At 66.4% G+C, this 57,671-nt stretch carries 49 protein-coding genes (2 of these 49 cut by a window edge); 36 read left to right on the forward strand and 13 right to left on the reverse strand.

The genetic code is table 11. The features are described 5' to 3' along the window. Positions 1-64: the beginning of a hypothetical protein gene (locus HDC34_RS05155; protein ID WP_179556120.1), read on the reverse strand. It extends 533 nt beyond the left edge of the window; the window shows 64 of its 597 coding nt (coding positions 1-64); it begins with the start codon at positions 62-64; the stop codon falls past the left edge of the window. Between the two features lie 290 nt (positions 65-354). On the opposite strand from HDC34_RS05155, the gene HDC34_RS05160 reads away from it, so the two are divergent. From HDC34_RS05160 to HDC34_RS05180, 5 genes are all read left to right on the forward strand, one after another. Next, positions 355-2,043, forward strand: a complete 1,689-nt coding sequence (locus HDC34_RS05160; protein WP_179556121.1) for a LuxR C-terminal-related transcriptional regulator — start codon at positions 355-357, stop codon at positions 2,041-2,043. Positions 2,044-2,094: 51 nt separating this feature from the next. Further along, entirely contained in the window at positions 2,095-2,973 is an 879-nt protein-coding gene (locus HDC34_RS05165) for an endo alpha-1,4 polygalactosaminidase (protein ID WP_179556122.1), read from the forward strand. Between the two features lie 212 nt (positions 2,974-3,185). Further along, a complete protein-coding gene (locus HDC34_RS05170) occupies positions 3,186-4,118 on the forward strand; it encodes a hypothetical protein (RefSeq protein WP_179556123.1) in 933 nt (310 codons plus the stop codon). 275 nt (positions 4,119-4,393) lie between these two features. After that, entirely contained in the window at positions 4,394-5,185 is a 792-nt protein-coding gene (locus HDC34_RS05175) for a hypothetical protein (protein WP_179556124.1), read from the forward strand. Between the two features lie 206 nt (positions 5,186-5,391). Beyond that, entirely contained in the window at positions 5,392-6,159 is a 768-nt protein-coding gene (locus HDC34_RS05180; protein ID WP_179556125.1) for a hypothetical protein, read from the forward strand. A 269-nt stretch (positions 6,160-6,428) separates the two neighbouring features. Here the strand turns inward: HDC34_RS05180 and HDC34_RS05185 are convergent, their stop codons facing one another. Together HDC34_RS05185 and HDC34_RS05190 are read right to left on the reverse strand one after the other, a co-directional pair. After that, positions 6,429-6,914, reverse strand: coding sequence for a hypothetical protein (locus tag HDC34_RS05185; protein WP_179556126.1), 486 nt, complete (start codon positions 6,912-6,914; stop codon positions 6,429-6,431). Between the two features lie 117 nt (positions 6,915-7,031). After that, positions 7,032-8,141, reverse strand: a complete 1,110-nt coding sequence (locus HDC34_RS05190) for an LCP family protein (protein WP_179556127.1) — start codon at positions 8,139-8,141, stop codon at positions 7,032-7,034. A 326-nt stretch (positions 8,142-8,467) separates the two neighbouring features. On the opposite strand from HDC34_RS05190, the gene HDC34_RS05195 reads away from it, so the two are divergent. Then, complete coding sequence (locus HDC34_RS05195; protein ID WP_308807270.1) at positions 8,468-10,081, forward strand: sugar transferase; 1,614 nt, start codon at positions 8,468-8,470, stop codon at positions 10,079-10,081. A gap of 116 nt (positions 10,082-10,197) precedes the next feature. Further along, positions 10,198-10,542 carry a PqqD family protein gene (locus tag HDC34_RS05200; protein ID WP_179556128.1) on the forward strand — a complete coding sequence of 115 codons (345 nt, stop codon included), beginning with the start codon at positions 10,198-10,200 and terminating at the stop codon, positions 10,540-10,542. A 39-nt stretch (positions 10,543-10,581) separates the two neighbouring features. On the opposite strand, the gene HDC34_RS05205 is transcribed toward HDC34_RS05200, so the two are convergent. Next, positions 10,582-11,571: a nucleotidyltransferase family protein gene (locus tag HDC34_RS05205; protein WP_179556129.1), complete on the reverse strand. Its 990-nt coding sequence runs from the start codon at positions 11,569-11,571 to the stop codon at positions 10,582-10,584. 146 nt (positions 11,572-11,717) lie between these two features. Between HDC34_RS05205 and HDC34_RS05210 the strand changes: the two genes are divergently transcribed. Continuing rightward, positions 11,718-12,866, forward strand: a complete 1,149-nt coding sequence (locus HDC34_RS05210; protein ID WP_179556130.1) for a hypothetical protein — start codon at positions 11,718-11,720, stop codon at positions 12,864-12,866. Then, complete coding sequence (gene lepB, locus HDC34_RS05215) at positions 12,863-13,597, forward strand: signal peptidase I (protein ID WP_179556131.1); 735 nt, start codon at positions 12,863-12,865, stop codon at positions 13,595-13,597. The genes HDC34_RS05210 and lepB overlap by 4 nt, the downstream gene beginning before the upstream one ends. 88 nt (positions 13,598-13,685) lie before the next feature. Here lepB and HDC34_RS05220 read toward each other — a convergent pair whose 3' ends face one another. After that, positions 13,686-14,921 (reverse strand): O-antigen ligase, encoded by a 1,236-nt coding sequence (locus HDC34_RS05220; protein WP_179556132.1) that lies wholly within the window; start codon positions 14,919-14,921, stop codon positions 13,686-13,688. Positions 14,922-15,162: 241 nt separating this feature from the next. Here HDC34_RS05220 and HDC34_RS05225 point away from each other — a divergent pair, with 241 nt between their 5' ends. The 10 genes from HDC34_RS05225 (at position 15,163) to HDC34_RS05270 (ending at position 28,113) form a co-directional block, all read left to right on the forward strand. Further along, positions 15,163-16,290: a glycosyltransferase gene (locus HDC34_RS05225; protein WP_308807271.1), complete on the forward strand. Its 1,128-nt coding sequence runs from the start codon at positions 15,163-15,165 to the stop codon at positions 16,288-16,290. 89 nt (positions 16,291-16,379) lie between these two features. Further along, positions 16,380-18,020 (forward strand): polysaccharide biosynthesis tyrosine autokinase, encoded by a 1,641-nt coding sequence (locus HDC34_RS18155; RefSeq protein ID WP_179556134.1) that lies wholly within the window; start codon positions 16,380-16,382, stop codon positions 18,018-18,020. Then, positions 18,020-18,571 (forward strand): hypothetical protein, encoded by a 552-nt coding sequence (locus tag HDC34_RS05235; RefSeq protein ID WP_179556135.1) that lies wholly within the window; start codon positions 18,020-18,022, stop codon positions 18,569-18,571. The genes HDC34_RS18155 and HDC34_RS05235 overlap by 1 nt, the downstream gene beginning before the upstream one ends. Then, entirely contained in the window at positions 18,564-19,592 is a 1,029-nt protein-coding gene (locus HDC34_RS18160; protein WP_308807272.1) for a glycosyltransferase, read from the forward strand. The genes HDC34_RS05235 and HDC34_RS18160 overlap by 8 nt, the downstream gene beginning before the upstream one ends. A 71-nt stretch (positions 19,593-19,663) precedes the next feature. Beyond that, positions 19,664-20,614: an RNA-binding protein gene (locus HDC34_RS05245; RefSeq protein ID WP_179556136.1), complete on the forward strand. Its 951-nt coding sequence runs from the start codon at positions 19,664-19,666 to the stop codon at positions 20,612-20,614. A gap of 2 nt (positions 20,615-20,616) precedes the next feature. Beyond that, on the forward strand, positions 20,617-21,366 hold the full coding sequence (locus tag HDC34_RS05250) for a cytidylyltransferase domain-containing protein (protein WP_306455486.1): 750 nt from the start codon (positions 20,617-20,619) through the stop codon (positions 21,364-21,366). Continuing rightward, entirely contained in the window at positions 21,363-23,609 is a 2,247-nt protein-coding gene (locus HDC34_RS05255; protein WP_179556138.1) for an N-acetylneuraminate synthase family protein, read from the forward strand. Before HDC34_RS05250 ends, HDC34_RS05255 begins: the two co-directional genes overlap by 4 nt. Next, the gene (locus tag HDC34_RS05260) at positions 23,600-25,750 is read left to right on the forward strand and encodes a glycosyltransferase family 4 protein (RefSeq protein WP_179556139.1); all 2,151 of its coding nucleotides are present in this window, start codon (positions 23,600-23,602) and stop codon (positions 25,748-25,750) included. Before HDC34_RS05255 ends, HDC34_RS05260 begins: the two co-directional genes overlap by 10 nt. Beyond that, the gene (locus HDC34_RS05265) at positions 25,747-26,847 is read left to right on the forward strand and encodes an acyltransferase (protein WP_179556140.1); all 1,101 of its coding nucleotides are present in this window, start codon (positions 25,747-25,749) and stop codon (positions 26,845-26,847) included. The genes HDC34_RS05260 and HDC34_RS05265 overlap by 4 nt, the downstream gene beginning before the upstream one ends. Before the next feature lie 390 nt (positions 26,848-27,237). Continuing rightward, a complete protein-coding gene (locus HDC34_RS05270; RefSeq protein WP_179556141.1) occupies positions 27,238-28,113 on the forward strand; it encodes a glycosyltransferase family 4 protein in 876 nt (291 codons plus the stop codon). Here the strand turns inward: HDC34_RS05270 and HDC34_RS05275 are convergent. Next, positions 28,083-28,997 (reverse strand): glycosyltransferase family 2 protein, encoded by a 915-nt coding sequence (locus HDC34_RS05275; RefSeq protein ID WP_179556142.1) that lies wholly within the window; start codon positions 28,995-28,997, stop codon positions 28,083-28,085. The genes HDC34_RS05270 and HDC34_RS05275 overlap by 31 nt on opposite strands. A gap of 229 nt (positions 28,998-29,226) precedes the next feature. Between HDC34_RS05275 and HDC34_RS05280 the strand changes: the two genes are divergently transcribed. Further along, positions 29,227-30,162 (forward strand): glycosyltransferase family 2 protein, encoded by a 936-nt coding sequence (locus HDC34_RS05280; protein ID WP_257023186.1) that lies wholly within the window; start codon positions 29,227-29,229, stop codon positions 30,160-30,162. A 12-nt stretch (positions 30,163-30,174) separates the two neighbouring features. Here the strand turns inward: HDC34_RS05280 and HDC34_RS05285 are convergent, their stop codons facing one another. Together HDC34_RS05285 and HDC34_RS05290 are read right to left on the reverse strand one after the other, a co-directional pair. Beyond that, positions 30,175-31,344: a glycosyltransferase gene (locus HDC34_RS05285; protein ID WP_179556144.1), complete on the reverse strand. Its 1,170-nt coding sequence runs from the start codon at positions 31,342-31,344 to the stop codon at positions 30,175-30,177. Continuing rightward, positions 31,334-32,581 carry a glycosyltransferase gene (locus HDC34_RS05290; protein WP_179556145.1) on the reverse strand — a complete coding sequence of 416 codons (1,248 nt, stop codon included), beginning with the start codon at positions 32,579-32,581 and terminating at the stop codon, positions 31,334-31,336. Before HDC34_RS05290 ends, HDC34_RS05285 begins: the two co-directional genes overlap by 11 nt. A 210-nt stretch (positions 32,582-32,791) precedes the next feature. Between HDC34_RS05290 and HDC34_RS05295 the strand changes: the two genes are divergently transcribed. The 5 genes from HDC34_RS05295 to HDC34_RS05315 all read left to right on the forward strand — a co-directional run bounded on the left by HDC34_RS05295 (position 32,792) and on the right by HDC34_RS05315 (position 39,257). Beyond that, complete coding sequence (locus HDC34_RS05295) at positions 32,792-33,772, forward strand: glycosyltransferase family A protein (protein WP_179556146.1); 981 nt, start codon at positions 32,792-32,794, stop codon at positions 33,770-33,772. After that, positions 33,773-35,584: an ABC transporter ATP-binding protein gene (locus tag HDC34_RS05300; protein WP_179556147.1), complete on the forward strand. Its 1,812-nt coding sequence runs from the start codon at positions 33,773-33,775 to the stop codon at positions 35,582-35,584. Further along, the gene (locus HDC34_RS05305) at positions 35,581-36,438 is read left to right on the forward strand and encodes a glycosyltransferase family 2 protein (RefSeq protein WP_179556148.1); all 858 of its coding nucleotides are present in this window, start codon (positions 35,581-35,583) and stop codon (positions 36,436-36,438) included. The genes HDC34_RS05300 and HDC34_RS05305 overlap by 4 nt, the downstream gene beginning before the upstream one ends. A gap of 36 nt (positions 36,439-36,474) precedes the next feature. Next, a complete protein-coding gene (locus tag HDC34_RS05310; RefSeq protein WP_179556149.1) occupies positions 36,475-37,569 on the forward strand; it encodes a glycosyltransferase family 4 protein in 1,095 nt (364 codons plus the stop codon). 209 nt (positions 37,570-37,778) lie between these two features. Then, entirely contained in the window at positions 37,779-39,257 is a 1,479-nt protein-coding gene (locus HDC34_RS05315) for a hypothetical protein (RefSeq protein ID WP_179556150.1), read from the forward strand. A 74-nt stretch (positions 39,258-39,331) separates the two neighbouring features. Here HDC34_RS05315 and HDC34_RS05320 read toward each other — a convergent pair whose 3' ends face one another. Further along, the gene (locus HDC34_RS05320) at positions 39,332-40,021 is read right to left on the reverse strand and encodes a hypothetical protein (RefSeq protein ID WP_179556151.1); all 690 of its coding nucleotides are present in this window, start codon (positions 40,019-40,021) and stop codon (positions 39,332-39,334) included. A 284-nt stretch (positions 40,022-40,305) separates the two neighbouring features. Between HDC34_RS05320 and HDC34_RS05325 the strand changes: the two genes are divergently transcribed. From HDC34_RS05325 to HDC34_RS05370, 10 genes are all read left to right on the forward strand, one after another. Next, positions 40,306-40,965 (forward strand): hypothetical protein, encoded by a 660-nt coding sequence (locus tag HDC34_RS05325; RefSeq protein ID WP_179556152.1) that lies wholly within the window; start codon positions 40,306-40,308, stop codon positions 40,963-40,965. Positions 40,966-41,250: 285 nt separating this feature from the next. Further along, positions 41,251-41,910, forward strand: coding sequence for a hypothetical protein (locus HDC34_RS05330; RefSeq protein WP_179556153.1), 660 nt, complete (start codon positions 41,251-41,253; stop codon positions 41,908-41,910). Positions 41,911-42,055: 145 nt separating this feature from the next. Then, entirely contained in the window at positions 42,056-42,634 is a 579-nt protein-coding gene (locus HDC34_RS05335) for a YdcF family protein (RefSeq protein WP_179556154.1), read from the forward strand. 100 nt (positions 42,635-42,734) lie between these two features. Continuing rightward, entirely contained in the window at positions 42,735-43,220 is a 486-nt protein-coding gene (locus HDC34_RS05340) for a PH domain-containing protein (RefSeq protein ID WP_104311004.1), read from the forward strand. Then, on the forward strand, positions 43,220-45,790 hold the full coding sequence (locus HDC34_RS05345) for a PH domain-containing protein (protein WP_179556155.1): 2,571 nt from the start codon (positions 43,220-43,222) through the stop codon (positions 45,788-45,790). The genes HDC34_RS05340 and HDC34_RS05345 overlap by 1 nt, the downstream gene beginning before the upstream one ends. Continuing rightward, positions 45,787-46,524 carry a Rossmann-like and DUF2520 domain-containing protein gene (locus HDC34_RS18165; RefSeq protein ID WP_104311006.1) on the forward strand — a complete coding sequence of 246 codons (738 nt, stop codon included), beginning with the start codon at positions 45,787-45,789 and terminating at the stop codon, positions 46,522-46,524. The genes HDC34_RS05345 and HDC34_RS18165 overlap by 4 nt, the downstream gene beginning before the upstream one ends. 28 nt (positions 46,525-46,552) lie before the next feature. Next, on the forward strand, positions 46,553-47,407 hold the full coding sequence (gene panC / locus HDC34_RS05355; RefSeq protein ID WP_179556156.1) for a pantoate--beta-alanine ligase: 855 nt from the start codon (positions 46,553-46,555) through the stop codon (positions 47,405-47,407). Positions 47,408-47,499: 92 nt separating this feature from the next. Further along, entirely contained in the window at positions 47,500-48,195 is a 696-nt protein-coding gene (locus HDC34_RS05360; protein ID WP_179556157.1) for a low molecular weight phosphatase family protein, read from the forward strand. Positions 48,196-48,325: 130 nt separating this feature from the next. Next, positions 48,326-49,825 carry a lysine--tRNA ligase gene (gene lysS / locus HDC34_RS05365; protein ID WP_179556158.1) on the forward strand — a complete coding sequence of 500 codons (1,500 nt, stop codon included), beginning with the start codon at positions 48,326-48,328 and terminating at the stop codon, positions 49,823-49,825. Positions 49,826-50,541: 716 nt separating this feature from the next. After that, entirely contained in the window at positions 50,542-51,108 is a 567-nt protein-coding gene (locus HDC34_RS05370; RefSeq protein WP_179556159.1) for an endonuclease domain-containing protein, read from the forward strand. Positions 51,109-51,258: 150 nt separating this feature from the next. Here HDC34_RS05370 and HDC34_RS05375 read toward each other — a convergent pair whose 3' ends face one another. Next, positions 51,259-52,857: a hypothetical protein gene (locus HDC34_RS05375; protein ID WP_179556160.1), complete on the reverse strand. Its 1,599-nt coding sequence runs from the start codon at positions 52,855-52,857 to the stop codon at positions 51,259-51,261. 292 nt (positions 52,858-53,149) lie between these two features. On the opposite strand from HDC34_RS05375, the gene HDC34_RS05380 reads away from it, so the two are divergent. Continuing rightward, positions 53,150-54,118: a hypothetical protein gene (locus HDC34_RS05380; protein ID WP_179556161.1), complete on the forward strand. Its 969-nt coding sequence runs from the start codon at positions 53,150-53,152 to the stop codon at positions 54,116-54,118. Between the two features lie 116 nt (positions 54,119-54,234). On the opposite strand, the gene HDC34_RS05385 is transcribed toward HDC34_RS05380, so the two are convergent. From HDC34_RS05385 to HDC34_RS05395, 3 genes are all read right to left on the reverse strand, one after another. After that, complete coding sequence (locus tag HDC34_RS05385) at positions 54,235-55,317, reverse strand: hypothetical protein (protein WP_179556162.1); 1,083 nt, start codon at positions 55,315-55,317, stop codon at positions 54,235-54,237. Between the two features lie 73 nt (positions 55,318-55,390). Beyond that, positions 55,391-56,140: a helix-turn-helix domain-containing protein gene (locus tag HDC34_RS18025; RefSeq protein WP_218854900.1), complete on the reverse strand. Its 750-nt coding sequence runs from the start codon at positions 56,138-56,140 to the stop codon at positions 55,391-55,393. Between the two features lie 152 nt (positions 56,141-56,292). Then, positions 56,293-57,671 carry the 3' portion of a hypothetical protein gene (locus HDC34_RS05395; protein ID WP_179556163.1) on the reverse strand. It continues 223 nt past the right edge of the window, so only the last 1,379 of its 1,602 coding nucleotides appear in the window; its start codon lies off the right edge, out of view; its stop codon occupies positions 56,293-56,295.

The raw sequence follows: 57,671 nt of genomic DNA on the forward strand, positions 1-57,671 counted from the left end.
ACCAGGCTGCCGCGGTGAGCAGTGTGCGGCGACGGAGTTCTGGGGTTGGGGTGGGGGACGACATGGGGCTCCTCTGAGTAGACGTAGGAGTCGTTCAGGCGGCGCGTGCTCGCGGGCAACATAAATGAACGACGTTCACAATCATATGCTTGTAACTACAATGAATGCAAATGCATGTATTTTGGTGAGTGGCTTGCTCAGGAACTCAACCGGGCAGCCGAGGTAGTCTCACCGCGGCTCTGCGCCGGCCGGTTGCCCTCGGCTCCGAGACGCGAGCACACCAGCCCGTTGACACGACGCGGGCGCGTGCTTCCCCACCGGGGTTCGCGTGAGACTCCACGAGACGAGAGACCGTTGCCGCACACCGCACCCGTTCGCCTGCCCATCCCCGCCGATGCCGCACACGAGCGTGACCAGCGAGACTCGCAGCAGGTCGTTCCTGCCCCCACGCCGATCGAGCGGATCGTGGCGGCGCAGGCCCGCGGAGACTGGGATGCGGTCACGCAGCTCCTCGAGCAGCACTGGTCGTCGCTGCTGCGCACTTCACGCGCCGCGATGCGGGAGGTGGTGAACGCGCTGCCAGATGCCGTGCTGGAGGCGAAGTCGCGCTGGGCTGCAGCACGGCAGTACCTGAATTTCGCACCGGACGATGGGCGCGTGCGCCCGGCGCGTTTCGATTTCGAGGCGGCGCAGCCGAACGACGCCGGCGAGCTCATCGACGACCTGGCGCAGTACACCGGGCAGACGGCGCACGAACGGGGACAGGGGCATTTCCAGAGCGCCGCGACGATCGCCGAGACCGCGATCGAGGCGGTCAACCAGGCGTCGTCGGCCGAGATGAAGACCTTGCGTCCCCTCCTTCCCGGGTTGCGCATCCAGTGGGCGACGAGCCTCCTCTTCGCGGGCGACATCCGCGCCGCGCTGACCGAGTTCGAGGTCGCCTACGCTGACGCCGTCGCGTTCGACAGCGACCGGATGGCCACCGCGGCGGCCGGGTCGATCGCGCTCATCCACAGCCTCACGGGAGACCTCGTGCTGGCCCGTTCGTGGCTGCGGCGCCAGCCGACCGCGCTGAACGGCGGATTCGAGGGGCCGGGCGAGTTCGACGGCGGCCCTGGCGACGCGGTGACCGTCATGGGTGCGCTGGCCGCGGCGAACATCGCGATCGATGAGTTGAACGTCGAGGAGGCGCGGGCCTGGCTGGCGAAGGACCCCGGCGACGAGGTCGCCCCCGAGCAGTGGGCGCTGCGCCTCGGTGTCGCATCGCGCATGGAGGTGCTGAGCGGCGACCCGCTCGCGCAGTCGCTGCGCAACCGCGCCGCGGTGCGAGCCCGCCCAGCCCATCTCGTCGCGGACGGGCTGAACGGGTGGGCGCTCAGCTTCTCCGACGTCGGCATCCGCATCGCGTTGCGCGACGTGCGCGGAGCCACGGAGGCGATCGCGGCGCTCGACGCCGGCGACAGCGAGCTTCACCGGCAGGCCGCGCTGATCGCGCGCATCTGGAGGCTGGTGCGGGCCGGTGAGCACGTGCAGGCGGTCGCCGTCATGGAGTCTGTTCCGACCGACGAGCGCAGCCTGCGAGTCGGCATGGAGTTGCTGGCAGCCGCCACGATCATCCACCTCAGCGCCGGAGCGAAGGCGAGGGCCGCGGAACTGTTCCGCACCCTGACCACGATGGTCGCCGAACAGGGATTCAACGGGGTGCTGATGCGCTTCAGTGACGAGGACTACGAAGCCCTGTGCGCGAGCAGCGGCGTGCGACTCAAGGTTCGCGAAGCGAGGCGGGCGCTGGTCGGTGAGCTCCACACGACCGCGCAGGCCGCGGTGTCGGACATCCGCCTCACGGAGCGCGAACGCGTCGTGCTCCGCCACCTGCTCCAGGCCAGGAAGCTCAACGACATCGCCGCCATCGAGCACGTGTCACCCAACACCATCAAGTCGCAGCTGCGAACGCTCTTCAAGAAGCTCGGCGTCTCCTCCCGCGACGACGCCATCAAGGTGGGGCGACGCAACCCGGGCCTGTGGTCCGACGTCGGGCTGTGAGTCGCCGCTGCCCTGCAGGATGCTCGCTTCGCAGTGCCGCATGATGTTGCCATGCGAATCTCCCGCGCACGTGCCGTCGTCCTCGTCGCAGGCGTGGCGACCCTCGTCTCTGCGGCGCTCGCGGGATGCGCGTCCGATGGGCTGACGAGCGGCGAGCCTGGCTCGGAGGGGAACGCTGACGTCGTGCTGCCGCCCACGTCGGGCACGTTCGACTACCAGCTGGGGGAGCCGTACGCGATCGACGGTGGCATCGACGTCGTCGCCCGCGATTCGACGGCGACGCCAGAGCCCGGCGCGTACAGCATCTGCTACGTGAACGGCTTCCAGACCCAGCCGGGGGAAGCGGAGGCGTGGCTGGGGGAGCGCGGCGAGCTGCTGCTGCGCGACGCCAGCGGTGAGCCGGTCATCGATCCGGACTGGCCGGACGAGTACATCCTCGACCCGTCCACGAGCGGTCAGCGCGACGGGATCCTCGCGGTGATCGAACCCGTCATCGCCGGATGCGCGGAGGCGGGCTTTGACGCCGTCGAGATCGACAACCTCGACACGTACACGCGGTTCGACGGCATCGACGAAGCCGGCGCGCTGCAGCTCGCGCGCGCCTACGTCGACGCAGCACACGCATCCGGTCTCGCGATCGGGCAGAAGAACAGCGCCGAGCTCGCCGACCGCGGGCGCGACGAGCTCGGCTTCGACTTCGCCGTCACGGAAGAATGCAGCGCGTACGGGGAGTGCGGCACCTACTCCACGGCATACGGCGAGCACGTGCTGCAGATCGAGTACCTCGACAATCTGCCGGCGGCGGGCGCCGCAGCAGTGATCTCGACGGATGCGGTGTGCGGCGACCCGGATCGGGCGCCGCTCACGATCATCCGCGACCGGGATCTCCGCGCACCCGATTCCCCGAACTACTACCGGCAACAGTGCTGAGCCGGGCCTTCTCGTGACGTCGCGTTGCGACTTCACCGGATATTTACTTCGCTGAACTACCAACTTTTCCCCGGGGCGCTCTAGGCTTGGAGCATCCCCTCCAGGCGGCGATCCCTAGCCCGCCTGCCGCGACGACGACGTCGGCTTCGGGCGCTTCTTCGCGACTGAACGCCGACCCGCGTCGCGGACTCCCGCAAGCCGAAACGGACTTCATGAACGACGATCTTTCCCCTGAGACCGCCACCCCCGCCACCAGCCGCCGCACGGTCCTCACCGCTGCCGCCTGGTCGACACCCGTCATCGCCGTCGCCGCGGCGACGCCAGCGCAGGCCGCGTCGCGGTGCTCGGCGCAGAACGTGTCGCTGAACTGGGCGAACACGACCGCAACCGGGCCGATCCCAGCCGAGGACACCAACGCCACCATCACGCGCCAATTCCTGTTCGCACAGACCGCGCAGACATCGCCGGCGCTCCCGAACATGAACGTGAGTGTCACGCACAGCTTCACCGGTGCTGCACGATCTGCGAACGTCACCACGTCCGGCACCGTCTCCGTTCTCGCTCAGAATGCCACTCGCACCGGCACGAACAACAACGGGAACGGCATCGGCCCGGTCGGTGGAACCGGCCAGCCCGGCTACACCATCTCCCAGCGCATCACCGCCGCGAGCGCCACGGCTCGCGGTGTCGGTCCGGTGACCGTGAACGACTACCAGGACGTCCTCATCAACTTCAACGAGGACGTCTCGAACGTGCGCTTCACCATCAGCGACATCGACCGGTCTTGGACGACCACGACGCGCGACTTCGTCGACGGCGTCACCGTCATCGCGACGAACGCGGCGGGGGTCAACGTCCCCGTCGTCCGCACCTCGCCGATCACGAACACGAGCATCGTCGGCGCGGGCACGGCCGACAGCCCCTTCTACCGTAACGTCGAGGGAAACGTGTCCGAGGCGGGTGACCTCGGAAACCTGAGGCTCATCGCGGGCGGGCCATCGCCTCGACAGGCGCTCCGCACCATCCGCATCCGGTACCGCAACCGCGGCTACCTGGAGGCGGGATCGAACGTCAGCAACACGGACAACAACCAGACGATCTTCCTCACGGGCCTGGTCGTCGACCGGGGCACGCGCGTCTGCTGAGCCGTTGTTGGCCGTCGGCACCCGCGCTTCGGGTGCCGACGGCATCTCTTTGCTGATGATGCTGATAATGCGAATCAGGCCGCACTGGTTTGGTCGTGTGACACCACTCGATTCGTGACTCGCAACGAAGAATTCACCTTCCTTATTTGTTGTTTTGTTGGGTTCCGGCATAAACTGAAGACTCCCCGACCTGGCTGCTCGCTCTCCTGCTGACGCGGCCGATCTGCCTAAGCATCTTCTTGTGCGCCGGTTCGAGCTGAATGGAATCCCCCGCCATGTCCCAATCCCCTACTTCTGAGCGCTCCGGCTCCATCGACCGTCGCCGCATCCTGCAGGGTGCGGCTTGGACGGTCCCCGTTGTGGCCGTTGCCGCGGTCGCCCCCGGCGCCTCCGCATCGCCGTGCACGCTGCAGTACCCCGGCTCCGTGCGCTTCCAGGCCACGACCGGTGCGGGAGCTCAGCCGGTCAACTACACGCGCGGTGCCGGGAACAGCACGACCGCCGGCAGCGCCCCGGTGACGCTCGTCGGTGCTCCGGCACAGGTGACTCCGCTCAACGTCACCTTCACGAGCTCCGCTATAAGCGCCGGATACACGAGGGCCGCGTCGAACTTCAGCATCAGCACCCCCACGGTCGCGGGTGGAGGTGCGGGCACGCAGGGCCGCTTCACGATCCAGCAGACGTCGCCGGCGGGAGCGACGGGTGCCAACATCGGTCAGACCGTGACGATCAACTTCGGCCGTCCAGTGCGCAACCTGCAGTTCGACATTCTGGGCTTCACCAGGTCGTCCGCGACCTACAGCGATGCGGCAGTGCTCACGGGCGGTACCTTCACGGTTGGAGCGACTGGATCGCAGGTGTCCGGTCTCGGAACCGCAACTTCCCCCTGGGTGACAACCGCAGAGAACGCGAGCCAGGGCCAGACAACGGCAGCGAACTCCGTCACAGGTGTGACGTTCGCAGGTCCGGTTTCCTCCATCACGCTTCGCTACTACTCGACCGCAGGTACTGGACAGGGGCAGGCGATCTTCCTGAGCAACATGACGTTCACGGCGAGCTGCTTCTAAGCACCCCATGTCGCTCAAAGCCCGCGCATCTCATGGATGCGCGGGCTTTCGCGTTGCGGAGACGGGTGAAAAGATCCGGGCGATGCCTGGGGTGTCTGGGTGTTCGGAGGAGAAAATGGACGAGCTACCAACCTTCCAATAGGTTGGTAGGTACCCCCCGTCTTGTCGCCCCACCTGGTGAGCGACCCCTCACGAATGCGACTCTCTTGATCGAGAACCCCACCGCCCCCATCCGATCCACCCGCCGCTCCGTGCTCACGGCCGCGGCCTGGAGCGCGCCGGTCATCGCCGCCGCGGTCGCCGCACCCATGGCATCCGCTTCGCCGTGCACGATTTCGCGCAATGGAACTGTGGCCTTCACGACCACGGGACGCAACTACAATCGCAACGCGAACACGACCAGCGGCGTGGCGACTGTCACCCTGCAGGGCGCCGTCACCGGGGACACCCCAGTTCGCGTGGACTTCGTCAGCTCGTTCGCGAACCTCACGACCGGCACCACCGCGCAGCGCGTGACCTACGCCCCGCTCGCAGGCAACCTGCAGCCCACCGACAACGGCCTCGATCTCTTCCACAGCAAGACGGGGACAAACTCCAGCTCCCTGTACGGGCAGAAGGTGACAATTTCCTTCGACCGCACCGTCCGCAACCTGCGGTTCCGTCTGGCGGAGTTTTCGACCAGCTCGACCAACAACAACGTCTTCGTCGACGGTGCTTGGGTGAACCTGCCGCCCACGAGCGTCACGGGCACCACCACGGTGTCGGGGCTCGGTACTCAGCAGTCCCCATGGATCGCGCCTGCCAACTCCACCTCAGGACAGATGCTGTACAAGGAACTCACGTACGCGACCATCCCGTTCGGGACGTCGCTGGTGGTGCACTTCTACTCCAGCAACGCGACTGCGACTAACCAGCAGGGTCTCTATATTCAGAACATGAGCTTCAGCTCGTTCGGACGCGTCAACTGCGGCTGAGTCACTCGGGCACGCACGCCACGCGCAGAGTCACACGGCAGTCAGCTGGGTGTGAACAGAACGGGCCGCCGAACGAGTCGCAGGGGCCGTCCGCACTCGTCTCTGATGTTGCCTTCGGCATCTCGCATCTCGCATCTTGTCGCCGGGTACCCGGGCATCTACAGTTAATGCACCTGTACGTCGAGTTCCCCCTGACGTATGCACCACCTGTCCTGCTCCAACTCCTCCGCTGAGCAAAGGCCTGCTGTGCACAACTCTTCCGCCTCCCGTCAGGGACCACTCGAGAAGTCGACCGATCGCCGTTCGTTGATTCGGAACACCGCGTGGGCGGTGCCTGCGATAGCGGCTGCCGTTGCGGCGCCGCTCGCGTCCGCATCGACGACAGCCGACATCGACGTGGGCGCGTATGTGAACCGCGGAACGTGCGGAACTCTCGGTCTTATCAACCCTGGTTTCACCCTGACCGCGTCCTCGGCTGTTCCCCTGCCGGTTGACACGACCATCACGATCATCGGAAGCGGGGTCGCGAACATCGGAACGTTCAGCGCGTCAGGCGGGACGGCTTCGATCACCACGCTCAGTGGCACCGCGCGGCAAGCAGTCCTCACTGCACCGCTTGCCGCAGGCGAGACACTCGCCTTGCGAACCACGCTGTCCATCAGCGTCGCCTTCAGGTTGAACGCGGTCGTGTCCCTCCCGAGCGGATACATCGGCACCGGCGCGAAGTCGGCCGCCTTCGTGTCCTCGACGCTCATCCTCTGCAGCGCGAACTAGAACCTCGTCGATGGAGGCGCACACGGCGCATGCAGATCGCCCCGAGCATCCGAGTGGATGCGCGGGGCGATTTCGCGTCTGGGGCGGCGGGCCGGTTGCTAGCGTCCCGTCGGCTGGTACTCGCTGACCGTGTCGGCCGCGAGGTGCTGCTTGAGGTCGGCGATGCTCACCGTGTCCAGGAAGACGACGGACTGGTCACCGACCATGCCGGTGCCGTTCGTCGGCAGGGTGAAGCTCCGGACGTTGCTGCCGCGGATGTCGCGCATCGAGAAGCCCAGGTTCGCCATGGTGGTGAGATCAAGGGAGTCGCTGACGCCGACGTAGGGCGTGAACTGCGTGATGATGTTGTTGATCTTGCCCGGATCTGTGAGCGTCTCAGCGCTGAGCATCTTGTCGAGCACCGCCTTCAGCCATGCCTGCTGGTTGCGCACGCGCTGGTAGTCGCCGTCGGTGAAGGCGTAACGCTCTCGTACGAAGGCCAGCGCTTCCTCGCCCGTCAGGGTGATGGGACCAGCTTCGAACGTCTTGCCCTTCATGTGCGAGGAGTTGAACGCGACGTCGTTATTGATTGTGACGCCGCCGAGTGCGTCGGTGATGCCGGCAAAGCCGTCGAAGTCGACGACGGCGACGTGGTTGATGCGCTGCCCGAGCAGCCCCTCGACGGTCTGGACGACGAGCGGAACGCCGCCGAACGAGAGCGCGGCGTTGATCTTGGCCTCACCGTGGCCGGGGATCGCGAGCCAGCTGTCGCGCATGATCGACATGATCTGGACGTCGCTGCGGTCAGCGGGGATGTGCACGAGCATCATCGTGTCGCTGCGGCTGCCGAGGTCGGTCATGATCGACGGGCTGCCGGGTGCCCGCGAGTCGCTGCCGAGAAGGAGGATGTTGACCGGTTCGCCGGCGTCGGTCACGACCTGCTCCGGTCGGCCTTCGTACTCGCCCGGGTCGCCCTCGAACGTCTCGATGGCGTCGATCCTCGATTGCACGTTCCACCAGACGATCCCTGCGCCCGCGACGGCTGCGACGAGGATTCCGACGAGCGTCCACAGCAGGATCTTCGGGCCGCGCCGCTTCTTCTTGCCGTCCTCGCGTGCACCCCTGCGGGTGCCGTCCGAGCTGCCGGCTGCGTCGTGCTCGAAGAGATCTGAGAGGGCGTCGTCGTCGCTTCGGGGGCGCGACGAAGCCTGGCCTGGGGTCTGCTCCATGCAGGCGAGTATGACACGGGCAACGTTTCGAGCACGATTCAGGCCAGCGGGCCTCAGTGAGCGTCGCATTTCGATTCATCTGCGACGTGAATGCACACCGAACATGTTTCGGCCAGGAAAACACGCCCACGATGCGCAAAAAAGACCGGGGTAACCCTTTCGTTATGCGTGAACGTTGGGATAGTCTCAGCTGGCACCCAGGATCTCTATGACGAGCCACAGGCCCGAACAGAGCGCGGCCAGTGGCGGCGGAGACCCGAAGCGCATAGCCGTTGCCCCCAAGCGGTGTGCGCACCAAGAAGTACTCATCTCTTATTGGAGCACACGTGACGCCTCCCTCCTCAGGGCCCGCTACCGCGCAGATCCCGGTCGTGACGACCGACGACACTCGCGACAGCGCTTCACTGCCCTCGGTTGAGCCGCACTTCGCGCAGACTGCCGCGGAGCCGAACGCCCGCGTGCAGCGCACGCTCAAGCGCCGCGCCAACTGGCGTAAGGGCTACGCCCGTCTGCTGGTCATCACCGACCTCGCTGTCCTCGCCGTGGTCATGCTGGGCGCTCAGCTCGTCTGGCTCGGCGGCGGCAACGCGGCCGTTCCCGCCGGCGGCAACGCCGTCATCGACAGCGATGTCTCCTACTGGCTCGTGTCCGCCGTCATCGTCGCTGGCTGGGCCTGGATGCTGTCCCTCTTCGACACCCGCGACTACCGCATCCTCGGCTCCGGCTTCGAGGAGTACCGGGGCGTCTTCAACGCGTCGCTCATGCTCGCGGGAATCGTGTCGATCTTCGCGTACCTCACCGCGTTCGAGCTCGCCCGCGGATACGTGCTCATCGCGTTCCCGGTCGGCACGGTCGCGCTCGTGCTCTCGCGCTGGATCGGCCGCCAGTGGCTTGTCCGTCAGCGCAAGGGCGGCAACCTGCAGGCTCGCGTGCTGCTCGTCGGCTCGCGATACTCGGTGCTCGACCTCAACCGCGACCTGTCGCGTCGTGAGGCTGCCGGCTACAACGTCGTCGGCGCCTGCCTCATCGACGGCAAGAGCGGTGAGCTCGACCCGAACGCTCCCGACTTCCTGCCAGGCACCGACGTGCCGGTCGGTGGAAACCCGGAAGACCTCGCGGGGTCACTCGACGCCATCGGCGCCGACACCGTGGTCATCGCCGGCAACGATGTCACCTCGACGCAGTGGCTGCGCGAGGTGGGCTGGGACCTGCACCCGGACCGCCACTTCCTCATCGTCGCCCCGGGCCTGCTGGATGTGGGCGGCCCCCGCATCGTCACGCGCCCGGTCGCGGGCCTCCCGCTGCTGCACGTCGACTCCCCGAAGTTCACGCGCATGGGCCTCCTGCTCAAGCGTGCCTTCGACGTCCTCGTGTCTGGTCTCCTTATCCTCGTCCTCTCCCCGCTGCTCATCGGGACGGCGATCGCGGTTGCCGTCACGTCGCCCGGTGGCGTCTTCTTCAAGCAGGAGCGTGTCGGCTACAGCGGCCAGCGCTTCACGATGTGGAAGTTCCGCAGCATGCGCGCCGACGCCGAAGAGGTGCTCAAGAAGCTGCAGAGCGAGCGCCGCGACGCGGGCAACGACATCCTTTTCAAGATGAAGGACGACCCGCGCATCACGAAGGTCGGCAAGTTCATCCGCCGGTACTCGATCGACGAGCTCCCGCAGCTGTTCAACGTCTTCGGCGGTTCCATGTCGCTTGTCGGTCCCCGCCCGCCGCTGGACCGTGAGGTCAAGCAGTACGAGGACCACGTGCACCGTCGCTTCATGGTGAAGCCGGGCATCACGGGTCTGTGGCAGGTCAGCGGCCGCTCCAACCTCACGTGGGAAGAGACCGTGCGCCTCGACCTCTACTACGTCGAGAACTGGTCGATGGCCGGCGACTTCGTCATCCTCTTCCGCACGGCCCGCGCGGTCGTCGCGAGCGAGGGCGCCTACTAGGGGTTCTCCCGAAGCTGCCTGGAGCGGCGGTGGTCCACGACGTGGACCGCCGCCGCTTTGCTCGTGTATGGCCGTGACGCGTTCCGAGCATCCCCGATGAACAGTAGGCTGGCGGGATGGACCAGGGGACAGGCGAGCGGCTTGGAGTGAGCGGCGAGCTCTTCGACGCCGTCGTCGCCCCGGTCGAGTCGCTTGCGCTGGTCAGGGACGACGAGAGCGGTGATGTCACCGTCCTGTCGCTGACGGATACCGACTGCAAGCCGCTCGTGCTGAGCGGCACCGCGGCGGTCATCTGGGACGAGCTCGACGGACAGCGTTCGCTGCGCCTCATCGTGCGTGAGCTCGCCGACGACTACGAGTTGGACGAGCAGGTCATCGGGGAGCAGGTGCTGACATTCGTGGCGCAGCTGCTCGATGCGCGCCTGCTGCAGCAGCGGAACGCCCAGACGGCCGCTGACTGAGCCTGCGGCGGAACGTCAGCGCTCGTCTCAGCGCTCGTCTCAGCGCTCGTCGAAGGCTCGCAGGTCGCGGCGAGCCTGCACGATGCCGTGGAGCCCTCGGCTCACACGCCTCCACCAGGCTTGCCGGAGGCTGATGGCACCGTTGCGGAGGTCGGGGTCGATCGCCTCGAGGTCTGCGCGTGCGGGGAAGAAGGCGCGCGCGGCGATGCCAGGCTTCTCGAGCAGCGGCGCGCGCTGCAGCTTGAGCATCCACCCCGTCATCGCGTGCTCGGCCTTCGCGTTGAGACGCCAGAGTCGCAGGGGCTCGCTCGCCGCTGAGTTCGGCACGAGCGGCACGTCGTGCCCCAGATCGATGAGGAAGCGGCGCGCGGTCTGCGTGGAGTCGGTGCCGACCGCGTCCTGGAGGATCTGCTCGGAGAGCGAGGCTGTTGTGCGCGCCCCGGCGATGTACTCGGAGTCGGTGCCCTGCATTCGCTTGAGGGCCTCGACGAGTTCCGTGTACTCCGTCATCTGTCGAGAGTCGTCTGAGACCTGGCCCTCCTCGCGCAGGGAGTGGAGCGCGAGTACAAGGGCGCTGCCGGCGATGTCGGGGGTGTCGATGGGGTGTCCGGCGACGTTGACCTGGATGCGGTGCAGCCACAGCCGGTCGAAGGCGCTCTGCGGGTTGCCGAGGAACCCGGGCCAGTAGTGGTGCACGTCGATGTCGTTGGGCCAGGACTCGTGGATGAGGGTGCGCGAGTGCTGCTCGAGGAGCTTCGGGAAGTCGGGCCATGGGCGCGGCGTCCAGCCGTAGACGGCGAGCGCCTCGATGAAGTCCTTCGCCCGCGTGGGTTCGACGATGATGTCGACGTCGGTGGAGTACCTGCGAGTGCGCAGGCCGAGGTCGGCGGAGATCGGTCCCTTGATGACGAGCATCCTGATGCCCTGGTCGCGGGCAACATGCTGTGCGAGGGCCGTCGACAGCGCAACTCCATCGCTCACCGAGAAGGCGATGGTCGCTGCGTCCGAAGACGCTTCAGCTGGTGCCACTGAAGTCCTTACCTGTGAGCTGCGGGTCTGGAGGACTCGCAAGGGTGAGCATATCGAGGTCTGCGAGCGGATGTGCACTTGATCGGGGGCAGGGGAGCGCTCCCCTGGCCCGTTCTGGGGCCGGTCTGCTTGGTACAGTTGCGAGCATGACGAGAACACTGCGCCTGCATCCCCTTGGCGTAGACGTCGAACTGAGCCTCGATGACAGCATCTCGGCGGAGTTCGAGGCTGATCTGCGTGAGTCGTGGGCCGACGTGACCGGCCAGCCCGGGGAGGGCGAGCCGGACGAGACGCATCGTCTTGCGCTCACGCAGCTCGACGAGCCCGAGGTGAGCGATGTGGTCGGCGGTTCTGACGCCGACTTGGCATCGCAGATCTCGACGACCGTGACATTGGATGCGATCGAGCACAACGGCGGGCGCCTCGTCATGATCCACGCGGCGGGCATCGCGCTCGACGACGGACGGGTCATCGCCTTCGTGGGGCCCTCTGGGCGGGGCAAGACGACGCTCGCGAAGACGCTCGGACGCGAGTACGGCTACGTCACCGACGAGACGCTCGCCATCGACTTCGACGGCAACGTGCTGCCGTACCGCAAGCCGCTCTCGGTCATCGTCGACCCGAGCCGGCCGAAGGAGCAGCTGTCGCCCGCGAAGCTCGGCTTGCGGCCGCTGCCGGATGCACCGCTCAAGATCGCCGCGATCGTGCTGATGCACCGCGTCGACGAGCACGAGCTCGAAGACGGCCCGCTCATCTCGCCGGTGGCGACGGGCAGCGCTATCGGCTGGATGGTGCCGGAGCTCAGCTACCTTCCTGCGCTCCCGGACCCGCTTGTGCAGCTTGCGGAGCTCATCGATGCGACCAACGGAGTGCGCCGAGTCACGTACTCGGATGCGTCGCAGGTCGCCGCGCTGGTCCCGGCGATCCTGAGCGCGCACGGTGACGTGCAGCCGTGGACGGCTGGCCATAGTGAGCCGGACGCGACGACGCCGTCGGCCACGGTCGGCGAGGACTCGTACCGTCGGGCACCCGGCGTGCACTGGCTGCTGTTCGCGAACGAGGCGGTCACACTCGAGGCTCGTATCGTGCGCCAGCTGGCGGGTATCGCGCCTGGCCTCTGGGAGCTGCTCGGAGAGTGGACGACGCTCACGCAGCTTACGGCGGAGCTCATCGAGCAGTACGGCGAGGTGGCGGACGCACGCGAGCTGGTGCAGGTCGCCCTCGACGGACTCATCGACGCGAACCTGGTGGAGCGCGTCCAGGCCGCCGTCGTCGGCAACACGGCTAGCAAGTGACCGACCCGGGGGTCGCGACCACCGCTGCGCCGCGGCCGCGTCGTTCGCCGCTTCGAAGACTCACGTCGCATCCGCTCTTCCACCTGGTTGCCGCGTTCGTCGTGCTGGCGCTTGTGCAGGCGTTCTTCGTGAAGGTCTACGCGATCCCGTCGGCGTCGATGGATGACACGCTCGCCGTGGGTGACCGCATCCTCGTCAACCGCCTCGCGTACCTCGGCGATGCCGAGCCCGTCACGGGCGACATCGTCGTGTTCGCGGCGTCGGACACGTGGGATGAGGCGCCGCCCGAGCCGCCAAGCGACCCGCTGCGGTTCGCCGCGCGAGTCGTCGGCGAGGTGTTCGGCATCGGCCAGGGCTTCTCGCACATCCTCGTGAAGCGCGTCATCGCGACCGGCGGGCAGACCATGGCGGTCGACCCCGCGACCGGTGGCATCGTCGTCGACGGAGTCGCGCTCGACGAGAGCTCCTACGTCGACCTCGACTTCGAGTTCGTGCCAGGCACCCTCGACTGCTCCACATCGCCAGCGTCGCTGCGCTGCTTCGACGAGTTCACGGTGCCAGAGGGGCAAATCGTCGTGCTCGGCGACAACCGCACCAACTCATCCGACTCACTCGCCGCCTGCCGCGGCGGGGGAGTGGACGCATCCTGCCTGCGCACCGTGCGCGACGACGACGTCGTCGGCGAGGTCTTCTCGATCGTGTGGCCGATACCGAGGTTCGGCGGGGTCTGACTTCGTTCGACGATCGGTCTCGCTCAGCGATCGGTCGCTGACATGGCCGAAGTCGCACCTGCGCGCACGTAGGGGGCGACTGGATCCGTCAGAAGGATGTATGTTTCGCGACCGGCATGAGCGAGCCGAGCCGAAGCGCTTCCGCTACTCGTTCGGCCTCGCGGTCCTTCGCCCAGGCCTGATTGCGTTGAGCGGCAATCGCGATGCCGATGCCGATGATGATGAACGCGGTCTGCGTGATGAAGACTTCCCCGAGGCGGAAGGCGCAGAGCAGAACGACGATCGATGCCGCTTCGATGATGCGGGCATCACGAGAGGTTGGCCCCTTGGCAAGGAATTGGAAGCCGGCGAGCCCGATCAGCGAGAGGAAGGCGATAAGGAGGAAGTAGCCGCCCTCGGTGATGAGGCCCCAGTAGGCGTTGTGGTACAGCCAGTTGTCGCCTGCGATCTGCGTCACCGCCTCGCCGAGCCCGTAACCGTTCCAAGGCGCGGCGATCGTCTTCTCCAGCGACGCGGCATCGATGCGCTCACGCAGAGCGTCCGAACCTTCGCGCGTGGTCGCGTAGTCGCCAGCCGTTGAGAGATTGGTTTCAGCGAAGATGAAGCCCGCGTAGATGAGGGCAGCCAGGCAGATGCGCCAGAAGGGACCGAGGTACTTCGCCACGACGAGCCAGATGAGTGCTCCGGCGAGGGCTGCCATCGACGTGCGCGAGTCCGTGAGGACAACGCAGGCCCCGCCCACCAGCACGATGGTGCCGCGAACCCAGGCCCGGTTGGCGAGAAGCAGAATGAGGACGGTGACCACGGCGTAGGTCAATCCTGCGACGTTCTTGTCACCGAGGTACCCGGTGAGGAGGCCACCGTAGTTGTCAGGCGCGACGCCCGCGTAGAAGAGAGGCACGTTCACGAGGAGCGCGAGTGCGAACCCCTTGAGTGCGGAGGCGATGTCGATTCGCCCCGTCGCGATGAAGGCGCCCATCACCATCATGATGAAGATGCGTCCACCGCGGTCGATGTCGCTCTGCTCGACACCTGCGGCCAGAGCGTTGAGCGCGAGGTACGCGAGGATCACTGCGCAGATAGCGGGGTACCAGTAGGCGCCCGCAAGCGAGCGCGTGGGTCGGCGGAAAGCCGCGATTCCGATCAGAGCGAGGCCCGCGAGATCGTTGATCGGCAAGCCGAGACCCGGCGCAGGCAGGCGGACGATGAAGATGGCCATGATGATGGCGTCGATGATTCGCGTCTCGCCGAGTGCGAGAGCGGATTCTCGCAACGCTCGCGTCGCAGACTTCTGCGGGTAAGCGTCATTCACCTTTTCGGTCACGCCGACGATGGTACGTTGTTTCCCAGTCGCCGACCAACCGCGTGAGGCGCACGCTCGGCTGTTCGAGGGGCATTCGTGTGACGTCGCTCAGCTGCAGTTTCTCGTGTGTCACGAGTCCGTATGCTTTGCTCAACTGCTACATCCCGACTGAGAGGTGTGTCGTCGCCACGGTGACGACGGTGTACGAATGACGAAGAGCCGAAGTGCGCAGGTGGGGGGTCCTGACGGACCCCGCCCGCGTGTGGCGATCGCTCACGACTACATCACCCAGCGGGGCGGTGCGGAGCGGGTGGTGCTCGCACTCCATCGAGCATTCCCGGAAGCGTCTGTCTATACGACGCTGTATGAACCCGCGACGACATTTCCTGAGTTCGAAGAGATCGACATCATCAGCTCGCCCCTGAATCGCCTCGGTGCCCTGCGCCACGACCACAGGAAAGCCCTGCCATTGCTGGCGCCGGCAAGCTCGAGGGTTCGGATCGATGCGGACGTCGTCATCGCCTCTACGACCGGCTGGGCACACGGCTTCGAGACGACGGGAACGAAGATCGCGTACTGCCACAGTCCGGCTCGCTATCTCTACCTTCAAGATCAGTATCTCGGTGATGCCGGCCGTTTCTCCCCGGCATCTCTCGGCGTGAAGATGCTGACGCCGTACCTTCGTCGCTGGGACCAGCGCGCTGCGAAGACTGTCGACACCTACGTCAGCAACTCCACGGTGGTGCGTGATCGGATTCGAGAGATCTACGGGCGTGAATCGCAGCTGATCTTTCCTCCCCACAGCGTCGATGTGAGCGGCCCTCGTCTTCCACTCCCGGAACTCGAGGAGTTCGTCGGATTGGGAGGCCACCTGCTGTTGGTCTCACGCCTGCTCCCATATAAGAACGTCGATAAAGCGATCAAGGCTGTTGCTGGGTTGCCTTTGGAGAGGCTGATCATCGTCGGCGACGGCCCCGATCGCGAGGCGCTCAGAGCTTCCCTTCCGTCGAACGCCCGCATGGTGTCCGGTATCTCGGACGCCACGCTCCGGTGGCTGTACGCACGGAGCAGGGCACTCCTGGCACCTTCCCACGAGGACTTCGGTCTCACGGTGGTCGAAGCGGCGGCTTGGGGTAAGCCCAGCATCGCACTGCATTCGGGTGGCTATCTGGACACCGTCGATGAGGGAACCACAGGTCGGTTCTTCCCGCGCCCCGAGCCGGACGAAATCGCGGCTGCCATCGCGGCGTCGCGGTTCGATGTCTGGGACGTCCAGAAGATCAAGGCTCACGCGCGGCTTTTCTCCGAGGAGTCGTTCGCTCAGCGTCTCAGGGGTCTCGTCGACGACGCCCTTGGTGCCCAGGGCGGGTCCCGGGACGCGCTTGTCTAGTTCACCGATGTTGTTACTCTTGAGTTCGGTCGCGCACGAGGGAAACCCTTTACGAGCGCCCATTTGTGTGTCAAAGAGAGGGTCGACCCGTGACGGTACTTGATTTCCTGAGGCTTACGGGCCGCAGTTGGAGGACGCTGCTGATCGGTGTCGCGATCGGACTTCTTGCAGCGTTCGGCTACACGCAAGTCCAGCCGCATGTGTTCACCGCGAATTCTTCGGGCTTCGTCACGGCCGGCCCATCGGAGGGCGGGTTCATCGGAGGTTCCGAAGCCGCGGTTGCCAAGGCCCAGTCCTACCTTCCGCTCATCACGAGCCGCCCCGTCTACGAGAAGATCGCCCAGAACCCGGACTCGGGTCTCGCTGAGGGGCAGACGCTGACTGGGCGCTTGACCGCCTCCGTCGCGCCCAACAGCAATCTCATCGAAGTGCAGGCCAGCGCAGATTCTCCCGCCGCCGCGGTTGCGCTCGCCAACGGCGCTCTCCAGGCCCTGGCAGATGTGATCATCGAACTCGAGTCGCAGGCGGGTGGCGGCGTCTCGAGCGTCACCGTCCTTCCGCTCCAGGACGCTGTCGCTCCGACGTCACCGGAGAGCCCGAATCTGCGGAACAACCTGCTCATCGGCGCGGGCATCGGCCTCATCCTGGCTTATGTCTTCGTCTTCCTGAGAAAGGCGCTCGACGTCAAGGTCCGCAACTCGAAGGACCTCGCGAGCGCCGCAGGTGTCGGCTCCCTCGGACGCATTCCCAAGTCGCCTCAGCTCATGGGCAAGAACCGAGCTTCGAATGACGCGGACGCTATCGCCGCCGAGTCGTTCCGTCGCCTCCGCACGAACCTTCGCTTCGCCAGCGTTGACGAGGAAATTCGTTCCATGGTGATCACCAGCTCCAACGCCGGTGAAGGAAAGTCGACGATCGCGACATCGCTGGCGCAGGTTCTGGCTCAGTCGAACACGCCGACGATCCTCATCGACGCCGACCTTCGTCGTCCGACGGTCGCATCGGTCCTGGGCATCGACGGCAGCATCGGCCTGAGCGAGGTGCTGAGCGGGCAGGTCTCGCTCGAGGACGCGCTCACAGCGACCAAGACGCCGGGACTCTACGCGCTTCCCTCCGGCCGCATCCCCCCGAATCCTTCGGAGATGCTCGGCTCAGAGGCCATGCGCTCCATCATCCGCCTGCTGTCGCAGGACTACATCGTCATCATCGACGCCCCGCCTCTCCTGCCCGTGACCGATGCGGCCATCCTCTCGACGCGTGTCGACGGGGTCGTGCTCGTCGCGACCGCTGGACGGACGCGACGCGAGGACGTGGGAGCGGCTCGGGACATGCTCTCCCAGGTGCACGGTCGCCTGCTCGGCACCGTGCTCAACATGGTTCCCCCGCGAGACACGGCGGATGGATACGAGTATCGCCGCAACCGCAGCTACTACGTCACGGCGAACAAGAAGGGCATGCCCGTCTTCAAGTCCTCGAAGGGGCACGTCGACATGCTCGAGCCGCAGCCGCAGCCGCAGCCGCAGGCTCAGCCGCAGCCGGCGAAGGACGGCCCGGGGGCGATCAGCCTTGCTCCGCGTGCCAACCCGGTTGCGCCGGGCGCCGGGCGATCAGCACAAGCACAAGCGCAACCAGCAGTTCAGCAGGCGCCTGCGCCTGCGACGACCGTGAACACGTCGGATCCCGTTGACGACCAGATGGCCCCGACTCGTCGCTCGCGCAGAGGCGCGTAGTGCCCAAACTGCTCTTCGTCTGCCACGCGAACATCGCACGATCAGCAGCTGCGGAGGTTCTCGCGCAATCCCAGCTCGGAGACGCGAGTGCGTGGACCGTGGAGAGCGCAGGCGTGCGCGCGCTGGTCGGAGAAGACATCGACGAGGTTATAGCTGGTGCGTTGCGGGAACGCGGACTGGTCCCTCAGCCGCATGAAGCTCAGCAGGTGACCAACTCGATGCTCGATTCGGCAGACCTCGTGCTCGCGTTCGAGTCTGCGCACCGCATGTGGATGCTGCGCGAGTCCCCGAAGTCGGTTCGCAAGACCTTCACGGTCCGTGGCGCGGCTGCAATACTCGACGGCATTCCGCGACGCGCTGCCCCGCTCGCCTACCTCTCGAATGTGAAGACATCAGGAAAGGACGAGGACTTCGCGGACCCGTACGGACGCGGACCGGATGTCGCGCGCCAGGCGATCCAGGAGATCGACCTCCTGCTGAGCAGAATTCTCCCCGGAATTGACGCGCTCCCTCGCGTCGCCCGCAGTTCCCCTCAGGCCATCCGTGATTGAGGCGGAGTACCCGACACCAGCGTCGCGGCAGCAGCGCGTGCTCCTCATCAGCCCAGCCTTCCACGGGTACTGGAAGGCCATCTCCGATGCATTGAAGTTCCGGGGACACGAGGTCTACCCGCACTGCTATGACGCGCCGAGCGGCTTGCCCGGCAAGGTGCAGAACAAGCTCGTGCACGAGCTTCCCGTGGCGCTCCAATGGCCCGGGCTCCGTGAGGCGGCGAGCGTCCGTGCTGTCCGTGCCCTGGACCGGGTCCAGCCGGACGTCATCCTCGTCATCAAGGGCGACCAGTTGACCGATACCTGGTGGTCGGCAGCTGAGCGGTCCGGTGCCGCCCGCGTCCTCTGGCTGTACGACGAGCTGGAACGCATGGCCTACACGCCAGAGCGACTTCGCGAGCTGGGGCCCGTCGTGAGCTATAGCGAGAGCGACGTCGAAGCGTTGCGTCTCGCCGGTGTTCAGGCGGCGCACGTCCCCGACGCCCACGACTCGCTGCTGGAGTTCACTCCGAAGCCGGTCAAGGGACTCAGCTTCATCGGCGCGCGGTATCCGCGCCGCGAGGAACTCCTCCGAGCGGTATCGGCAGAGGGTATCGATGTGGTGGCGTTCGGACGAGAATGGTCGCGCTCCCTCTGGGATATCGCGCGCACTCGGCGCTTCCGAGGAGCCGGTTTCCGGAGTGGAGGAGACGTGCCGAGGGCTGAGTACTACGGGATCATGGCCGGCTCGAGCGCGACGCTCAACATGCACGGAGATGGCCACGACTTCAGCATGCGCACCTTCGAGGCCCCCGGAGTCGGGGGGCTCTCGCTCATCGACAAGCCGGAAGTCGAGCGCTACTACGACGTCGGCACGGAAACGCTCGTCTACTCGGGTGCTGACGACGTCGTCGACATCATGCGACGAGCCGAGCTCGACAGCGTCTGGTCGCAGTCGATTCGTGATGCTGGTCGCCGCAAGACTCTGGCGAAGCACACCTTCGTCCACCGGGTAGCGGAGATCGAACAGCTGTGGGGTTGAACCATCCGGAGGATCTGGGTGCCTGGCGGCGCTGGCAGGAGTCGCGCCACGCACTGCGACGACTGAAATCAGTGCTCGTCCGTCCGCCTTCTCCGAAGTTCACGCTGTTCTCGTCTGGGGCGTTCCCGACGATCCTGGTCGTCGTCGACGCGCCGACCCCCTCGCAGATCGCCGCCTATCTCGAACCTGCGCTCAAGGTCGAGGGTGCGAGCGTCGCCGTCCTCGTCGAGGGGGACGTGAGCTCGTTGCTTCCTGCGGGATGGACCGAGCATGCGCTTGTGGGGGATTCGCCCCCAGCCTTCCTGGACGGCGTTGGCGTGGTCTTCGCGTCCGGTCATTTCCTTCCCGCGAGCTCGCTTGCTCACACGTGGGCACAGGCGCTTGACGCCCGGTTCGTCGTCGCACAGCACGGCCTGCTGACCCCCTTCCAGCCGCCGCTTCCTCCAAATGCGCACGCGCTCGCGTTCACCGAGGAAGACGCCGAGTTCTGGCGCTCCGGGCGAAGCGATGTGACGTACGACGTGGTGGGCTCGCAGATGCTCTGGAACGCCTCCAAGCGACGAGCCGCACGGGCCGAGGTCAGCGGCCCGCCTGTCTTCCTCGGCCAGCTGCACGGGGCGGAGCTGGCTCGTCGGACGGCCGCGCGAACCGCTCGGCGATTCTGCACGTCGACGGGGGCCAGCTACCGCCCGCACCCCGCGGAGGTCGACAAGCTTTCTCGACTTCAGCACGAACGCTGGAGACGAGCTGGAATCGTCGTTGACGATTCGACGGTGCCGCTTCGCGATCTGAATCGTCCCGTCGTCTCGATCTTCTCGACCGGCGTCCTGGAAGCGGCGGCCTCTGGGCGTCCAGCCTGGGTCACCGGGGCGAACGTGCCGGACTGGATTCACGAATTCTGGGCGCGCTATTCTTTACGCGAATGGGGCGGTGAACCAACGCCAGCTCCCGTTGTTCCCCCGGTAGAACCAGCCCAAGCTATCGCCGCGAGCCTCGCGCGCATTCTGGAAGGAACAGCATGAGAATGCTCTGCGTGATCCCGGTCCGTGGAGGGTCGAAAGGCATCCCAGGCAAGAATCGGCGTCTCGTGGCGGGGAAGCCCCTGCTCGTGTGGACGATCGAGCAGGCGTTGGCGGCGCAGCCGAAGATGGACGTGCTCGTCTCGACCGATGACGAGCAGCTGGCTGACATCGCGCGCTCCGCAGGCGCGGAGGTGCCCTGGCTGCGTCCGGCGCACCTCGCCGAGGACACGACGGCGACAGAGCCCGTGGTCGAGCATGCGATCGCTGCATATGCGGCCGAGGGCAGGCGTCCCGATGCGGTGATGCTCCTGCAAGTGACGTCTCCTGTGCGCCTCGAGGGCACGCTCGACCGCGCCATCGAGCAGTTCGTCGCCTCCGGTGTCGACTCCATGGTCGGAGCCGTCCCGCAGACGCCATTCCTCTGGCAGTACGGCGCGGAGGAGGACGACCAGCCGCGCGCGCATTTCACCATCGGCGCACGCCCCCGCCGCCAGGAGCTCGATCGCACGCAGATGTTCTATCGCGAGACCGGTTCCCTCTACGTCACCAGCACCGAGATCTACGAGCGCGAGCACAACCGCCTCGGAGGCAAGATCGGCATCTTCGAGATGGATGACCTCGAGGGCGTCGATATCGACACGGAGCTCGACCTCTCCATCGCTGACCACCAGCTCACTCAGCTCCACCGCGATACGGCGAACGCCACTTCAGCAGCTTCAGCAGGACCGACAGACAAGGACTCCGCTCAGTGATCTTCGAGCGCAACCTCACCCCCTACATCGTCTTCGCGGAGGACCCGATCGTTGTCGGGCTTCAGAAGATCAGCGCCAACCAGCAGCGCATCGTCTTCTGCGTCGATGAGCACGGGCGGCTCAAGGGCTCGCTGTCGGATGGTGACTTCCGGCGATGGATCGTCGCGAACCCGACGGCGTCCCTTGACGTCACGTGTGTCGAGGTCTCCAACACCAGCGTGACCTCAGCCCCAGCGACGTCCACGCCAGCTGACCTGGCTCCGCTGCTCGGCCAGGGCGGCATCACGCATCTGCCCCTCGTCGACGCCACCAACCACCTCATCGCGGTCGCCATCGACCGCAACGACGTGCTGCGAATCGGTGCTCACGAGATCGGGCCAGGTCATCCCGCGTTCCTCATCGCAGAGATCGGCAACAACCACAACGGCGATGTCGACCTTGCCAAGCGTCTCGTGGACCTCGCAGCCGACGCTGGCGCGGACGCCGTCAAGTTCCAGCTTCGCGACATGGACGCGCTCTACCGGCAGAGCGGTGCTTCAACCGCCGGAGAAGACCTCGGGGCTCAGTACACGCTCGATCTCCTTTCGCGGGTCTCCCTCCCAGCGGAGAAGCTCTTCACCGTCTTCGACCACGCGAGAGATCGCGGCGTCGACCTGATGTGCACGCCGTGGGACGGCCCGAGCGTGCAGGCTCTCGTCGACTACGGCATCGAGGGTCTCAAGATCGCTTCGGCCGACCTCACGAACCACGAGCTGCTCAGGGATGCCGGCTCTCGCGGCCTCCCGCTCATCCTCTCGACCGGCATGTCGCGCGAGTCCGAGATCCTCGAGACCGTGGGCCTCCTGCGTTCGCTCGGTTCGAGCTTCGCGCTGCTCCACACGCAGTCGACGTATCCGGCGCCGTTCAAGGACCTCAACCTGGCCTACCTCGATCGTCTCGCCGAGATCGGCGACTGCATCGTCGGATATTCCGGGCACGAGCGCGGATGGCACGTGCCGGTTGCGGCGGTCGCTCGGGGCGCGCGCATCATCGAGAAGCACTTCACGATCGACCGCGGCATGGAAGGCAACGACCACACGGTGTCGCTGCTCCCCGAGGAGTTCGCGACCATGGTCGAGCAGGTTCGAGACATCGAGATCGCGCTCGGTGACGCCGCTCCTCGCGAAGTGTCGACAGGCGAGCTCATGAACCGGACGACGCTCGCGAAGTCGCTGGTCGCCGCGCGGGAACTTCAGGAGGGCGAGGTGCTGCGGGCAGAGGACATCGCGGTCAAGAGCCCAGGGCGCGGACTGCAGCCGAACCGACTCGACGAACTCGTCGGGCGCAAGGTGAACCACGACATGGCCGAAGGTGAGTTCTTCTTCGAGAGCGATCTGACCGACACGGCATCGGTCGGCCGAGAGTTCGAGTTCCGCCGACCGTGGGGGCTGCCGGTGCGCTACCACGACTACAAGAAGCTCATCGAGAACTCGACGCCTGACTTCCTCGAGTTCCACTTCTCGTACAAAGACCTCGAGGTCGATCTCGACAGCTTCTTCACGGAGCCGCTCGACATGGACTTCACGACCCACCTCCCCGACCTCTTCTCCGGCGATTTCCTCGTCGATCTGGCGTCGCCAGATGACGCCCACTGGGAGCGGTCGATCCGCGAGGTGCAGCGCACGATCGACACCACCCGCAGCTTGAAGAAGTGGTTCCTCCGCTCGAGCGAACCGATCATGGTCGTCACCATGGGTGGGTTCACGAAGGACAAGCACGTTCCGGCCGAAGCGCGCGGCGCTATGTATGCGCGCATCGCGGATGCGGTCAAGCGCCTGGACACCGACGGCGTCCGCATCGCCGCGCAGACGCTCCCGCCGTTCCCATGGCTCATGGGTGGTCAGCAGTTCCACAACCTGTTCCTCGACCCGCACGACACCGCGGAGTTCTCCGCAACGACGGGCACGAAGCTCTGCTTCGACGTGTCGCACTCGAAGCTCGCCGCGAACTTCCTCGGGATGCAGTTCTCGGAGTACACCGAGCTGATCGCCCCGCACAGCATCCACCTTCACCTCGTTGACGCGACCGGAGTCGATGGGGAAGGCGTGCAGGTCGGTGACGGCGAGGTCGACTGGCCGCTGCTCGCAGGCCAGCTCGACGAGTTCACGCCCGGGGCTCCGTTCATCCCGGAGATCTGGCAGGGGCACATCGACAACGGTCAGGGCTTCTGGACGGCGCTCGACAGACTCGAGCAATGGCTGTAGCCGAATCTGAGGCCGACGCCCAGAGCGTGCAGGCTCAGCGGCCGATCGCGTTATGGGTCGTTCCCGTATCCGGCCTCGGGGGAGTGGCTCGCCACGTGCTCGACGTCGCAGCTGCGGGCCTCCCCGGGTACGAGCTCGTCGTGCTCTCACCAGAGGGGCCGCTCGCCGCGGAACTCAGAGATCGCGGTGCTCGAGTCGCCGTGGGGAAGTTCGGCCCGGACTTCGGCGTACTGGCCTCGATCCGGACGCTGCGGACGGCAGCACAGCGTCTGAGGCCGGCTGTCGTTCACTCGCATCTTGCCTACGCCGACGTCATCGTCGCAGCAACACCTCTGCCGCCCGGCACCGTTCGCGTCACGACTGAGCACGGCATCGCCGGCGACGACCAGGTGTACCACCGGACAGCTGCCAAGTCGAAGGTCATGGCGAAGGTCCACGGGATTCGTCTTCGTCGGTTCGACCGCGTCATCGCTGTCGCGGAGGCAACACGACGTGCCATGATCGACAAGTGGTCGCCGTCGCAGGAGATCCGCGTGATCTTGAACGGGGTCGACCCGGTTGAGTCGCCGCGTCCTGCCAGACCGGAGCGGGCTGCGCTGCGCATCCTGGCGCTTGCGAGGCTCTCGCCGGAGAAGCGGATCCCGCAGCTCCTCAGGGCCTTCAAGGTCGTCCTCGACGCGCGCCCTGACGCGCACCTGACGATCGCGGGAGTGGGCGAGCTGGACAGCGAGCTGAAGGCGCTTGCCGACGACCTCGGCATCTCCGAGTCGGTGACGTTCCCTGGCTTCGTCGACCCAGAGGAGGCGATGGCGGACGCGGACGTGCTCGCTCAGCTCTCGGTCTGGGAGAACTGCTCCTACTCGCTGCTGGACGCGGCGAACAGGGGCATGCGCGTGATCGCGTCGCGAGTCGGGGGCAACCCGGAGATTGTCTCACCTCGTGGCCTTGTCGACGCTGATGACATCAATGCCGTGGCGGCGGCGCTCCTCGACGAGGCCGCAGAGACGCACCTCGACAACTGGCTGTCCGTTGCCGACATGACGCGTGCTGTAGCTGAGGTCTACGCAGAGGCGCTGGGCACGGCCAAGGATCGAGCGCTGCCCGACCACGTCACCTTGGCGACGAACAACGGGGATATCGGCGGGGGCGAGGTCATGCTGTTGAGCATCGCCGACGCGCTTCGAACGCTCGGCGTCGCCGTCACCATCGTGGGTCCCTCCGAGCCGGCTGCGCTCGTAGCGGCTGCGCGCGAGCGCGGACACTCGGTCGTCGAGCTGCCGGCTAGGGGGCGCAAGCAGTGGATCGCCCAGCTGCGGAGCTGGGATGCGAAGAACCGCGAGGGCCTGCTGTGGTGTAACGGCCTGGTTCCCGCCTTCGCGACCTCGTTCCATCCCCAGCGCATCGTTCACCTGCATCAGCGGCCGACGGGGGCGCAGCGACTGCTCGCGCCCATCGCGCGATTCCGGAGCCTCCGGACGCTGGTCCCGTCACTGTCCATGCAGGAGGCCATCCCCGGATCGACGGTTCTCCCCAACTGGTCCGAGCGAGTGGTGCTTCCGAGCGTCCGTGAACGCGCAGATGAAGAGCCGACCATGATCGGATTTCTCGGCCGCTTCTCGGTCGATAAAGGCGTGCCGGTCTTGGCCGAGGCCCTTCTAAAACTTCAGCGAACTCACCCCGGACGTTTCAAGCTCAGAATGGGCGGTGAGCCGCGATTCGTCGGCGAGGGGTCAAGGCAGGCAGTGGAGGCTGCAATTCGACCTGTGCAAGACCTCGTAGAGTTCGCGGGGTGGGTTTCGCGCGACAAGTTCCTTCGCAGTATCGACTTACTAGTTGTTCCTTCGGTCTGGGCAGAACCGTTCGGGCTCGTGGTCACCGAGGCCATGTCTGCTCGTGTGCCCGTGATCGTCAGCGACGCGGGAGCGCTCCCGGAATTGATCTCCGCCTCCGATGATGTGTTCAGGGCAGGGGATTCGGCCGACCTGGCCGAGGCGATTTTGCGCAAGGCCAGCCGCAGGGATAGCAGTGCCTTGGACCAAAATTTCGCGAGATGGAGAGATTTCTACAGCCCCGAGGCTGGTGTAAGAGCCCTGGGAGCTGTTCTTGCCGCGACGTCAGTTCACACGCGGCCTGCCTCGTGACGCCGACAATCGAGCCTTCACGAGCCGGGCGGGACCTCACCATCGACGTTGCAAGAGGGTTGGCAATAATCGCAATCGTCGCTGGTCACGTTCTGCGCGGACTTTCGGCTGCTGATCTCGTCGACGGGCGGTCTGCCGGATATGTAGCGACAGACACTCTCCTCTACACCTTTCACCTGGCGGTCTTCGCGTGGCTCGCAGGGCTTTTCGTGCGGCGGGGAGTGGAGCGCCGCGGTCTTCGAGACTATCTCTGGGACAGAAATGCGACCTTCATCTACTTATACGTTCTCTGGAGCTTCGTGCAGGGCGGAGTGAAGGTTCTTACGTCAAGCCTTGTTAACACACCAATCACGGTGCTGGACATATTCGACCTTGTCCACCCCGAGGGTCACCTTTGGTTTCTGCCCTGGCTTGTCATCGTTACCACCATTGTCGCAATCGCTAAACCCTGGTCGAGTCTTATGCGGGGGGTGCTAACGTTCTTGACGTCTCTAATTATGAGTCTTGTAGCGTGGGGATATTCGGGCGGCGTCATAGGTCCGGAGGGAGCCTCGCTGTGGGTCTTCTTCACGCTTGGTGCCTGGATCGGCGACAGTAAGTTTCGCGAAGTAACGAGTCGTTTCTCCTGGCGAGTCTCGGCGGTGATGTTGCTGGTCGCATTAGCATTCTTCCTGGTCGGTTTCTCGGTGCTGAGCATCACCCCGCCCACCTTCGGCTTCGAGATGCGCACGCCCCTCTCAGTGGGTCTGGGGTTCCTGCTCTCTACGATTGGCGTCACGTGCGTCTTGGCTTTAGCTCGGATTATTTCGATGTTTCCTGTTGCAACAAGGCTCTTCGGCTACGTGGGGTCCAGATCACTGCAAATTTATTTGGCACATGGCATCGCTCTGTCTGGTGCGCGAATTGTGCTCTCGTTGTGTGGAGTGCAGAGCCTAGAAGCCCATCTCATCGTTGGGTTCGGGGCAGGGCTTGGGTTCCCTCTGCTCCTTGCCTGGTTGGCGAGCCGATTGCGAATTAGGGTGCTTTTTGAGCCCCCAGCTTTCCTGCTTCCAAGCGGTCAGCGCGCCTCTGAGCGCAAGTCTCTAACACGTTCATGACCAGCGTGGATCTGGATCTTGTTTGCGTAGCAATCGTACTTATTTTGTGTAGCCCTCCCTTTCTGATCGTCTGCCGCCGATGGAGTTCCAATGCCTTTTGACGCCAGTAAGCCCTCGTCGAGCCCACGCATAGGGGTTCTTAGTCCCTGGAGCTTTATGGATCCGAACGCCTGGTCTGGTGTGGTTCCTCGAATGCTGTCCTCGCTGGACGCACGGGCAACAACTGTCCCGCTCTCCAGTTCCGGAGTTGCGACGGCATTTGCAGATCGAGTGCTTGCGCGAGGACTCGGTATGGTCTCGCCGAAGAAATATCTCTGGGACCAAGCCATCGCGACTTCGAAAGCTAGGGGGCGGAATGCGACCTCCATTGTCCGCTCGGCGAACGTTGACGTGATCCTTGCCGTCGCGGCTTCCCAGGACGTCGCATTCTTGGATGCTCGTGGCATCCCGATCGTCCAGGTTGGAGACGCGACGTTCAAGGCCATCCGCGACTACTACCCGATGTTCACGAACCTGCACCCGCTCTCAGTCGTGCAGCAGGAAGCGGTGGCGAAGAGGGCGACCCGGGCCACAGATCGCTTCGCGATGGCAACGCAGTGGTCGATCGACTCGTTGGTCGCTGACTACGGGGTGTCGAGTCGCAACTGCGTCCTCGCGCCGTTCGGCCCAGCACTCGAGCCCTCGCTGCCGCCCACGGTCGCACTCGGAGAAGTCGGTGTCCTGCGGGCGCTGCTCGTCACGAGCGACTGGGCGCGCAAGGGCGGGGATCTCGCCGTCCGCGTCATCGATCAGGTTCGTCAGCAGCACCCGGGCGTGACGCTCACCGTCGTCGGGAACACGCCCGACGCGCTGCCCGACTGGGTTGAGAACCTCGGGCGTCTCCCGCGTCAGGAGCTCGCCGAGCAGTACGAGCGAGCGGACGTGCTGCTTGAGCTTGCGACCGCCAACGCAGGCGGGGTCACGCTCACCGACGCCGCAGCATTCGGATTGCCGGCCATCGCGACGGACACCGGGGGAGTTTCGTCGATCGTCGGTAACGGCACCTCCGGAATACTGGTTCCCCAAGGCGCTGACACGTTCACTGCGGCTGTCGCGGCCGTCGAGACACTGCTCGATCTCGACGTTCGCTCTCGGTACGCCCGGGGCGCGAGGGCGCAGCATGACGCAACGCTCAACTGGGAGGCGTGGGCTGATGCCGTGACCGCGCTCTGCGTCGAGGCTGTGTCATCTGCATCTCACCGAGGCGAGATGGGGACCCGGGCGTAGCGGAACTCGCGACGCAGGGTCTCCAGCGACCTGACATCTCGCCCGGCGAGCTGACGGACGGCGTTGACGACGAAGTTCAGGATCGCGGCTGCGCCGAGGGCAGCTCGGTGGAGGCCGGGGTGGTCGTTCCATTTCTCCGCGAAGCGCAGGGCCGACGTGACGACCCACGTGCGTCGCAGTTCGGGGTTCGAGGAACCACCACCCTCATGCTCGACGGTGAGGTCACCGAGAACGTACGAGTGCACGCCGCGCTGCCCGAGGCGTCGCTGGAGGTCGATCTCCTCCGAGTTCATGTAGAACCGCTCGTCGAAGCCGCCGACATCGTGAAATGACTGTGTCGGCAGGTAGAGGACCGCTCCCACGACCCAATCGGTTCGGTGCACACCAGGCATCACCGTCGACGTGTTGTGACCCACCGACTCGTGCCACCACCGCGTATGCCGGAATCTGGCAAGGCCGCTGAAGGCATTCACGAACGTGTGCGTGACGCGAGGGAAATGGCGTCCCGTCCACTGCGACGAACCGCTGTGGCCGATGACCTCCGGCGATACGACCGCTGGCATGAGCGGGTTCGCGAGACGAGTGAGGTCGGCGATCAGGTTCGGCCCCACAGTGAGGTCGCTGTTGAGGATGAGCAGGTATTCGCGTTGCGCGGCGGCGGCACCCACGTTCACGGTGCTCCCGAAGCCGCCGTTCGCGGGGCGTCGGATGGTCGTCTCATCGCCCACCTGGACATACGGCTCCGGTGAGGCGTCGTCGACCACGATGATCTCCAGTTCAGGAGCCCCGACCTGCTGGGTGAGCGCGGTGACGAGCTCTTGCGTCGGAGCGGGGTCACCGTAATGCGGGATGACGACGGAAACTCCGGGCACTGTGGTGTTCATGGCGGTCTTGGTCTTCCTGCTCGTGGAGATGGGCCGAGTGCGCCGGCGCTGGAGCTCGGGGGACCGGTCGGCACAACGCTACAGGCAGCGTGCGCCTGATATGCGTGCCCCTGCGTCCGTTGCGTTAGTGTCTAAGCGTGCTCGACCATGGCGATCGGCTCCGATCAGCGCATCCCGGGCACTTGGCAGTACTCACTCGCGCGCGGAAAGAGGGCCCGTGGCCTCGCAAATGGTCTCGATCGTCGTGCCGACCAGAGGCGGCGCACAGCGCCTCCCGAGACTCTTCGAGGCGCTCGCTCGGCAGACGGACAGTCGTTGGGAAGTGGTCGTCGTCATCGACGGAGACACCGACGACTCCGCAACCGTCTGCGCACGTGCCGCAGCCACCGATCCGCGCGTGCGCGCTGAGGTATTCCCCGAGAATCGCGGTCGTTCCGAAGCGCTCAATGCAGGTTTCCGAGCCGCTGTCGGCGACATCATCGTCCGGTGCGACGATGATCTCGTTCCTGGGGCCGACTACGTCTCGACGCACTTCCGCCTGCATGAAGAGGCCCGCGCCCAAGGACGGGAGGTCGGCCTGGTCGGGTTGTACCAGAACGTGTATCCCGACACCGCCTATGCCGAAGCCTACGGAAGGCCACACGACGCGAAGTTCCGCGATGATGCCTACTCCAGCGCGCCCGACAAGCACTGGAAGTACTGGGCCGGAAACGTCTCTGTCAGCCGGGCGGCCTCCGATCTCGTGGGTGAGTACGACACCGCATTCCGTGCGTACGGCTATGAAGACGTCGATATGGGATATCGGCTCGCGCAGGCTGGGGTCGCTGTCCTGCTGGTTCCGGAGCTGGAGACACCGCACTTCGTCGCCGCCACGACGACCGAAATCCGTGTCAAACGCGCCTTCTACTCCGGGTCGGCCCGGGCCGACTTCGACGTGAAGCACGCCATGCCGCGTCGGCAACCGGCGTCCGGACCCTGGGGGAGAGCAGTGGAGCGTTCTGGCCAGAGATCATCACTCAGCACGCTCATGAGTCGCGCACGTCGCGTCGACTCAGTGCTGGGCCGAGTTCCGGGCCCTGTTGGCGAGAAGCTGGTCGCCTTCCTCGTCGAGGCGGCCGCGGTCGCGGGCTACGGCAACACTCGGGCGCTGGACACGAACTTCTAGTCGCGCGTCTGCTCAGCGCACCAGGGCCTCGAGGTGCGCAACTCTGCGATCGAACTCGGCCGCCGCGTGGTGCTCCAGCATCGCGGCCCGACCGGCCGCCGCCGTGGCCTCGAGCTCTTCGCGGTCCTCCGCAAGACGACTGAGAATCGACGCGAGGCCATCCACGTCACCCATGCGCGCCGTCCACCCCAGCCCGAACTCATCCACCAGCGCGGAAAGCGCAGCGTTGTCGAAACCGACGATGGGAACGCCGAGGCCTGCAGCTTCGAGATACGTGCCGGACGGGTCGCCGAGCACGTGAGGCAACAGCATCACGTCGACGTGCTCTCGAATGTGCGATGTCCACTGCGATGCGAATTCCATCGGTTCGAGGAACTCGACGTCGGCATCAGCTCGAGCACGAAGCTCGTCCTCGAGGGGGCCCGCCCCGATCAGTGAGACCCGGTGGGCGACCCCGAGTTCTCGGAGCCGATCGTGGACGTCGATTACGTAGCCCGTGCCCTTGATCGGCAGGAAACGGCCCGAGAATGCGATGCGCAGGGGCGGGAGATCGCCTCGGAGTTCCGCGGAGCGGATGGGCTTGGACTCCTCCACATGCGCCAGGTCGAGGCGCGTGTCGTAGTACACCATCGCGTTTCTCGTGGACCGACCATAGGCGGCCCAGACGGCTCGACCGTTGCACTGCAGCCCGTCGGCGCGGCGAGCCATGCGCTGGCGAATCCGTTCGTGGCGCATCCACCCGAGGCGCAGTCGCAACCTCGGGAGCACCCCAGTCGCGTCACGGAGTTCGCTCGCCGCCCAGTCCGAGGAGAGGTTCTCTGTGTAGAACACCGTCTTGTTCTCGAGCTCGAGAAGCCACTCGTATTCCTTGGTGTGCGGGGCCATGACGACGTTCGCCGCTCGCAGCGCAGAGGACTCGGCGAACTGACCGACGACCTCTACTGCGAAGGGGAGGTCTCCGATGTCGACCCAGTTGAGCCCGAGGTTGCTGTCGGAGGTCTCGCGCTTGCCTCGCGTCACCATCACCACTGACCCATGCCACCGTTCCTGGTAGGCGATCATGCCGCTGAGCGTCTTGTCGGAGATGCGGATACGCGCGCCGCCGTCCCAGGGGTGGTGACCGGGCATGACGATGGCGAGTGTTGCCGCGACGCCTGCCGGTGCGGACGAGTCAGATGCCATGGGGAAGACCTTCGGAGTTCGGTTCGCCTCGCAGGTAGACGTTGCGGAGCTGGTTCAAGAACGCTTCACGACCGAAGATCGTCATCGCATCTTCGCGAGCGCCAGCGGCACGTTCGAAGGCGATCTCAGGGTGGAGCAGGGTGTCGGTCACTGCGGCCGAGAACTCGCGGGCGTCATCTGCAACCCCGGCGTACCAGCTGGGCTCGCCGACGCCCTCGGCACCGACGGATGTGGCGACGACGGGAATTCCGCGCACGATCGGCTCGACGGTCTTGAACTTGACGCCGGCTCCCGAGAGGAGCGGAATGACTGCGACACTCGTGTCCTGGTAGACGTCGTCGAGGTCGTCGACGAATCCGAGGAGGTCCACGTTTGTGACGTTCTCGAGGTGAGCACGCAGTTCGTCCGACATGCCCCCACCTGCAACGCGCAGTCGGGCACCAGGGACGGCGTCCTGAATCGCCGGCCAGCAGCGTTCCACGAACCAGAGCAACCCGTCGCGGTTCTCGGCGCGGGCGAAGAAGCCGAGGAAGAGGACCGTCGGCTGACGGGAGACCTTTGCCTGGGCGCTGTGGCCAGCGGCCAGGGGCGGAGGGATCACGCGAATGTGCGTGTGGGCCGCCTGCGGATCGAGCAGTGAGCGGTCCTTCTCGCTGAAGACGACGATGTGGTCGGCCACTCGGAGCAGGTGCTTCTCCGAGGAGCGTGCGATCCGGTGGGCCAGATCCCATTTCCAGCGCTGGAGACGAGAGGTGGCTCGCTCTCGCTCTCGCAACCCGCGCTGAGAGCTCACGTCGTGAAGCGTCACCACGGTTATCGCACCGGGGTTGAGCCGGCGCAGCCCGATGAGCCGGGCCCACGACGACCACTGGAAGTCGAGAACCTCCGCGTTCTGGATCGCGGCTCGCAGGCGACGGCTGAACCAGAGGTCCAGCACCGCTGGCAGGTAGGGGGCATCGGGGTCGATGCGGCGTACGGCATTGTAGACGCGAACCGCGAGAGAATGGCGCCTCCCGCGCGCGCGAGCGAGGAGATCGAAGCTGCGGGCGTGGCTTGGGTCCTCGGCAGCGGCGGAGTTGCTGGGCAGGTCTGGAACGAGATAGTGCAGTTCTGCGCCCAGGTCATCCACCAGAGCCGCATCGAGCTGCCAGACGTACAGACCACCGGCGTGTTGGACGCGCGCGTGCGGCAGGACCGGAGTGATGGAGCAGATCTTCGTGTGAGAAGCGGGCACCATGATCCTCTTCGTCCGACGCTGGAAGACCCAGCGACTTTCATCCGCAAGGAAGATACCACTGCGGGTCACGGGCGCCCGTCCCTGTCCGGGTATCATTCACATGATGTGCCGCTGGGGTGGCCCGTTGCTGGCTAGTCTGGGCGTGTGTGTGACAGGGCACTCGTCGAAGATCGGCGACGTTGAGGGAACTTCTATGAGTTTGGCGGATCGGTGGACAACAGCTCACCTGACGTGACGATCGTCGTCATCGGCTACAAGCATGCAGCGTTCATCGAACAGTGCCTCGAGAGCATCGCAGCCCAAACCGTCCAAGCTCGGTGCATCGTCATCGACGACGCCTCGGGAGACGATACCGAGCAGGTTGCGGAAGCCTGGTTCGCCGAGCATCCGGAGGCGCAGGCCGAACGTATCTATCACCAGGAGAACCGCGGCCTGGTAGGCACGCTCAACGAGGCGCTTCGCAAGATCGAGACGCCGTACTTCGCCTACATCGCGGCTGACGACTGGATGGAACCGCGCCGAGTCGAGCTCCAGCTCGAGGCCGCGCTCGAAGCGGGTCCCGAATGCGCTCTCATCTACAGCGATGTGTTCCGAGCCGATGGAGCTGGTCGTCGCTTCGAGGAGAGCTATGCGCAGATCCATCGCGAGCAGTGGCTCGCGGCAGAGGATCCCGATGCGTACTCGCGGCTGCTCGTCGGCAATTGGATCCCCGCGCCATCAGTGATGCTGCGCACCGACGCAGTCAGGGCAGTCGGCGGCTACGACGAGGACATCTTCTTCGAGGACCATGACATGTACCTGCGCCTCGCGCAGCGATTCGGCGTCACCTGGCTCGCTCAGCCTCTCGCGACCCACCGGGAGCTGGATGATTCGTATGGACACCGGATGTTCTTCACGGCTGAAGGGCAGCGCGACTTCCAGAAGGCGCAGGTAAGTCTCCTCATCAAGCACGCAGGCGCCGAACAGGCTCGCTCCGCCGGGATCCAGGAGAAGCTCCGCGTACGCATCTCCCAGCTGTACTGGGAAGGCGAATCGCCAGCCTGGATCCACTCCAACGCGCGACTTCTCATTCGGGCTCTGCCGAAGCCCGATCTCAAACTTCGGCTGATCTCGATGGCATCGGGCCTCGGCATCTCCGGACGAAGCATCCGAACGCTCACCGCCCCCGGTCGAACACGTCGCGAGGTCTAGATGGACAACAACAAGGGCCTCTTCACGGCCATCCGCACCTGCCTCAGGATCGTCCCGTGGCGCATGCGCTCGAAGCTCATCGCGATTCTGCTCGGGTCCGTGGGGGTCGCGCTGATGGATATGGCGTCCGTGGCACTCATGCTGCCCGTCATGGAGCTTGTCTCCGGGCAGAGCGTCCAGAGCAGCGTCTACCTGCAGATCATCGCGAATGTGGTCGGCACGGAAGACGTGCAGACCATGCTGGTCTTCACGCTCGCGGTCGTCATCGCGCTCATGATCACGAAGAACGTCCTGAGCGCGGTCTTCCGCTGGTGGAGCCTGGGCGTCATGGCCGAAGCTCAGTCGGCGGTGGTCCACGAGGTCTTCGCGCTGTACCTTTCAGCGTCGTACGAGAGCCACCGCAAGCGCGATACCTCCGACATCTACCAGACCCTCAACGTCTACATCCCCGGCTCGTTCGGGATCGTGATGCTGGGGTTCATCCAGCTCTTCGTGGATGGCCTCTCGGCACTCCTCATCGTGGTGGCGCTCGCCGCCGTGTCGCCGATGGCGACGCTGCTCGCCCTCGTCGTGTTCGGCGGTACGGCGTTCCTCATGCAGGCCCTGCTGCGCAAGCGCACCGTGCGGATCGGCATGGACATGCGCGACGTGGGGCTCGCTGGCTGGCGCTACCTCAGCCCCGCCGTCGAAGGATTCACGCAAGTTCGGCTAGCCGAGATGGAGAAGGACTTCGTCACGGGGTACTCCACGAGCCGCCGCGAGGGGAACATGCTCGGCCGGAAGTCGACGATGTTCGCAGAGCTGCCGAAGTATGTCCTCGAGGTCACGATGATCCTCGGTATTGCGCTCATCGCCGTCGTCCTCTTTGCCACCTCGGACGAGCAGACAGCTGTGGCGGTGCTCGGGGTCTTCGCGGTCGCCTCTGTTCGCATCATCCCAACCCTGAACAGGGCGCTCGCGAGCGCGACCGGAATCCGTGCGGCACAGGCGAATGCCTTTGGTCTGGCTGAGCAGATCGACCTGCTCGAGGCGGAGCCTGGGCGCCACAGCCCTGAGCACGACGACACCCCCTTCGGGTTCGGCGACATCGAAGTGTCCAAGCTCTCATTCCGCTTCGCCGACGGTGAGCGCTCCGTGCTGGATGAGGTCTCGGTGAAGCTCCCGGAGGGCGCCACGATCGCGCTCGTCGGGTCCAGCGGTGCTGGGAAGACCACGTTCGTCGACATTCTCCTGGGTCTCCTCACGCCCACAGGAGGGTCCGTCGAAGTCGACGGCAAATCGATCCACTCGAATCCGTACGCCTGGCGTCGACAGCTCGGTGTCGTGACTCAGGACGTCTACCTCCTCGATGCATCGATTCGCGAGAACATCGCCTTCGAAACGGATTCCTCACGGATCGATCCGGTGCGCCTCGAGAAAGCTGTCGAGATGGCCCAGCTGACCGACTTCATCGCCGCGCTGCCGGATGGCATCGACACGGTCGTCGGCTACCAAGGGGCGCGCATCTCTGGCGGGCAGAAGCAGCGCATCGGTATCGCCCGAGCGCTCTACCGGGAACCGAAGCTCCTCATCCTCGATGAGGCGACGTCTGCGCTGGACAACGAGACCGAAGCGAAGATCACGCGAACGATCGATGCGCTGCGCGGCAAGATGACGATCGTTGTCGTCGCTCATCGGCTTTCCACTGTCCGCAACGCGGACGAGATCCTGTTCTTCTCGCAGGGGAAGATCGCGTCGCGAGGCACGATGTCGGAGCTGGTCGAGCGCAACGACGAGTTCCGGTCGCTCGTCGAGCTTGGGCGGCTTTCGTGACCGTGTCCGGGATCGTCGTCGTGATACCCGCCAAGAACGTCGAGGGCGTCATCGAGACGCAGCTTCGCGCACTCAACGCGCAGTCGATGCTCGATTTCGACGTGATCGTCAGTGACAACGGCTCGTCTGACCGAACTCGTGCTGTCGTCGAGGCCTGGCCCGCAGCGTTTTCGTCGCTGACCTGCATCGATTCGGGGGATCGACCGGGAGTTGCCCACGCGAGAAACCGAGGCATCGAATGCAGCGACGCACCCCTGATCCTCGTGTGCGACAGTGACGATGTCGTCGGACCCGGCTGGGTCCAGGCACACGCTGCGGCCCTGGCGAAAGCAGACGCAGCGACCGGCCCCTTGCTCCTCACCGAGCGAGGAAGGCGAGGCTTCGGCGAATGGGGCGCTGACGGCGTTCCAATTGCGGCCGGATACCTGCCCTACACGCCGGGGTGCAACATGTCCTTTCGTCGTCAGGTTTTCAAGTCCCTGGATGGCTTCGACGCCGGACTCTGGAGGGGCCAAGAAGATGTCGACTTCGGTTGGCGTCTCGTGAAGCACGGCTTCTCGATCTCGCATGCACCCGACGCTGTCGTCGAGTACGAGCAGCGCGTCGGCCTCCTCGCCAAGGTGCGGCAGCAGTTCAAGTACGGGAGAGCTTTCGCTGACCTGTGCTCGAGGTACCGAGCGGATCCGATCCCGGTGCAGGGCATCAAGTGGCGCGGGCGCTGGTGGCTGTCCTTCCTTCGGCGTGGCCTTCGTCACCCCGTGAAGAGCTGGCGCGTCACGTATCCCGCACTGGCGTTCCAGGCGGGGCGGATACTCGGTTCCGTGCAGCACAGAGTTCGGACACCGATGTGGTGACGCTGGTGCATGGGACTGCCCGCGAGGAGGCACGTCATGGCTGAACTCCTGAAGGTCCTGGGTCTCTTCGACCACAACGGCGTCGAACGATCGCAACGGTCGCTGCTCGCCGATGACCGCGTTCCCGGCCCGTACCGCGTCGACCTCCTCATGGATCAGGGTGTCGACCTGCGCACGATGCGGATGGTCACTCATCCGCTGCACAAGAAGCTCCGAGACCTCGTCGAGCATCGGACGGGGGTGCGGACCGACCTCGCGATACGAGGCATCCCAGCAGCGCTCAGCAGCGACGTGGTCCTCGCGATCCTTGAGGACAAGTCCGTGCTGCCGTCGCTCATGCGGCAGCGGGGCCTCCCGCCGTACTCTCGGCGTCGGCTCTCGGTCGTCTCGTGCTGGTGGGGCGAGGAGCTCCTGAACGGAGAGCAGAACACCCTCGACGAGATCGAGCGAGCGATCAAAGGCCTCGATCAGATCTTCGTCTTCTCTCGAAACCAGGTTCCCATTTTCCAGGAGGCAGGCGCAGGCGAGCGCGTGATTCCCGTCAGCTTCGGCGTGGACCACCATAACTTCCGTCCTGAGACAGGTCACGGGCGGCGGTATCAGGTCTTCAGCGCTGGGTTCGACCGCGGACGCGACTTCGAGACGCTCGTCGCAGCCGCGAGACTGCTGCCGGACGTGCGGTTCGACATCGTGACGCAGATGGACATCCTCAGGGGCGAAGCCGCGCCAGCGAACCTGACGGTTCACGCTCCGACCGACGGTGAAGGGCATCGGAACAACCTGCTGGCGGCCGACCTGATCGTCCTTCCGACACACGATCTTGCCTACCCGACCGGGCAGAGCGTCCTCCTGGAGGGAATGGCTTCGGGGCGACCGGTTGTCGTGACGAGAACGGCCGCGATGGCTGAGTACATCGACGAAGGCCACGCGAACTTCTCGATGCCGCTCCACGACCCTGCTGGCGTCGCCGCCACCATCTCGAGGCTTCTCGCCGACCAGGCCCTCCTGGAAGAGGTGGGCGTTCGAGCCCGGGCCGTCGTCGAAGAGAAATACACCTTCGAACGCATGTGGCGGGAGATCGCCGGTCACCTCGGACGGGGACTTGGAATGCCCGCAGCCGGGACACGCTGACGCTCACGGACGTCCGCTCAAGGACAGATCAGGACACGGTCTCGTGCAGGACCGATCCCAAGGCGACTCCAGCCCCACAACCGGCTACTTCTGCGGACGATTCCCGCTCCTGAAACCGCGTGCCCCGCGCGACAGCAGCCAGGTACCTGAATGCTGGTCGCCATCGTTGCGTCCCGATCTGGTGCGCAAGTGCACCACCGGGGGAACACATGTCTCAAACGAAGATCGTCGCGAGCGTTTTCGCGGCCACCGCACTCATCTGCTTCGGCTCGGCGACGCCGGCCAACGCAGCGACCGTAGCGAATATGCCGGGGCCCATAAGCGCCCTGACCACCACACCTGACCTCACCTGCAACGCGAACGTGGCAGGAGGGTCCGACGAACCACACTTCCAGCTCGGTGCGTCCTGCCTGACGGCCGTTGTCGCGGGCGGCACGCTCAACAGGCCCGCAGATTACCCACTCCCTGGCTACCCAGGCGCCGAGGTGCGGGTGCAGGGTTGGTCGCCCATTGCCCAAGAAACATCCGGCAGTGGAACGCTCTTCGACCCCTTCGTCATCTCCACGGTCGTGGCCGGCGACCAGATTCAGGTCACCCAGATCGACACGTATGCGTCTGGCTCGTCGTCGTTCACGACCTCCGTTGAAGTCGAGAACGTCGGCAGCATAGCCCTCGAGCCCATCGTCTACCGAGTCTCCGATTGTGCCCGCGCTCAGTACGACGTGCTCTCCTATGCCGCAGCGCCGACAGGTGACGGTTCGGTCGCCTGCAACAGCATGCAGGGCATCCCCACGGGACAGTGGGGTGAAGGAACGACGGCGGGCGACGACCTCGCGCAGCTCGTACCGATCACACCGGGCAGCAAGTTCGAAGTCGACCAGGGGCGAGGTATCGGGGCTCATATCGCCCTCGAAGCGGAGTTCAACAACACTGCTCTGACGCTGGGCGGGGCCCGAGACAACTTCATCGGCTTGAGCTGGAAGCTTGATCTCGCCCCAGGGGCATCATCGAAAGTCGCCTTCCAGACGCACTTCTCGACGGAAGACAAGCGAGCAGTGCCCACCGCACTGACGCTGGAGGACGGCGAAGGTGGTGAGAAGACCGTGACGGCCTCGTTCGGCACGGAGGAAGTTCCGATCGCTCTCTCTGGTTCACCACTCGTCAGGCTGCCCGCCGGAATCAGCTACGTCGAAGGCTCGTCCACGATCGGCGAGCCGATGGTCGTCGGCGACATCCTCATGTTTACGGCACCCGTTGGATCGACAGGCACGAGCTTCTCGTTCCGGATCGCAGGGGGCGAATCCGGAGCCAGCGGTGACCTGAAGCTCGCGGGCTCAACCATGGACGGCGTCGACTTCGTGCAGACGACGGTGCCGATCGAGATCGCGCCGTTCACTCCAGAACCCACCTTGACGCCAACTCCGATCTCGACACCGAGCCAATCCCCGACGGTCGCGCCCACCGCCACCGCGTCGGTGTCGCCGACCGCGAGCACGACCGCACCTCCGGCCGCATCCACACAGGCAACCGCCACCCCTGCCGCTGCACCCGCGTCTGGTGCCCTCGCCACCACCGGCGCCGACGGCAACTTGGCGCCCCTCGGCATCGGAGCCGGGATCGTCCTGCTTCTCGGAGTGGGGGTCAGCGTGCTGGCGCTGCGTCGCCGCGCCGGGGATGAGCTCCGCTAGGCAACGACCTGCAGCAGCGCTGAGGCCGGCCGCTCGCATCTCTCCTGAGACCGCGGGCCGCCGGCTCTCCCGCGTCAGAAGAACATCTCCAGCGTCAACCGCAGCGCCTCCTCAGTGAGCACCGCGGCTGTCGACAGCCCCGCCGTCGCGATCAGCGCCCCGGGGTGCGCCAACCCGACCACGACGGCACGCAGCCTCGGCTGCTGCGCGAGGAGCGCATCCGGAACCCTCGATCGCTGCTGTGACGGATGCTCGCGCCAACCGCGCAGCTTCGAGAGGAACCACGCGCATCGCAGGAGGAAGACGAGCCAGATAGCCAAGACGACCGGGAACATGAGGCCCGCGAACAGCTGGATGCCCGAGTACGTGATCTCGTCCTCGCGGTTCTCAGCGATGAGCTGCAACAGCGTCGACAGGCTGGCGCTCATCACCACGGACACGGTCCAGGCCACGAACCCGACGATGAGCGTCACGAACCGGACGAAGAAATGCCCGAACACGGAGTCGTGCGCGTCAAGGTGGCTGCGGGGCGTGTGCAGGAGCAGCGCGACGGTCGCCGAGAGCGCGGGCAACGAACCCACCATGAGGACCGCCACCCACACCACCGTCGACCAATCAGCAACCCAGCCCACCACGGTCAGGCTGCCGAACACCACGAACCAAGCCCAGTTCCAGAGCAGCGGATGCGACACGAGGGCCGTCGGGAGCCGTCGGTCCACGGCGTCGAGCAGGCGGTGAGCGGACGGCACCCGCGCGGAGTTCATGCGCCAATCGTATTGCCGACCGCGCCGTAGCTGGGCCACCGATTCGCGTTCCCGGACAGGCGCATCTCCGTGCGTTTTCAAGCGCCCTGACGGGATTCGATCACGCCGAAAAGGATGCCGCGAAATCGACCAGTGAATAGTCCATGGAAGTAGTCCATGCAGGGTTCTGGACCGGGTCAAACGGGTCTAGCTTTGCGCTGTCAGTAGACCACCGGTGCACGACACCGAGTTCCACAGCGAAAGCCCCCCGGCTTTCGCCCACGTCCCCTGGGGGTAGGAAACACATGCTCGATACCCAAGCGAACACGCCGCGCTCGACGGGCCTCAACCGACGTGACCTGCTCGGTGCCGCCGTCTGGACCACGCTCGTCATCGCCGTCGCAGTCGCCGCGCCTGCTCAGGCCACCTCGACGGTCGAGTACCGCCCCTTCAGCGGCTCGCACATCGTCCTGACGACAGAGGACATCGACCAGCAGGGAACCGTCGACGGGGTCCCGACCTTCGCCCTGCAGGGAGAACCGGACAACCCAGTCGTCTACTTCGGGGCGAGCGTCGACGGGCTCCAAGCGACGCTCACGAGCTACACGGTCACCTACGAACTCCCCTTCGCCGTCGACTGGGACGTCGTCGACCAGGACTGGAGCATGATCGAGTCCGAACCCGTGGACGGCTACTACACCTACACGCTCACCCCACTCGCGCTGCCCGCTGGCCGCATCGACATGGAACGGCCCCTCAGCACCGGGCAGCCGTGGGCGGCCGACGAGACGAACTCCGTAGCTGCGCCACAGTTCCACGGGACCGCCCGAGACGGAACATGGTCGGTCGGCGGAACCAGACCCTTCCAGGTCTCCAGCGTCAAGCACTACGACTTCATCGCCCACCTGCCGACCGGCGACGTGGTGGACAGCTTCCACCGCGAGCGAGTCACCGGGGGCGTTTGATCGCACGTCCGTCGCCATCGGCGCACAACTCAGAATGCCGATTCAGATCCTTCCCGCGCGGTGCATGGCACAGCGGGGGAGTTCTGCCCTGCGCTGGACCGCACCGGTTCGGTTACAGTTACCCCCGGGGTAACGAGCTGACGTGCCGTATGCCCACCGGTTCGTAGGGGGAAACTCGACCCGGTGAGGGCAGCCGCAACGCGAGGGAGACACGTGTCTTCCGCGCGCAGCTCAGCGCCCCGACGGCGCCGACCGAACCTGGTCGGCATCAAAGGGGGAAACACAATGTCACTTGACGATGTCCAGAACACGCAGAAGACGGTCGACCGCCGCAAGGTCCTCGGGGCAGCGGCCTGGGCCACGCCGGTGATCGCGCTCGCAGTTGCCACGCCAGCAGGCGCGACCTCGCAGATCCAGTACCAAGCGCACTCCGGATCCGGGGCCACCATCGCCTACGGCTCCTACCAGGGCTCCGACAACAGCCAGGAGTTCGGACTCCTCGTGCAGGTCGTCAACACGTACGTCATCCCGTGGGCGACCTTCAGCGCCAACGTTCCGGGCCTCACCGCAACGGTCACGAACTTCGTCGCGACCTACGACTTCCCCTTCGCCGTGGATGTGCAGGAGATGAGCTCAGACTGGTCGCTCACCGAGAGCGAGCCAGCCGGCGGACCGTTCACCTACACATTCACGCCGACGTCACTCCCATCAGCACCCATCGAGATGCGCGAGCCCCTCGGAGACGCGACGCCCAACGTGATCACTCCAGCGAACTCGCTCATCGGGCCCAGCATGCTCGGGGTGGCGGTCAACCCACCGCCCCACGGAACCACCGTCGCCGTGCCCTACACGCACACGTACGACTTCACCGTGAGCTTCCCGAACGGCACGACGGTCAACGACAGCTACACCTTCACGGGAACGCACGTCACGGCACCCGAGTAGCAGGCGCCGCCGCGTGATGCAGCCCCCGTCCCAGTCCACGACTGCGGCGGGGGCTGCGGTGTTTCGTGCCCCAGCGCCGGGTTCCCTCCGTTTCTCCGTTCCTCCGGCCCCGCGACTCGCGCTCGACTCGCGTACGCTCAACCGAGTGAAACCCAGACGACGCGCACGGAACAACCGCGCGCTCGCAGCCATCGGACTGGCCGTCGCGCTCGCTGTGGCCGTCGCACTCGCCGGTCTTCCCCTCTTCGTCTTCCCCTCCACGGACGAACCGAGCGAGGTCGACGCGATCGTCGTGCTCGGCCCGCCACGCGACGCGCGCATCCACGCCGCCCAGCAGCTCGCAGCCGAGGGCTACAGCGACACCATCGTCATCGCCGTCGACGACTACGGCATCGACGCAGCCATCAACATCGACGCCTGCGCACCGGACGCGGCACCCGACCAGGCTGGACTCGTCACCCGCTGCCTCATCCCCGAACCCTTCACCACCGCCGGAGAAGCCCTCATGGTCGAGCGGCTCGCAGCGGCCGAGGGATGGGAGAGCGTGATGATCGTGACCAACGTCACCCACATCTCACGCGCCCGCATGATCTTCACCGACTGCCTCGGCGGGGGAGTGCTGGCCATCGATGACGGGGCGGGCATCGAAGACTCCAACTGGGCGTGGATGTACGCCTACCAGTCAGCGGCGTTCGTCAAGGCCCTCGTCGCGCCCACCTGCTGAATCGCGCGGCAGTTCTCGCGGGGCCAGGCACGCCCACCCGCGATATCGGCGGCACTCGGTACGGTAGATGCATGACGACACGTCGCAACGAGGGGACAGCATGACCGCGCTCGACCACACCACCGTGCAGTGGCGCCGGGTGTCGCCCAAGTACATCTGGTCAGAGCTCATCGGAGCCTTCTTCTGGGCCCTGATCGCGCTCGCCGGCATCATCGCGATCCTCGTCATCCCCGACGTGCCGAAATGGGTCGCCGTGTTCCCCGGTGCCGGCCTCCTCGTGATCCTCATCTCCATCCCCTTCGAATGGCGCCGCGTGCGCGCCATCGGCTACCAGCTGCGCCAAGACGACCTCGTGTTCCGCCGCGGCCTCTTCTGGAGCCGCATGGTCGCCATCCCATACGGTCGCCTGCAGCTCGTCGACATCCAGCGCGGCCCGCTCACCCGTATCTTCGGGCTGTCGTCGCTCAAAGTCGTCACCGCGGCCGCAGTCACGAACGTGACGATCCCCGGCCTCGGATGGCAGGACGCGGAGAAGCTCAGAGACGACCTCGTCGCGCTCGCCGAGACCCGCCGAGCTGGCCTCTGATGAGCGCGCCCACCCCACCAGGCAACTGGCAGCAGCCCGGGCCACCCCCGCCCATGGGCAGTGCACCGCACGGTGCCATGGCAGGGGGTCCGCCGCCCGGTCCGCCGCCCGGACCGGCGCTCGGGCAGGGCTCCGACCTCATCGACGGCGAATGGCACAGACTCCACCCGCTGACACCGCTCCTCCGCGTCGGCGTGTTCGTCATCGCCATCGGTGCCTTCCTCATCAACCAGTCATGGCAGACGATCACGAGCTTCCTCTTCCCGCAGCTCGACGAGTACAGCGGCGCAGAGTACGACCCGACCAACATGGTGCTCCGCAACGAGGGCTGGCTGTTGTGGGTCGCGCTCGGCATCCTGGCCGTCATCCTCATCCTCGGGTTCTTCAGCTACCTGTCGTGGCGCTTCTCGCAGTTCCGCGTCAGCGACACGACCATCGAACTGCAGACCGGCGTGCTGTTCCGCAAGAGCCGCCAGGCGCGACTCGACCGCGTGCAGGACATCAACATCCAGCGCCCCCTCGTCGCTCGCATCGTCGGCGCCTCGAAGATCGAGATCGGCGTCGCCGGCGAGAATGCCAACATCCAGCTCGTCTACGTGCGCACACGCGACGCCGACGGCATCCGCGCCGGAATCCTTCAGCGCGCGTCCGGAGCGAAGCGCAACGAGCGCCAAGCCCAAGCGCAGGGGTACGCCCACGCCGGGCAGCCAGGCGCACCCGGGTCAGCCGACGGCAGCCCGTCGGCGCCCGGATATGGTCCCGCTGGCGCTTCGGGCGACTCAGCGTCGCAGCCACAGCAGAAGCCGCCGACCGCAGAGCAGCTGCGTACACGAGCATCCGAATTCTTCGCCCAACGAGTCGAAGAGCTCACGAGCCCTGAACTCGCGCCAGGCGAGGCCGCACCGCAGTCCGTCGTGCGACTCCCACCATGGCGGCTCGTCGTGGCCAACCTCGTCAACCCGTGGCTCATCGTCATCCTCGTGGCCCTCATCGCCGGCCTCATCGTCACCTTCACCTTCGGGTTCTGGTGGCTCCTCTTCTCGATCCTGCCCCTCGGCGCCGTCTTCTTCGCCGTCACCGTCGGCCAGATCCTGCCGTCGCTGAACTACAGCATCGCCGCCACCCCGGACGGCGTCCGCGTCGGCCGCGGGCTCCTCACCACCAGCAACGACACGGTCCCACCCGGGCGCATCCACGCCGTGCAGGTATCGCAGCCCCTCTTCTGGCGACCCTTCGACTGGTGGATGGTGCGCATCACCCGCGCCGGCACCGAACAGGTCTCCTCAGACGGATCCCAGAACCAGGCGGCGCTCACCCGCAACCTCGTCCTCCCCGTCGGCACCCGCGCCGAGACCGAACGTGTCCTCGCGCTGCTGCTCCCAATGCTCGTCGACGACGAAGTGCGCCGACTCATCGAGTTGGGCATGTACAGCAAGGGCAACGACGACTACTTCGTCACCGCGCCGAAACGAGCCGCATGGATGCGCCCGTTCTCCTGGAAGCGGCACGGGTTCCGCCTCGACAACCGCGCGCTCTACCTGCGCTTCGGCGCCTGGTCGCGCAAGCTCACGATCGTCCCCGCAGAGCGGATGCAGTCCATCGGCCTCGACCGCGGGCCCATCGGCTACTTCGCCAACGTCGTCAACCTTCACGCCCACACCGTGCTCGGCCTCGGAGTGACAACGCGCATCGGCATGGTCGACGGCAACATCGGAGTCCGACTCTTCGACGACGTGTCCGCCGTCGCCATCCGCGCCGCGAACCTCGACACCTCCCACCGGTGGCGCGAAGCCGCCACGCTCAGCGCCATCGCAACCGCACGCATGCGCGTCGCCGACGCGGCAGCGCGCGGTATCCCCGTCGACAGCCAGACCACCGCTGTGCTGCAAGCAGAACGCGAGTACCAGCACGCGCTCGCCCAGAGCGGCCTGCAGGAGACGACGACGCCACCCGTCGCGCAGCCCCAGGCCGCGCAGAACGCTGCACCGGCCCCGGACCTGTCCCGGATCCCCGCCCAGTTCGGGTCCGTGGGTTCCGCACCCGGAGGAGCCGCCGCGCAGCCCGCGCGATTCGGCTCCACCGCATCCCCGTCGACGGATGCGCCCGCGTCCGCGCCGCCCGCGCCCGTGCCCGCGCCTTCGCAGATCGGTCCCGTTCCGGGCGCGCCGACGAACGGCGCCTGGGCGCCGGTCTCCTGGGAGCCCGTCGCCACGACGCCGGCCGGTCCAGAGTCTGCGATCGACACAACGCCGACACCGATTCAGACTCCAGCGACGATCGGGCCCGCGCCGGCCGGGACAGCGCCGCGCATCCCGAGCGCACCGCGCATCCAGAGCCCACCGCCGGGGCCCGCCCCGTCCACCGCACCGGAGTCAGCTAGCGCCGCGCCGTCAGGACCCCCGGTCGAGGAGGCGCCGAAACCAGTGGACTCCGCGCCGTCAGAACCTGCAGGCGACGAGGCGCCGCAGCCGCTCACACGTCGCCAGCTGCGCGAGCAGCGCCAGAACGGCATCGTGCCGCCGCCGAGCCCAGAATCGCACCGCGGGCAGCCCCCGGAGGACAGCGCGTGACCGGCCGAGAAGGGCGCCTCGGCATCGGTCTCGTCGGCGACTCGCCCACCGGGCTCATCGTCGCGACCGCACTCGCCGCCGCAGGACACGCGCTCGTCGGAGTCGCCACGGAATCCGAGGAGGCCACCGAACGCGCATCCGCAATGCTGCCCGGTGCCCCCAAGCTCACGCAGCGTCAGGCCATCGAGCGCAGCGAGCTCGTCATCCTCGCCTACGAAGAGGCCGACCTCGAAACGCGCGTCCTCGAGCTGTCCGAAGCACGCGCCTGGGTGGCAGGGCAACTCGTCCTGCACACCGTCGCCGGCCGCGGCACCGCCGTTCTCGGCACCGCCCTCGACCGAGGCGTCATTCCCCTCGCCGTGCACCCCGCAATCGAGATCACCGGCACGAGCCTCGACCTGCACCGCCTCAAGGAAGCCTGGTGCGCCGTCACCGCCCCCCGCCCAGTGCTCCCCATCGCGCAGGCCCTCGTCGTCGAACTCGGCGCCGAACCGGTCATCATCCAAGAACAAGACCGCCCCACCTACGCGGAAGCGCTCCACACCGCCACAGAGTTCACCCGCTCCATCGTGAAGCAGGCCACCGAGCTGCTCACCGGAATCGGCGTCGAGAACCCGGGCTTCATGCTCTCCAGCCTTGTCCGCTCAGCCGCAGACAACGCCCTCACCGACGCCAATCCGCTTCCCCTCGACCCGCTCGACGGTACGCTTCCTGAGGCGGACCCGCGCTCGTAGCGGCAACCGCCGGTTCCAAGGAGGGCACTTGCCACACGTTCTGACCACGATCGCCGAAGCCAAGCAGGTGCTCCGGGAGATCGCGAAAAGCGACACCATCGCACTCGTCCCCACGATGGGTGCCCTCCACGACGGGCACCTCTCGCTCGTCGACATCGCCAAGCGCAGCGCCACCAAGACCGTCGTCTCCGTCTTCGTGAACCCCATGCAGTTCGCCCCGGGCGAAGACTTCGAACGCTACCCGCGCACCTTCGACGACGACGTCGCCAAGCTCGACGAAGCCGGCGTCGACTACGTCTTCGCGCCGGCCGTCGACGACATGTACCCAGAAGGTGTCAAGCAGACGCGCGTCGTCGGCGGATACGCGGCCGGCCTCCTCGAAGCAGCGCACCGCCTCGCGCACTTCGACGGCGTCCTCACCGTCGTCACGAAGCTCTTCAACATCGTCCGCCCGAACGTCGCCGTCTTCGGAGAGAAAGACGCGCAGCAGCTGTTCCTCGTGCGCCGCCTCGTGCGCGACCTCAACCTCGACATCGATGTCGTCGGCGCGCCCATCATCCGCGAAGACGACGGCCTCGCCCTGTCCAGCCGCAACCGCTACCTCTCCACCGAAGAACGTGCCGCCGCCCTCAGCCTCGTCCGAGCCCTCACCGCCGCCGCATCCAACGGCGACCGAGGGATCCGGGAGATGATCTCCCAAGCCCAAGGCGCCCTCATGGACGAGAAGCTCGTCAAGATGGACTACGTGTCCATCGTCGACCCGGATACCTTCGCGCTTGTCAACGAGGCCTACACGGGCAAAGCACTCGTGCTCGTCGCGGCCAGAGTCGGCACGACCCGCCTCATCGACAACATGAGCGCGTACGTTGGCGAGTACCGCTAGACAGGCACGACCCGCGCATCACATCCGCACGTCCGACGCCCATCCAGCGCGTCGCTAGGCTAGAGATCCGCCGACCCAAGGGGAACACACACATGAGCTTTCGCATCCTGACGGTCTGCACCGGCAACATCTGCCGTTCACCGCTCGCAGAGCAGCTGCTTCGCGACGGCCTCAAGGACCTCCCGGGCGTCACCGTCGAAAGCGCCGGCACCGGGGCCCTCGTCGGCAGCGGCATGCCGCAGCAGGCCCTCGCCCTCGCGGCCCAGTACGGGGTGACGGATGCGGAAGCGCACATCTCGAGGCAGCTCACGGAAGACATCGCCCGCGGCGCAGGCCTCGTCCTCGCGCTCTCCCGCGACCACCGGCAGCGCATCGTCGAGCTCGCCCCCTCCGTCGTACGACGCACCTTCACCCTGCGCGAGTTCGCCCACATCGCCAGCCAGGTCACCGCCGAGGACCTTGAGGAGACCTACGAGGCGCCAGGCGCCAGTTCAGGCTCACGCCGCTCGCGCCGCGAAGCGCTCGACAACGCCAGCGACGGGGCCGCCGCCGGCGCTTCCGACCAGGACATCGTCGCCGCAGCCCTCGCCGCCGCAGTCGGCGCGGCCGCACCGCTGCGCGGCGTCATCGCCCCGCTCGAGAACGCCAGCGACTACGACGTCGTCGACCCGTTCCGCCGCTCCGACGAGACCTACCAGCGCTCCGGACGCGAGCTCGTCCCCGCCGCCGAGACCATCGTCGCCTACCTCGAAGGCGTCGTCGACTGGGCCAGGGCACGCGCCTCGTAACCACACCGAGGCTCGCCGGTTCGCGCGACGGCTCGAAGTGCACCAAACTGGGGGAGTGCGTTTCCGAGCGCCGTTCGTCGCGCCCGGGACACGCATCCACACCCAGACGCACGAACCGCAAGGAGCCCGAATGGCCGACGCGCCCACCCAAGACGCACTCTCCGAGGCGGAAGCCTCCGAGCAGAAGCAGGTGCGTCTCGACAAGCGCGCGCGGATGCTCGAATCAGGCATCGCCCCCTACCCGCTGACGCTCCCCATCACGCACACCATCGCCGAGGTGCGTGCCGCTCACGCCGAGCTCGAAGACGGCGCCTCGACGGGCCAGCGAGCCGCAGTCGCGGGACGCATCGTGCACCTCCGCAACACGGGCAAGCTGTGCTTCGCGAGCATCCAGTCGGGCGACGGCTCGCGCATCCAGATCATGCTGTCGCTCGCGGTCGTCGGCGAGGAGCAGCTGGACCTGTGGAAGGAGTACGTCGACCTCGGCGACCACATCTTCGCGGCCGGTGAGATCATCTCCTCGCGACGCGGCGAGCTGAGCATCATGGCCGACGAATGGAAGATGGCGTCGAAGGCCGTCCGCCCGCTCCCCAACCTGCACAGTGAGCTCAGCGAGGAGACGCGCGTTCGCCAGCGCTACCTCGACCTCATCCAGCGCCCAGTTGCCCGGGATGTTGTCGTCGCGCGCGCGAAGACCAACGCGTCGCTGCGCCAGACGTTCGCGAACCACGAGTTCCTCGAGGTCGAGACGCCCATGCTGCAGACCATGCACGGTGGTGCCGCGGCCCGCCCGTTCGTGACGCACTCGAACGCCTTCGACACGGAGCTGTTCCTCCGCATCGCGCCCGAGCTGTACCTGAAGCGCGCCGTCGTCGGCGGCCTCGACCGTGTCTTCGAGATCAACCGCAACTTCCGCAACGAGGGTGCCGACTCGACGCACAGCCCCGAGTTCGCGATGCTCGAGGCCTACCAGGCGTACGGCGACTACAACTCTATCGCCGACCTCACGCAGGAGCTCGTGCAGAACGCCGCCCTCGCCGTCTCCGGTTCGCACGTCGTCACGTGGACGGACGGCACCGAGTTCGACCTGGGCGGAGACTGGGACCGCGTGTCCATGTACCCGTCGCTCTCCGAAGCCGCCGGCGTCGAGATCACGCCATCCACGTCGCTCTCGGAGCTCCTCGCCCTCGCCGAGAAGGTGGAAGTCGAGGTCAGCCATCCCACGCACGGCAAGCTCGTCGAAGAGCTGTGGGAGCACTTCGTGAAGGACCACCTCACGCGCCCGACCTTCGTCATGGACTTCCCTGTCGAGACGTCGCCGCTCACCGCATCCCACCGCTCCATCCCCGGCGTGGTCGAGAAGTGGGACCTGTACGTGCGCGGTTTCGAGCTGGCCACGGGCTATTCCGAGCTCATCGACCCTGTCGAGCAGCGCGCCCGCTTCGTCGAGCAGGCCGCCCTCGGCGCGAAGGGCGACGTGGAGGCGATGCGCGTCGACGAGGAGTTCCTCACGGCCCTCGAGCACGCCATGCCCCCGTCCGGCGGCATGGGCATGGGCATCGACCGCCTCCTCATGGCGATCACGGGCCTCGGCATCCGCGAGACGGTGCTGTTCCCGCTCGTGAAATAGCGCGCCGTCACCTGCCGGAAGCCGCCGCCCGCTCGGGCGGCGGCTTGCTGCGTCCTGCGCTTCCCTCTCGAGCTCATCTCGCGAGCTCCTCTCGCGAGTTGCCTCAAAAGGTCTCCATCGCGACCTAGCTCTCGCGAGTTGCCTGAAAGGGTGGTTGCGGGGCGCCAGCAACACCCCTTTGGGGCCGTTCGTGGTGGGTCGAGAGCTGCACGGATGCTCCGATCTTTCCGCGACGGCAGCGAGGGAACGAGGAGGCGGAGCCGGCCCACTCCGGTGCCGCAGCGGCTGTGGATGGGCGTTGTGCACAGCTGAACTCAGGCCAGCGCGCACGAGCTCCGGCGGAGCCATACCGTGCCGAGATGAGGACGAGCAAACCCCTGCCAGAGCCATTCGAAGGCGTACCGTTTCGGACGGCCGATGCCCTGGCTCACGGGATCCGTCGAGGAAGGCTCCGCGCCGCTGCAAAGGTTCGAGTCCACCACGGTGTGCGGGCGCAGCGAGCGCCGCGCGACGCGCGCGAACTCGACCTCGCGTATGCCCGCTGCATGCCGCCCGACTCCGCTTTGGCCGGCATATCTGCACTCCGATACTGGGGTCTCCCGCTTGCTCGTCGCCTCGAGGACCAGATGCTGACGCACGTCTGTCGGCCGGACTTCCAGCGGGCCCCGCGCGGCAAGCGCATCAGGGGAAGCGTTATCGCGAGCGATCTTTTCGACGTGAGAAGCCCGCACGGCTTCGACGTCGTCTCACCGCCGATCGGCTGGGCGCAGGCGGCGACCTTGATCGACGAGCGGGAGCTCCTCGTCGTCGCGGATGCCATGCTCACCTCGTTCGACCGCTACCCGGGGCGCCGCTTCGGCGGGCCGCTTGCCTCCGGCGCGGAGTTGAAGGACATGGCCGAGCGGTGGGTGGGGCGGCGCGGGGCGAAGGCGCTCAGGAGATCGGCGGAACGTGCGCGCGCCGGCTCGGAGTCGCCTGGCGAGTCCCGAACGAGGTTCGTCATGCTCGAGGCGGGGTTTCCCGAACCGGTCCCGAAACACTGGGTGCAACTCGAGGAGGACAGACGAGCACGGACTGATCTCGCGTATCCGGAGCTCAGGATCGCGATCGAGTACCAGGGGGAGTACCACTTCAGCCCCGAGCAGGTCATCGACGATATGGAGCGCATCCGTGAGTTGCGATTGAGGGGGTGGATCGTGATCCTCGTGACCCGGCGTGACATCCGAAACCCGGTGGCGTTCCTCGCAGAACTGCGCGCAGCGCTTGCGTCTCGAGGCGCTTGAAAGCCGGTGCGCAGGTGCCATGCGGTGCGTGCGCTCTCGAGCTGCCTCGAATGGGCGCCACCAGTCCGTCGCGGCGACCTCCTGGCGCGACTCGCGACTCGCGACTCGCGAGGACGAGGGCGAGAGGGATGGGCGCCGGAGATGCCCCCGCTAGCAGGTGGTGCTCGTGATGATGTAGCCACCGCCGTAGAAGGACCCGGAGGGCTGGTGGTAGCCCCACACGTTGAGGTCGATGGCGTTGGAGATGCCGGTGACTGCGGCGGGGAGTGTTGCTCCGCCGCTGTCGAGGTTGCCGCCCCACGCGTAGACGCGGCGGTCGGAACCGAGCGCGAGGTAGGTGCCGTCGGATGCGAACACCTTGACGGCCTGCACTCCGCTCGCGAGGGCGCGGGCGGCCGTGGTGTAGGCGATGCCGCTGGCGCTGGCGGCGAAGAACTGCGTCACGGCGCCCGTCGCGTTGATGTACGAGCCGCCCGAGTAGTTGCTGACGGACCAGGTGCTGAACGCGGAGACGCCCGTCGCGCGCTGCGTCCAGTTGGCGCCACCGGTGGAGCTGCTGAATGCGCCTCCGGAGCTGTACAGGCCGCCGTCGTTGGTGAGTGCGAACACTGCCGAGGGGCCGGCTTCGATGGAGCGGATGGATGCGGGGAAGCCAGCGCGCGGGGTCAGCGTGTGTGCCGCGGTGCTCCACGTCTGCACGGAGCCGTTGGCCATGAGGACCGCTCCGCCGAAGGTGTACGCGGTCTCGCGGACCGCGTAGCTACTGAACTGTGTGGCGCCTGCGGTGCCGGCGATGAGCGTCGCGGCCGCCGTCGCGCCCGTGTTCGCCCACCAGTAGAGGCCGGTCGATGTGAGGACGTACGAGTATCCATCGTTGGACTGCGCGTCGATGACGTTCCCGGAGATGCCTGTGACTGGCGTCGTGGTGAGGGGGCCGGCACCGGTCCCGTTCCGGTACCACTGGTAGACGGCAGCTCCCGTTGCGCCGGCGGCGACGCCACCGGCACCTGCGTTGGCGGTCTGCACGGAGGTCCAGCTGTCGACGAACCTGACGCCACTCACGTTCGTGCCGCCCACGGCGAGGATCGAGTGGGCGGGGGCCTGTGTGCCCGAGTTGTTCCCCCAGATCTGCACGGACCCGCCTGGGCTCACGATGACGGCTGCATTCGAACCGGTGGATACCGTGCCGGTCGCAGCCTGGTCGCCGGAGATGGCACCAAGGGTGGCGGTCGTGATCCCCGTCATCGCGACGGTCGAGAACGTGGGGGCGGTGGTCGCGGGTCCGACGCTGCGGCGCAGTTCGGTGACGGTGCCCGGCGAGGGGTTGACGTCGCCGAAGACCTGCGCCGGAGACACTTGGGCGTTCACGGTTCCGGTGATCGCGTAGGAGCCGGCTGGGCCCGTGACGGTGAAGGCGGGGACGTTGACGACGCCGTCGGCGACGGTTGTGACGTTGGCGGTGGTGCCACCGGCGGTGAAGGTGAGTCCGGCGGGCAGCTGGAGAGCGACCGGCGTTCCGACGGGGGCAGCGGCGCCCCGAAGCGTCACGCGGAAGCGTGCGGTGCCCGCAGACGTCGCCACGCAGCGGGTGGCGGCGAAGTCACTGAGGGGTGCGATGCGGAACTCTCGTGGAGATGCCGCTGCGCTCGGCGCGGCCGCAGCGACTGCGATGACGGGCGCTGACCACGCCGCGCCCCGGATGATGGTGCGTCGATTGATGCGGCGGTCTTGAGGCGTGGCGGAGGTCATGCGCGAGTTCTGCTCCAGATCGGGGGATGCGGCGGGGGAGCCTCAAGGCGAGCCGCTGGGGCACTCAAAAGGCACAAACGGCTCAATCATAGTCACAAGACCGACTCTTCGGTCGGCGGGTTTCGATCCGAATGGTTTGTCACTTCCCGGAAGGCGAAAATCCGCACAAAACCAACATTTCGGCGACGTGAACCTCTCCAGATAGTGCCCGCCCGACACCAACGGGCCGTCGACATGCTCTCCTGTGAGCGCGGCGGAAGTCAGCCGCGATTCCCTGATGCAAGGAGAACATATGGCTGCGAACGCCGAGGGACCTGAAGGTACACAGTCGAGCTCGACCGGAGACGCCCTCAACCGGCGGCGCGTGCTCACGGGAGCGGTCTGGTCGGTCCCCGTCATGGCAACCGCAATGGCCGCTCCGGCATACGCTGCGAGCCCCGGCTGCGTCGGCACCTTCTCGTTCTCCCCGACGACGCTCGTCGGCGGTGTCCCCAGGTTCGTCGCGAACACCGCGTACACGTCGCCGCTGACGATCACGAAGACCGGCGGTTCCGCCACGTCGACCATCAGGGTCACGCTCACGGGAACCGGCTTCAGCTTCGAAGGCGGCGGCACGACACGGGATATCGTCCTGGTCGGCGGATCTGCGACGGTGCAGATCGTAGCCACAGCGGGAACAGGAACGGGCAATCTGGCCGTACAGGGGCTTGCACAGACCCAGGCCTGCCCGGTCACGAACCTGCCACTCGGCCGCCGCACGCTCACGTACGAATCCAACTTCGGCCTCGGGTTCTACCCGAACACGGTGAACGGTCTGGTCGGCCGATCCCAGTACGACACGGCGAATGGCGACAAGTTCCACCGCATCCTCGGCACCGTCGCCGGTGATGTCGTCAGCAACATCGTCGTCGAGACCGGGATCACGACCGGTTGGCCGACCACCGCCTTCACTCCGGTGGCCGGAAGCAATCCGAGCTGGACCACGCCGGTCGCGACGGGTGCTACCTTCCAGGCTGTCGCGGGTGGAGTCTCTCGCACGTTCCGCGTGTATCGGTTCACCTACACCGGAACCGTCGTCGCGACCGGCGCGACGACGAACATCCCGATCGGCTTCTACTTCCGTCAGCTGGGTATCACGTATGTCGCCAATCAGTTCTCCCGAACCACGCGCTACGCGACAGTGAACGGGACCCCGGTTACGCTGACACGAGCAGTGGCCGAGATCATCAACACCAACACGGTCACCCCGCCCAGCCCGTAGGCGGCGGCGGTGCAACGGCGCGGCGCTCGGGGTCCAATGATCTCGGGCGCCGCGCTGTGCCACATCCTGCCCCGCTTACGAGATCTCCGGTTCGCGGGCCAGGACTGCAGCTCGCGTCAGCTCTCAGAACTCGCGTGCTCCTCCCCGTCGACGCGGTACTCGACTTCGGCGACGATCTTTCGCAACGCGTAGATCGTGACTGATCGGCGTTGCGCGGGCGGGTCCCACCCGGTGTGGTGCTCGAACTCGAGCTGCTGCAGGTCTTCGAGGGCGGTGGATGCGGCGCTGAGTCGCGGAGAGAGGTCGTCGTCGGGGTCCTCCCACGCGCGGATGAGCTGCGCGATCTGCTCGCCCGCCGCGGCGAGTGCTCGACTCGACTCCGCTTCAGCCTCGCTCCAGGACTTCTCGAGGAACGGCTCCTGGAGTTCGGCAATGTGTCGGACGATGCGGCTGAGGCTGTCGAGCTGGCCTTGGGCCGAGTTGCTGTCGAACTTCGACCGGAGGCGCCGCGCGTTGCCTCGCAGGTTGTCCTGCACTTCGCCCACGAGGGACTTGGCGTCGGTGAGCTGGGTGTCGAGGCGACGGAGTGAGGCGCGCCAGTCATCGAGTGCGTCCTGGGGAAGCTCCTCACCGGGGAGCTCGGTGGCACGTTTGATGGCGTCAGCAGCCGCGGTCTTGACCGTGCCGAGGGCCGTGAGCGCCTGCTTCGTCCCGGTCGTCGGCGGTATCAGCAGGTTCAGGCCGACGCCGATGGCGGCTCCTACGGCCATCTGCACGACATAGCCGATGGAGAATCCGTCCGGGTTCGCGCCGCCGACGACGAACACGAACAGAGCCGCGATCGGGATGTAGTCGCGTCCCGCCCCGAAGGCGGGGATGCCGGCCAGCAGCGTTCCGACGCCGACGGCGACGGGAACGGCGAGCGCCACGGGAGTGCCCAGGGTGACGAGCGCACCGGATGCGAGGACACCAAGGAGCACCCCCACCACGACCTGCACGCTCGACCGCACTGATCCGGCGACGGTGGGCACGCTTGCGACGAGCGCGCCGAGCGGTGCGTAGTAGGCGTACGCATTGGCCTCTCCAGGGACGAGGTGACCGGCGTACCAGGCGAGCGTCGCAGCGGCTGCCGTCTTTGCGACGTGCAGGAGCCGAGATGGGGTGACGGCGGGGAGGAGGGCGCGGACGATTCTGTGCATCCCTCTCAGCATGATGGTTCGCGCTCATCCCGCGCTGGGACTTGACAGCCCACGGTTGGTCCCGACGTCGGCGTCACAGCCACCGCTGCAGGGCGGCACGCATCTGGCGGACGGACGTGAATCCGCTCCGGTCCGCGATGACGGCAGCTGGCGCTGCTCCAGCTTGCTCGAGCGCCTCGCGCGCGGCGCGAACCCGTGCGCGTTCGATAGCTTTTCGCGGCGTGGTCCCAAGCTCCGCGAAGATGCGGTGGAGATGCGTCTGCGAGACGGCGAGCTGGCTGGCCAGCAGCTGCACGGAGAAGACTGGGTCGCCAGAGTGGAGCCCGATGAGCCGCGTCGCTTCTCGCTGCAGCTGCGCGGCCTGTGAGCTCGCGGCGGTGAGCTCATTCGCGTGGACCTCGGCGAGGAGCGTCAGAATCAGCTCCTCAAGCACGTTCCGGATCCTCGCCGAGCCACCGCCGACCGTGTCGGGCGGCGCGGCGATGAGCGTGTTCAGCGTCGCGACCGCCAGCTGCCAGAAGGGCTCGGGCACGTCGAACGGCCGCTCGCGCGCGAAGCGGAACTCCTCAGCGCCCAGCCGCCTCGAGAGGAGGCGCCCCTCGACGCGGGCCGAGGGTCCGGTCGACGACGCGGTGACTGGCGAACTGGACTCGAGGACCGCGAACTGATGCTCGTCCAGGATGAACGGGCCGTTCCCGGCGTCGAACGTCACCGTGCCCTCGACGGATACGAGGACGCAGTGCGTGCCCGGCGCATCTGCCGGCGCGTGTAAGGTACCGGGCGACGACCAGACGCGCGCGGCCGACCAGGTGTCGTGCCGCACGCTATCTGCGAAGACGTTGGGGTAGGTGCCCTCAGTGGGGGACCAGTTCGAATCTGAGATTGGGATGCTCCGAGGACGAGCTGAACGGGGTGGGGTGGTCCGACGGTAACCAGTGAACCGCGGGCGGACAAGCCCTCGACTGGTTCAGCCGGTCAGCAGACCGTGCCTTCGATGACGTAGCCGCCGCCGTAGTAGCTGCCGGCGGTGGGGTGGTAGCCCCACACGTTGAGGTCGATGACGTTGTCGCTCGGGACCAGCTTCGGGTTGCCGCGTGTGCCGTTGTCGAGGTTGCCGCCCCACGCGTAGACGCTGCCGTCGGAGGCGAGCGCGAGGTAGGTGCCGTCGGACGCGAAGACCTTCGTGATGGCCTTGCCCGCTGCGTCGCCGGTCTTCGCCTCCGCCTTGAACGCGTAGTTGACGCTGACTCCGGGGATCTGCGTGGACGCGTGGAACTGCATCATCGTTCCGGTCGACGTGATGTAGAGGCCGCCGACGTAGTTGCGGATGGCCCACGAGGCGAAGGCCGCGACGTTTCGTGCGCGTCGTGTCCACGCGGTGCCGCCCGACGAGAAGCCGAACGCGGCCCCGCTTGTCCAGAGGTCACCGTTCGCTGTGCGCACGATGATGGCGCCCGAGTTCGCCTCGACCTGGGCGATGCCGGTGGGCGCGCCGGCCACGGTCGTGAGGGTGTGTCCGTTGGTCCACTGTCGGATCGTGCCGTTCGCGAAGAGGACCGCGCCGCCGTGCACGAAGCTGCTCTCGCGCACCCCGAACGTGCTGATCGCCGTTGCGCCCGCGGTGCCCGAGATGAGGGTGGCGTTGGCGGTCGTGCCGCTTGTCGCGTTGCTCCAGTAGTGCAGGCCGGCCGAGGTGAGCACGTAGCTGAAGCCGTCATTCGACTCGGCGGCGATGACGGTGCCGATGATGCCGGCGACCTTGGCGACGACGGGGGCGCCTGTGCCGGTTCCGGTGCGGTACCACTGGTAGACCTCAGCCCCGGTGGCACCGGTCGCGACGCCGCCTGTGGAGTTGTTGCCGTCCTGCAGCGAGGTCCACGCGTCGACGAACGTCATGTTCGCCACGTTCGCGCCGCCGTACTGCAGCGTGCCCGGTGCGGTCTGCGGTGAGCCGACGTTGCGGCCCCAGTAGCGGACGAGGCCGCCAGCGACCAGCACTGCGGCGTTCGACCCTGCGCTGCTGCCGGCCTGGTCGCCGGAGATCGAGCCGACCGTGGCGGTCGTGAGACCGGGAACAGTCGACCAGTTGATCTGGGGTGCATTGCTGCTGGAGGTGCCCACGTCGCGCGTGATCTGCACGACCTGGCCGGGGGACGCGGTGATCGACCCGTAGGCGTAGGCGACGACGCCCTGGTAGGTGGCCGTGATCGTGTAGGCGCCCGCGGTGCCGGTGGCTCGGAAGGCGGGGACCTGGGCGACTCCGCTGGCGCCGATCGCGACGGTCGCGGTGCGTCCTCCGGTCGTGAACTCCAGCCCCGTGGGGAGCTGGATGGCGACGGTCCCCGTGGCCGGGG

The sequence above is a fragment of the Pseudoclavibacter sp. JAI123 genome (genome assembly GCF_013409665.1).
Lineage (GTDB): Bacteria > Actinomycetota > Actinomycetes > Actinomycetales > Microbacteriaceae > Pseudoclavibacter.

Bases quoted from the DNA above. Each gene is read 5' to 3' on its own strand.
- HDC34_RS05165 (WP_179556122.1), top strand. From the start codon at position 2,095: ATGCGAATCTCCCGCGCACGTGCCGTCGTCCTCGTCGCAGGCGTGGCG.
- HDC34_RS05170 (WP_179556123.1), top strand. From the start codon at position 3,186: ATGAACGACGATCTTTCCCCTGAGACCGCCACCCCCGCCACCAGCCGC.
- HDC34_RS05175 (WP_179556124.1), top strand. From the start codon at position 4,394: ATGTCCCAATCCCCTACTTCTGAGCGCTCCGGCTCCATCGACCGTCGC.
- HDC34_RS05185 (WP_179556126.1), bottom strand. From the start codon at position 6,914: ATGAGCGTCGAGGACACGAAGGCGGCCGACTTCGCGCCGGTGCCGATG.
- HDC34_RS05190 (WP_179556127.1), bottom strand. From the start codon at position 8,141: ATGGAGCAGACCCCAGGCCAGGCTTCGTCGCGCCCCCGAAGCGACGAC.
- HDC34_RS05200 (WP_179556128.1), top strand. From the start codon at position 10,198: ATGGACCAGGGGACAGGCGAGCGGCTTGGAGTGAGCGGCGAGCTCTTC.
- HDC34_RS05210 (WP_179556130.1), top strand. From the start codon at position 11,718: ATGACGAGAACACTGCGCCTGCATCCCCTTGGCGTAGACGTCGAACTG.
- HDC34_RS05250 (WP_306455486.1), top strand. From the start codon at position 20,617: ATGCTCTGCGTGATCCCGGTCCGTGGAGGGTCGAAAGGCATCCCAGGC.
- HDC34_RS05260 (WP_179556139.1), top strand. From the start codon at position 23,600: ATGGCTGTAGCCGAATCTGAGGCCGACGCCCAGAGCGTGCAGGCTCAG.
- HDC34_RS05275 (WP_179556142.1), bottom strand. From the start codon at position 28,997: ATGAACACCACAGTGCCCGGAGTTTCCGTCGTCATCCCGCATTACGGT.
- HDC34_RS05280 (WP_257023186.1), top strand. From the start codon at position 29,227: ATGGTCTCGATCGTCGTGCCGACCAGAGGCGGCGCACAGCGCCTCCCG.
- HDC34_RS05285 (WP_179556144.1), bottom strand. From the start codon at position 31,344: ATGGCATCTGACTCGTCCGCACCGGCAGGCGTCGCGGCAACACTCGCC.
- HDC34_RS05290 (WP_179556145.1), bottom strand. From the start codon at position 32,581: ATGGTGCCCGCTTCTCACACGAAGATCTGCTCCATCACTCCGGTCCTG.
- HDC34_RS05300 (WP_179556147.1), top strand. From the start codon at position 33,773: ATGGACAACAACAAGGGCCTCTTCACGGCCATCCGCACCTGCCTCAGG.
- HDC34_RS05310 (WP_179556149.1), top strand. From the start codon at position 36,475: ATGGCTGAACTCCTGAAGGTCCTGGGTCTCTTCGACCACAACGGCGTC.
- HDC34_RS05315 (WP_179556150.1), top strand. From the start codon at position 37,779: ATGTCTCAAACGAAGATCGTCGCGAGCGTTTTCGCGGCCACCGCACTC.
- HDC34_RS05320 (WP_179556151.1), bottom strand. From the start codon at position 40,021: ATGAACTCCGCGCGGGTGCCGTCCGCTCACCGCCTGCTCGACGCCGTG.
- HDC34_RS05325 (WP_179556152.1), top strand. From the start codon at position 40,306: ATGCTCGATACCCAAGCGAACACGCCGCGCTCGACGGGCCTCAACCGA.
- HDC34_RS05330 (WP_179556153.1), top strand. From the start codon at position 41,251: ATGTCACTTGACGATGTCCAGAACACGCAGAAGACGGTCGACCGCCGC.
- HDC34_RS05340 (WP_104311004.1), top strand. From the start codon at position 42,735: ATGACCGCGCTCGACCACACCACCGTGCAGTGGCGCCGGGTGTCGCCC.
- HDC34_RS05345 (WP_179556155.1), top strand. From the start codon at position 43,220: ATGAGCGCGCCCACCCCACCAGGCAACTGGCAGCAGCCCGGGCCACCC.
- HDC34_RS05360 (WP_179556157.1), top strand. From the start codon at position 47,500: ATGAGCTTTCGCATCCTGACGGTCTGCACCGGCAACATCTGCCGTTCA.
- lysS (WP_179556158.1), top strand. From the start codon at position 48,326: ATGGCCGACGCGCCCACCCAAGACGCACTCTCCGAGGCGGAAGCCTCC.
- HDC34_RS05375 (WP_179556160.1), bottom strand. From the start codon at position 52,857: ATGACCTCCGCCACGCCTCAAGACCGCCGCATCAATCGACGCACCATC.
- HDC34_RS05380 (WP_179556161.1), top strand. From the start codon at position 53,150: ATGGCTGCGAACGCCGAGGGACCTGAAGGTACACAGTCGAGCTCGACC.
- HDC34_RS05385 (WP_179556162.1), bottom strand. From the start codon at position 55,317: ATGCACAGAATCGTCCGCGCCCTCCTCCCCGCCGTCACCCCATCTCGG.